This window comes from Pseudomonas sp. NPDC086112 (assembly GCF_044746425.1).
Taxonomy (GTDB): domain Bacteria; phylum Pseudomonadota; class Gammaproteobacteria; order Pseudomonadales; family Pseudomonadaceae; genus Aquipseudomonas.
The window spans coordinates 1-57,671 of sequence record NZ_JBIVCD010000024.1; the positions used below are offsets into that span (position 1 = coordinate 1).

Here is a 57,671-nt window from a genome sequence, read left to right on the forward strand (position 1 = left end):
GAAAAGCGGTGAAAACCGCCTTTCAAACCCACAAAAACGTAAAGGATGTCCCCGGTCTCGATTGTAAAGGATGTATCCGTTTCTACATCGCGAAGGCGGTTCAACATTCAGCAAAAATGTCGACTGTTACACCGCTTTCGCGAGCAAGCCCGCTCCCACATAATCGCCGCCTGCCAGACATCGAGACCGGTTATGACCGCGATCCACATCAAGTTCCCTTCCCTGACTGTCAAGGCCGGCCCGCGAGCCTTGGCGCGCATCCGTGCAAATGGCTTGAGCGCCGCCGATGTGGGCACGCTGCCGGGCGCTGCCGGTGGCCCGAAAGCGTTGGGAATTCAGGGGCTGGATCTGGCGCTGTTCGGCGAATGGCTGCCGGCGGCGCCCCGGGAGCGTTCGCTGATCGGCGCCTCGGTGGGTTCCTGGCGGTTCGCCAGCGCCTGCCTGCCGGATGCCGCCGAAGGCATCCGCCGCCTCGGTCATCTGTACACCGAGCAGAATTTCGCCAAGGGCGTGACCATGGCGCAGATCAGCCAGAGTTCCCGGCGCATGCTCGATGACTTGCTCGACGGCCGCGATGCCTCGATTCTGGACAACGCCCACTACCGACTGAACATCATGGTGGTCAAAAGTCACGGCCTGCTGGCGGACGATCATCGCGGTCGGCTGGGGCTGGGCCTGTCATCGGTGATCGCTGACAACCTGTGCGGGCGGGCGCGGCTGTCGCGGCATTTCGAGCGGCTGATCCTCCATGACCCGCGTCTGGCGCCACCGGTCAACGCGCTGAATGACTTCCCGTCGCGCTTCGTTGCGCTGGATGCCGGCAACCTGCGCCAGGCCCTGCTCGCCTCCGGTTCGATCCCGATGGTCATGCAAGGCGTGCGCGACCTGCCGGGTGCTGGCGCCGGGACGTTTCGCGATGGCGGACTGCTGGACTATCACCTCGACTTGCCCTACAGCGGTAACGACATCATGCTGTATCCGCACTTCACTGATCGAGTGATCCCCGGCTGGTTCGACAAGACCCTGCCGTGGCGCCGCGCCTGTCCTGCGCGCTTGCAGGATGTACTGTTGCTGGCGCCGTCAAAGGAATATCTGGCGCGCCTGCCCTACGGCAAACTGCCGGACCGTAACGACTTCAAGCGCTTCATGGGCGATGCCCCGAGCCGGCAAAAGTACTGGCGCGTGACGATGGATGAAAGCCGCCGGATGGGTGACGAGTTTCTCGAACTGACCGCCAACGGTCGCCTCGGCGAGCGCTTGCTGACCCTCTAGTGCCCTGTCTCGCCAATACTTTTCCTTTTTGACGGTGGCTGTTGTCGCCATGCTGCGTTGCCGCTCCTCGCCATAGCGAGCTATGACTCGTCGCGGCGCCTTGCCTGACGACAACAGCCACTCGCCAAAAGAGGAACGTATTGGTGAGACAGGACACTGGTCAGTGTTTTCCCGCATCGCCAAACACAAGCTGGTAAACTCGCCACCTGCCCCTATCGCCGCGGCGATCGCCACCTGACAGAGCTGAACATCACTGTGGAAATCTTCAAAGAGTTTACCTTCGAGTCCGCCCACCGCCTGCCCCACGTGCCAGACGGCCACAAGTGCGGTCGCCTGCACGGTCACTCGTTCAAAGTGGCGATTCACCTGAGCGGCGACCTCGATCCGCACACCGGCTGGATCCGCGACTTTTCGGAAATCAAGGCGATCTTCAAGCCGCTCTACGAGCGCCTGGACCATAACTACCTGAACGACATTCCCGGCCTGGAAAATCCGACCAGCGAAGTGCTGGCCAAGTGGATCTGGAATGAATTGAAGCCCCTGCTGCCGGAACTCAGCGCGATTCGCATCCACGAGACCTGCACCAGCGGTTGCATCTATCGCGGTGAGTAAACCGATCTAAAGACAACGAAAATCCCCTGTGGGAGCGGGCTTGCTCGCGAAGGCGGCGGCACAGTCAACATCGATGTAGCCTGACACGACGCCTTCGCGAGCAAGCCCGCTCCCACAGGTGGAACTGCGTTTCGTCAGTGAATAATAAAACAGCCTTCAATGGCTGTTTTTTTATGCCTATGCTTCTTGGCTCGCACACGCCAAGAGGACGCTCCCATGGCTGACTGGCCGCTGGCTCAGACCTATCGCTTCAACGGGCATTCCGTACGCTACGCCGTGCGTGGCGACGGGCCGCCGCTGGTGTTCGTGCATGGCACGCCCTTCTCTTCTTATGTATGGCACCGGATTGCGCCGCACTTCATCACCACGCACCGGGTGCACTACTTCGATCTGCTGGGTTACGGGCAATCCACACAGCCGGACGGCGATGTGTCGCTGGGCGTACAAAACCAGCTGTTGGCGCAATTGCTGGAGCACTGGGGCCTGCAACGGCCAGACGTGGTGGCCCACGATTTCGGCGGCGCCACTGCGTTGCGCGCGCATCTGCTCAATGGCAAGGATTACCGCAGCCTGACGCTGATCGATCCAGTGGCGCTGTCGCCCTGGGGTTCGCCATTCGTGCAGCATGTGCGTCAGCATGAAGCCGCATTCAGCGGATTGCCCGATTACATTCAGCAGGCGATTGTGCCGGCCTATATTCGCGGCGCGATCAAGCGCGAGATTCCCGATCAAGAGCTGGCGCCCTATGTGCGGCCATGGCTTGGGGAGCCTGGGCAAGCAGCGTTCTATCGGCAGATCGCGCAGATGGATGAACGTTATACCCGCGAGGTCGAAGGGCTGTATCCGACGGTTCGCTGCCCGGTGCAGATTCTTTGGGGAGAGGACGATCAGTGGATTCCCATCGAGCGCGGCCGGGCGCTGCAACAGATGATTGCGGGGTCGCAGTTTCATGCCATTGCCAATGCCGGGCATCTGGTTCAGGAGGATGCGCCGGAGGTGATTGTGGCGGCGATATTGCGGTTTTTGCCCCTGCACAATTCCCCCTGAAAAAACCGAATCCATTGTGGGAGCGGGCTTGCTCGCGAAAGCGGTGTGTCAGCCAGCATCATTGTTGAATGTCAGGCCGCTTTCGCGAGCAAGCCCGCTCCCACATGGGTGCTGTGTTCCTTCAATTGCACCGCTTTCGTGCCCGCCACCCGCTAAATCTGCGCGCTCGACTATAAATAATTACGCCAGCTCAGCTTTGGCACGAGCACTGCAACACCCCCCGCGTCCTCCATCCAGCAAGGAACGCCACATGACGCAGAACGATTCGGGCAACGATTACCCCCTCAGCGAAGTCCCGATGCATGCCCGCAAGGGACTTGCCTCCACCGCCATGGTGCTACTGGGTTTTACCTTCTTCACCGCGACCATGTTTGCCGGCGGCAAGCTCGGTGTGGCGTTCAGTTTCGGCGAGATGATGACGGTGATTATCGTCGGCAATCTGCTGCTGGGGATCTACGCCGCGGCGCTGAGCTACATCGCCTTCAAGAGCGGCCTGAACTCGGTGCTGATGGGACGTTTCTGCTTTGGTGAAGTGGGCAGCAAGCTCAGCGATTTGATCCTCGGCTTCACCCAGATCGGCTGGTACGCCTGGGGCACCGCAACGGCGGCAGTGGTGCTGGGCAAATATTTCGAGCTAAGCGAGGGCACAGTTCTGGGGCTGATGGTGCTGTTCGGCCTGGGTTTCTGCGCCACGGCATACATCGGCTATCGCGGGTTGGAGATTCTGTCATACATCGCCGTACCGGCCATGATGTTGCTGCTGATGTTGTCGATGTGGGTCGCCACGGTGAAGGTCGGCGGGCTCGAGGGCTTGCTCGCGGTGGTGCCGACAGGAACGCTGGATTGGTCGACCGCCATTACCCTGGTGTTCGGCACATTCGTCAGCGGTGCGACGCAAGCCACCAACTGGACACGCTTCTCCCGTTCGGCGCGGGTGGCGGTGCTGGCGAGCCTGATCGGCTTCTTCGTCGGCAACGGTCTGATGGTGTTGATCGGTGCCTACGGCGCCATCGTCTATCAGCAACCGGATGTGGTCGAAGTGCTGCTGTTGCAAGGCTTCGCCATGGCCGCGATGGCGATGTTGCTGCTCAACATCTGGAGTACTCAGGACAACACCATCTACAACTTCGCCGTCGCTGGCTGCAACCTGCTGCGCACCGACCGTCGAAAAACCGTGACCCTGGCCGGCGCGGTGATCGGCACGCTGCTGGCGCTGCTGGGCATGTACGACATGCTGGTGCCTTACCTGATTCTGCTGGGCACGGTCATTCCGCCGATTGGCGGGGTGATCATGGCGGACTTTTTCTTTCGCTATCGGGGTCACTATCCCCGCCTGGCGGATACACAATTGCCCGCGTTCAACTGGTCTGGCCTGACTGCCTATGCGGTCGGCACGGTCGCCGCCTTCAACTCGCCATGGGTCGCGCCGCTGGTAGGGATTGCCGCTGCCGCGCTAACGTATGTGTTATTGACCGGCGTACTGGGTGCCCGTACCGCCGACGCGCCACTCCAAGATCTATAAGAAGGATTGCCTGATGCACATCATCAACGCCCGTCTGCGTAACCAAGAAGGCCTGCATGAGTTGCACCTGGAAAACGGCCTGATTCACAGCATCGCCCGGCAAACCGAAGCCCCGTCACTGGGGCCTGACGACTTGGACGCCGGCGGTAATCTGGTGGTGCCGCCCTTCGTCGAGCCGCACATTCACCTCGATGCCACCCTGACCGCCGGCGAGCCGCGCTGGAACATGAGCGGCACGCTGTTCGAAGGCATCGAGTGCTGGGGCGAGCGCAAGGCGACCATCACCCACGAAGACACCAAGACCCGCGCCAAGAAGACCATCCAGACCCTCGCCGCCCACGGCATTCAGCATGTGCGCACCCACGTCGACGTCACTGACCCGGAGCTGACGGCGCTCAAGGCGATGCTTGAAGTCCGCGAGGAAAGCCGTCATCTGATCGATCTGCAAATCGTCGCGTTCCCCCAGGAAGGCATCGAGTCGTACCGCAACGGTCGGGAGCTGATGGAAGAAGCGATCCGCCTGGGCGCCGATGTGGTCGGGGGCATTCCGCATTTCGAGTACACCCGGGATCAGGGCGTCAGTTCGGTGAAGTTTCTCATGGACCTGGCCGAGCGCACCGGTTGTCTGGTGGACGTGCATTGCGACGAAACCGACGACCCGCACTCACGTTTCCTTGAAGTGCTGGCCGAAGAGGCCCGCAGCCGCGACATGGGTTCGCGCGTCACCGCCAGCCACACCACGGCCATGGGCTCCTACGATAACGCCTACTGCGCCAAGCTTTTTCGGCTGCTCGGGCATTCGGGGATCAGTTTTGTCTCCTGCCCCACCGAAAGCATTCACCTGCAAGGACGCTTCGACAGCTTCCCGAAACGCCGCGGCGTGACCCGAGTGAATGAGTTGCTCGAGGCGGGGATGAACGTGTGCTTCGGCCAGGACTCGATCGTCGACCCGTGGTATCCGTTGGGTAACGGCAACATTTTGCGGGTGCTCGAGGCTGGGTTGCACATCTGCCACATGCTCGGTTATCGCAATCTGCAAAGTGCGCTGGATCTGGTAACCGACAACAGTGCCAAGGCCATGAACCTGGGTGATCGTTATGGGCTGGAACAAGGGCGACCGGCGAATCTGCTGATTCTGTCGGCGGACAGCGATTATGAGGTGATTCGCAGCCAGGGTTTGCCGCTGTATTCGGTTCGCGAGGGTAAGGTGTTGATGAAGCGGCAGATGCCGGTGGTGGAATTCAGTGGTCTGAGCTGAAACATCGTTGAATGTGATGGCCCCTTCGCGAGCAAGCCCGCTCCCACAGTGGATTTGTGATCGACGCAAAACTACTGTGGGAGCGGGCTTGCTCGCGAAGGCGATCTTGAATTCAACCCATCAACCGCGCCGTACCAAACAATCTGACCCGACTCAATTCGCCATCCATTTCCTCCAGCAAAATCGGCGCCGTGCCGCCAGGCATGACCACCTTCACTTCCCCCGCCGCCACCCAACCCACGCGCCACGCCGCACACACCACCGCACTGGCGCTGGTGCCCGACGAGGCGGTCGGCCCTTCGCCACGCTCGAACACCCGCGCAACGATTCGGCCCTCGGATTCAAGCATCGCCCATTGCAGGTTCACCCCTGCCGCGCATGGCTGCCCTGCCCCGGTCGGCATGGCGTAAGCGATGCGGGTCAAGCCGTCGGCCAACCCCGGTTCGCGCATCTGCGCGTTACTCGGCAACGCAACGGCGTCTGTCACCAACGTTACGCAATGGGGATTACCTATGCGCACGAACTGGCTGTGGTTCCAGGCAGGATTGAGCGCCGACAACGGCCGCACATGACTGACTTCGCGCCCCGTCAACGTCACGGGTTCAACACCTTGCGCACCCACCGCCTCAGGGCCGAACGATGGCCGCCCCAGGTCCAGCCAGAACCCTTGCACACCATCGATTTCAGCGGGTTTCACTGAAGTCTCCACCGGCGAAACCGCGTCGCTCTTGTCGTGATGAACCCGCAGCTGACAGGCCTCTTCCGGCATCAGCCCTTGTTCACTCAGGGCCTGGGAAAAAATCGTCAGGCCATTGCCACTGCGCTCGGCCAGGCTGCCGTCGGTGTTGACGATCAGCAGGTCAAACGGCGGCGACGATTGAAACGGCCCCACCAGCAAGCCATCGCAGCGATGTGCCTTGCTGCCGGGTGGTTGTGTCCCGGGAGCCCAGCCGCAGAATGCCTCGATGGCCGACAACGCCCAGGTCTCCCGGATTTGCGCGGCACGGCTGGCCTGTTCAGGCAGCTCGATACCGCTGCCGCGCAGGGTGTCAGGCGCCACCACCGTGTAGATATTCCCTCGAGCATCGTACATCCGCGTCATGGCGCCCCCCTCTATGAACAATTGATGCGTCGACGATATCGCGAAACAGCGACTGGCTGTGCAAGGATGTCACCCTGCCTGACGGCAGCCCGCCCGGACGAGGTGATCGAACCCTTTGCGGTAGTTCACTGTCCCTTGGGGACGCGACGTTTTTTGCCAAGGATCGATATGACCAGCCTCAACACCCAAGCCACCTTCGTCCCCGGACGTCTGGAACAGATGTCCACCCGCATCGCCTTTTTCATCGCAGGCTTCGGCATCGCGGCCTGGGCGCCGCTGGTGCCTTACGCCAAGGCGCGGGCCGGGCTGGATGAAGGAACCCTCGGGCTGTTACTGCTGTGTCTGGGGGTGGGCTCGATTCTGGCGATGCCCATGGCCGGGATTCTGGCTACGCGCTTCGGCTGCCGTCGGGTGTTGAGCGGCGGGACTTTGTTGATCTGTGCGGCACTGCCGCTGTTGGCGACGGTGTCTTCGATTCCGGCGTTGATCGCCGCGTTGTTCATGTTCGGCGCGGGCCTGGGCACGGTGGATTCGACGGTGAACCTGCAAGCGGTGATCGTCGAGCGGGCCAGCGGCAAGAACATGATGTCGGGGTTTCATGGGCTGTTCAGCCTCGGCGGGATCGTCGGCGCGGCGGGTGTCAGCGCCCTGCTCGGTTTGGGTTTTTCGCCGCTGGGGGCGATGTTGGTGGTGATCGTGATTCTAGTGCTGGCATTGCTTAAAGCCGCGCCGCACCTGTTGCCTTACGGCAGTGAAAGCTCCGGGCCGGCATTCGCCGTGCCCCATGGCATCGTGCTGTTTATCGGCGGGATGTGTTTCATCGTGTTCCTGGCCGAAGGCGCGGCGCTCGACTGGAGCGCGGTGTTCCTGGCGCAGGAGCGCGGAATCGACACCGCGTATGCCGGGCTGGGTTATGCGGCGTTTGCGCTGACCATGACCGTCGGGCGCTTGACCGGCGACAGGATTGTTCGGCGTCTTGGTTATACGCGGGTGATTGTATTCGGTGGGCTGACGGCCGCGGCGGGCCTGGCACTGGCGACATTTGCCCCGAGTTGGGAAGCGGCGCTGGTGGGGTATGCGCTGCTGGGCGCTGGCTGTTCAAACATTGTGCCGGTGCTCTATACCGCCGTCGGCAAACAGACCGTCATGCCGGAAAGCATCGCCGTGCCGGCCATTACCACGTTGGGCTATGCAGGGATTCTCGCCGGGCCTGCGGTGATCGGCTTTATCGCCCACGGCAGCAGCTTGAGTTTTGCCTTTGGGTTGATGGCGGTGTTGCTGGTGGCAGTGGCGATTGGCGGAAAGGTGTTGAAGGTTTAAAAGCTTCGCGGGCAAGCCTCGCTCCTACGGATTTGTGTCGTGCGCCGACAATGCGAACGACACAAATCCGTAGGAGCGAGGCTTGCCCGCGAATGAATTCACCTCGGTCTATCAGAACCCGACGCTGGCCTGCACAAAGAACGTACGCGGTGCGCCGACGTACATCCCCGCGTTGTTGTCGCTGGAGCGGGTGAAGTACTGCTTGTCGAAGATGTTCTTCACCCCTGCCCCGACTTTCAGGTTCGACAGGTGCGAGCCAAAGTCATACCCGCCACGCACGTTCCAGGTGACGTAACCCGGGATGTCGCCGTACTGGCCGTCCGCGCTGCCTTCGGTGATGTAGTTGCCGCTGAAGCTGCCATCAGCGTTCACCGCGGTGCCTGGCGAGCGCTGTTTGGACTGGGCAAAGGCATCGAGGTTGTAGGTCCAGCGGTTGATGTCGTAACGCAGGCCGGCGGTCGCCACCTGACGCGAGTAGAACGGTAGGTCACGGCCCTTGAAGCCTGGAATCTCGCCTTCATAAACGGCGCGTGTGTAGGTGAAACCGGCGTTGGCGGTCAGGCCGTCGAGCCGAGGGTCCAGCGCCGCCATGTCGTAGTGCACCGAGGCTTCAAGGCCCTGGTGCGTGGTGGCGCCGAGGTTGGTCCAGCCCACATCGTTGCTGATGTATTGCAGTTCTTTATCGAAGTCGATGTAGAACAGCGTCACTTCCCCGCCCCACACGTCATCGTTGTAGCGCGTACCGATCTCGTAGGTCTTGGCCTTTTCCGGGTTCAGGCCGTTGGCGGTGTTGTCACCCGAACCACCCTGACCGAGCTGGAAATATTGCAGGCTGCCAAACGAGGTTTCGTAGTTGGCGAACAGCTTCCAGGCCTCGGACATGTGATACATCACGCTCAGGGCCGGCAGCGGCTCGTTGCTGTCGATGCTGCGGCGCTTTTCCTGAACAGGTTTGCCGGCGGTGTCGAGAACCGGCCGGTCGTGCCATTCAGTGCTGATGCTTTCAAAACGGATGCCGGGGGTCACGGTCCAGTTGCCGACGTCGATCTTGTCATCGATGTACACGGCATGGGCTTCGGTGCCGCCGGTGCGATCCTGGAACACATGGCCATCGGAAGTTTTGGTAACCACCGGCTGATTGTTCACCAGCGCCAGGCGGCTCGCCTCTTCATGCATGCCTTCTTTCAGGTAGCGATAACCGACGCTGGCTTCCTGCGTGGTCGGGCCCAGATCGAATACATGGGACACCCGCGGTTCGATGCCGAAGGTGTAATAAGTACGCGGATAGGAGCTGAGGGTTTTCTGGTCGCGTGCGGCGATGGTGCTGCCACGGAAGCTGTCGGAATAGTAGGTCAGCACTTCGGCCTGGGTGCGGTCGTCGATCTGCCGAATCCACTTGAAGGACACGTCCTTGCGGCGGCCGCTGAAGTTGTCATGGTCACGATCGGACTGGAACGGATCGGCGTCGTACTGCTTCTGCGTCAGGCCGCCGGGCATGTCGGCGCTGGCATCGTAGTAATGGAAATTGAGGCTGAAATCGTCCTGATCGGTAGGTACCCAATGGGTCTTGAGGATCACGTCGTCGATGTCATTGCTGTTGTTGCTTTTGCGATAACCGTTGCCGTTCACCCCGGAATACAACAGCGCCACGCCCATGCCGTTATCGGCGGTGCCACCGAGAAACGCGGTGTCGATGTGTTTCCAGCCGCCGCGCTGAGTGGTTTCCAGGGTGGTGCCGATTTCGCCGGTGACTTTCTCCGGGATCGCCCGGGTAACGAAGTTGATCACGCCACCGACGTTCTGCGGCCCATAACGCACGGAACCGGCGCCGCGCACCACGTCAATGCTGTCGAGGTTGCCGGAGGAAATCGGCGCCATGGACAGCTGCGGTTGGCCATAAGGGGCGAAGGCGGCCGGCACGCCGTCGATCAGCACGGTGGAGCGTGGCGACAGGCGTGAGGTCAGGCCGCGCACGCCAACGTTCAGGGAAATATCGCTGCCGCCGGTGCCGTTGGCGTCCTGCACTTGCACGCCGGGTACACGACGCAGCACGTCACCAACGTTCATGGCGCCCTGCTCGACCATGGCTTCACGACGGATTACCGTGCGCGCGCCGGGATGGTTTTGCACCACCGCGGCGTCGGCATCGCCGAGCCAGTCGCCGACCACTTTGATGTCGGTCACGCCCAGTTCCAGCGGGCCGTTGGCGGCGGAAGTCGGGGCTGGCATCAGGGTCACCGAGCCTTCATCGATCCGGTATTCCAGACCACTGCCTTGCAGCAATTGGCGCAAGGCTTGTTCCGGTGAAAGATTGCCGTCGACTGCCGGAGCCTGTTTGCCGGCCACCAGTTCAGGGCTGAAAAAAACCTGCAGCGAGGTTTGCTGGCCCAGCTGACTCAAGGCCTGGCCCAACGGCTGCGCCTGAATATGAATGGTATCCGCAGCGAACGCCTGGGGCAGCGCCGAACTGACCGCCAGGGCGAGAGCGAGGGGCAGCCAGGATGATTTGTTATTTTTAGCGATGGTTTTTTTCACGTCGAACATTGTCCTGTGGATCGCAAGAGTGTGCGGCTGTTAATGCAAACCAGTTGCAGTTGGACAAGTAGACGAAGAACTCGAAAAAAACCTGAACCTATCGGGCAATTATTTCCTGACTGCCGTCATCCAGGGTGCGGATGGCCACCGGCAGAATGCTCGGCAAGGCCTTTAGCAGTGCGTCGGTGTTGTCGGATTTGAACACGCTGGTCAGGCGTAGATTGCCCACTTTGGCACTACCAACCGTCAGCGGTTTTTCCCGATAGCGCGACACTTCTTCGGCCACTTCGCTGAGGCTGGCGTTGTTGAACACCAGTTTTCCGCTGCGCCATGCGGTCAGTTCCGCAGGGTTGACCGCATAGGCGACGGCCACCTTGCCCTGGGCATCGACGCGAGTACCGAGGCCGGCGGTGAGACTGACGAATTCGTCGCCGTCGCCTTGAACCTTGACCGTGCCCTGCTCCACCGCGACCCGGGTTTCGGCGCTGTCGCGACGCACGTCGAAACGGGTGCCGGTGACGGTCACTTTACCGCTGCCCGCCTCGACCACGAACGGTCGGCTGCTGTCGTGCTCGACGCTGAACATCGCCTCGCCTTGCGTCAACTCGATGCCGCGACGATCCTTTTCATAGCGCACCTGCACCTGGCTGCGGCTGTTCAGATCGATCACCGAACCGTCCGGCAACGCCACATGACGACGCTCGCCAAGGGCCGTGGAATATTCAGCCGTGTAGGTCGCCGGAGGGTTCAAGCCACTGAACAACCCCAGGCCGAGCGCCACTACCAACACACTGGCGGCCACTGCATAACGCACCAACGGACGACGTTTGCCGCGGGCCGGCGAAGTTTCGCACAAGGCGTGCAAACGCTTGGCCGGCAGCAGATCGGCTGCCGCCCACAGGCTCTGGAGAATTTGATATTCGTCACGATGCTGCGGGTGTTCGTCCAGCCAGACCTCGAAACCTCGCCGCTCTTCGGCGTTGACGGCAGGCTCCTGCAAACGCACAAACCACCGCGCCGCGTCGTCGCGAACCGTTGTTTGCCCGCACGCACAATCACGAGTATCCATCATGGAAAGTCCTGTTTGGCCGGGGATGAGAAGGTGCGGCGAATCATGGTTGTAACCCGTCCAGACGATCACGCAAATGCCGCAGGGTGCGGATCATATACTTTTCCACCATGTTCTTGGACAGCCCCAGGCGTTCGGCGATTTCGGCCTGGGTCAGGCCTTCGATCTTCTGCCAGACGAACACCTTGCGGCAGTTGACCGGCAACTCGGTGAGCGCCCGTTCGATGGAATCGGCCAACTGGATCGCGTGCATGAAATGCTCCGGGTCGCCGGACGACGACACACTGTGATCAATCGCCTCCGACTCCATGGCCCCCCGCCGATCCTCACGCCGATACCCGTCCACCGCAATGTTGCGTGCGGTCTGGTGCAAATACGCCCGAGGTTGTTGCACCGCCGCCGAATCGGACTCAAGCACCCGCACGAAGGTGTCGTGGGCCAGGTCCTCGGCCTGCTGACGATTTCTCAGGCGACGGGTCCAGGTGCCGATCAACTCTTCGTAATGCTCGAAAAAGCCGTGTCTGCGGGGCAGCTTGGGGGTCATTGCGGTGTGCTGTGGAGAGGAGGCGCGAATAGTAATGCTTCCTATTAAGCCCGGCAAATCATTCCTCGGAGTGTCGACGAGAGGACCTGTCCCCCCACAAAATCTGTGTATAGCGATGATCGAAAATGTGGGAGCGGGCTTGCTCGCGAAAGCGGTGTGTCAGTCGACATCAATGTCGGTTGATACACTGCTTTCGCGAGCAAGCCCGCTCCCACAGGGTATGTGCAAGGCTCCCCGGCGGTCGAAACGTCCACCAGACGACCGGTAGCAGAAACCCATTGCCACTAAATATTACCTACGTCATATTACATTTATAATAAATCACCGTTTTTTCATAGGTAGAGATCCATGACCAGCATGCCCAGCCCTGAACCCGACCTTGCTGTCGCGATGAACATACCCAAGCCTCCCCTGCTTAAAAGGCTGCTCTTGCTGACGGTGGCCATCGCGGCGCTGGTGTTTATCGGGCTGTACGCAACCCATTGGTGGACCGCCGGCCGTTTCATCGAAGAAACCGACGATGCCTACATCGGTGGCGACGTCACGGTGATCGGGCCGAAGGTCGCGGGGTATATCGAACAGGTGCTGGTCACCGACAACCAGAAGGTCAAGGCCGGCGATGTGCTGATTCGGCTCGACGCCCGCGACTATCGCGCCAACCTGGCGAAGGCCGAGGGTGCGGTGGCTGCCGAAGAAGCGTTACTCGCCAACCTCGACGCCACCGAACAACTGCAACACGCGGTGATCGGCCAGGCCCGCGCCGGCATCGATGCCACCGGCGCCGAAACGGCCCGCTCGCGGGACGATAATGCCCGCTACAAACGCCTGGTGAACAGCAATGCCGTCTCGGTGGAAAGCGCGCAACGGGCCGACGCTACCTTCAAGACTGCACAGGCGCAGAGTGCCCGGGCTCAGGCCGAACTGCTGGCCGCGCAACGTCAGTTAAACGTGATCGAAACCCAGAAGCAGCAAGCACGCGCCGCGTTGATCCAGGCGCGGGCCGAGCGTGATCTGGCGCAGTTGAACGTCGGTTACACCGAGTTGAAAGCCCCCGTCGACGGCGTGATCGGCAATCGTCGGGCACGGGTCGGCGCTTACGCCCAGGCCGGTTCGCAACTGTTGTCGGTGGTGCCGGCCAGCGGGCTGTGGGTTGATGCCAATTTCAAGGAAGATCAGCTGTCGCGGATGACGCCGGGCCAGCGTGTGATCGTTCATGCGGACGTGCTCAAGGGGCGTGAATTCCACGGTCATCTGGACAGCCTCGCGCCGGCCAGTGGTTCGCAGTTCAGCGTGCTGCCACCGGAAAACGCCACCGGCAACTTCACCAAAATTGTTCAGCGGGTGCCGGTGCGGATCCTGCTTGATCCGGCCGACGGCGTGCTCGGTCATCTGCGTCCTGGTCTGTCGGTGACGGCCGAAGTGGACACCCGCGCCGAGCCTGAAACCCCGACCGTGGCCAGCGCGCCATGAACCGCGCCCTCGCCGCCCCTGCGCAGCCGTTCAATGCCGCCAACATGACGACGGCAACCAAGGTGTTCGCCTTCGCCACGATGTGCATCGGCATGTTCATTGCGCTGCTGGACATCCAGATCGTCTCGGCGTCGCTGCGTGACATCGGCGGCGGGCTTTCGGCCGGCACTGACGAAACCGCGTGGGTGCAGACCAGTTACCTGATCGCCGAAATCATCGTGATTCCGCTGTCGGGCTGGCTGTCCCGGGTGTTCTCGACCCGTTGGTTGTTCTGCGCGTCGGCGGTGGGTTTCACCTTGGCCAGCCTGCTCTGCGGCGCGGCCTGGAACATCCAGAGCATGATCGCCTTTCGCGCCCTGCAAGGGTTTCTCGGTGGTTCGATGATCCCGCTGGTGTTCACCACCGCGTTCTTTTTCTTCACTGGTAAACAACGGGTGATCGCCGCCGCGACCATCGGCGCCGTGGCCTCGCTGGCACCGACGCTGGGGCCGGTGATCGGTGGCTGGATCACCGACATTTCGTCCTGGCACTGGCTGTTCTACATCAACCTGGTGCCGGGGATTTTCGTTGCGGTGGCGGTGCCGATGCTGGTGAAAATCGACCAGCCGGAATTGTCGCTGCTCAAGGGCGCCGACTACCTGAGCATGCTGTTCATGGCGGTGTTTCTCGGCTGCCTGGAATACACCCTCGAAGAAGGCCCGCGCTGGAACTGGTTCAGCGACAGCACGATTCTGACCACCGCCTGGATCAGCGGCCTGGCCGGATTGGCCTTCATTGGTCGAACCCTGCACGTGGCCAATCCGATCGTCGATCTGCGTGCCTTGAAAGACCGCAACTTCGCCCTCGGCTGTTTCTTTTCGTTCGTCACGGGGATCGGCCTGTTCGCGACAATTTACCTGACGCCACTGTTTCTCGGCCGGGTGCGCGGTTACGGTGCGCTGGACATTGGCTTGGCGGTTTTTTCCACCGGGGTGTTCCAGATTCTGGCGATTCCGCTGTACGCCTTTCTGGCCAACCGCATCGACTTGCGCTGGATCATGATGACCGGCCTTGGGCTGTTCGCCCTGTCGATGTGGGATTTCAGCCCGATCACCCATGACTGGGGGGCTAAAGAGTTGATGCTGCCGCAAGCCTTGCGCGGGATCGCTCAACAACTGGCAGTGCCGCCCGCGGTGACCCTGACCCTCGGCGGACTGGCGCCCGCGCGGCTCAAACATGCTTCGGGGTTGTTCAACCTGATGCGCAACCTCGGCGGCGCGATGGGTATCGCGGCGTGCGCCACGATCCTCAATGACCGCACCAACCTGCACTTCACCCGGTTGGCGGAGAACCTCAACAGCACCAACGAAGCACTCAATCAGTGGCTGTCCCAGGTCGGCAATAACTTCGCCGCCCTCGGCCAAAGCGGTGACGCCAGCCTGCGTCAGTTGTGGCTGCTGACCTACCGCGAAGCGCAGACGCAAACCTACGGCGACGCGTTCCTGATGATCATGGTCTGCTTCATCCTCGCCACGGCGATGGTGCCCTTGATGCGCAAGGTGCAACCACCGGCCGCGCCGAGTGCTGATGCGCATTGAGCCCGATTCTTACTCTTGAGGCATTTTGCGAAAACCCACGGCCAGCCGATTCCAGCTGTTAATGGTGGAAATCGCCACGGTCAGGTCGACCATTTCCTTGGGGCTGAACTCGGCGCTGAGCAGTGCATAGTCTTCGTCCGGGGCGTGGGTCAGGCTCAGTTGGGTCAAGGACTCGGTCCAGGCCAGTGCGGCGCGTTCACGATCGGTGAAGAACGGTGCCTCGCGCCAGGCCGTCACGGCAAACAGCCGGCGTGGCGTTTCCCCACCCTTGATGGCATCGGCGGTGTGCATGTCGATGCAGAAGGCACAGCCGTTGATCTGTGATGCGCGCAGCTTGACCAGTTCGATCAGCGACTTTTCCAGCGGCAGCTTCGAGACGGCGGCTTCCAGGGCCATCATGGCTTTCAGGCCATCCGGGGAGGCGGTGTAGAAATCGATACGAGGTTGCATGGTGAGCTCCAATAACAGGTGAGGTTGGCGCTACGTTAATGCCGACCTGACGTTGTACAAATAGCCAATTATTGGGAAGTTGAGGATGCCAATCGGCCGGAAGATATTCAGTGATGGCTCAGGCCCCTTCGCGAGCAAGCCCGCTCCCACATTGGACTTCGCCGGACACAAAACCTGTGTTCACTGAAGATCTAATGTGGGAGCGGGCTTGCTCGCGAAGGGGCCCGAACAGGCAACCAACACATCAGCCGCTACGCTTGCGCAACCACTGCAAAAACCCCTTTTTCTCCACCACCTTGGGTGTTTCCTGAATCAGCGTCTGAGCCGTATGCATCCGGTAATCGAACAACGCCTTCATCGCTTCGCTGATGTCATGCCGCGCATCCAGGCATGGCTTGAGGTATTCCTTCTCGATGCGGTAGAGCGTGCAAAAGGTCTTGGCCGAAAAGTCGGCGAGCGCCGATTCATCGGACAAAATCCCGGCCTCGCCAATCACCTCACCCGGTCCCATGCGCCCGGCCTCGAACTTTTTGCCACCGCGGCTCAGGGCGACCGACACCACGCCGGACTCGATGATGAACAGGTGATCGCTCACCTCCCCCGCCGGCAGGATCATTTCCCCGGCGCGGAAGGTTTGCAGCTTCATGTTCTGGCTGAAGGTTTCTTTCTCTTCCTGACGCAGGGTCGAGAAGATGTTCGAGCTATCCAGCAACGCCCGCTGCCGTGACAGCGCAGCAGGCGCGTTGGGTTCAACGCTCGACAACAGGCTGACACCGGACGCCTGCAAGTGCCGGAACGCCAGATCGAACAGCTGATTACGTACCATGCGCTTCTGATCCATGGACACCACGAAACCGCTGATTTCATACTCCACGCCGGTGCTGCCGGAGCTTTTCAACGCCACGCACGGTGCCGGTTTGTTCAACAGAAAGCGGCAGCCCTGCATGGCCCGCTCCAGCGCATCGATCACCGTTTGCGGACGAGCGTGGGGGCTCACTTGCAAGCTGATCGAGACGCCGAAAATATCGCTGGGGCGACTGAAGTTGACGATCTTGGCCTTGGCCGCCAGGGAGTTGGGAATCACCGCCATGCTGCCTTGGGCGGTTTGCAGGCGCGTGGCGCGCCAGTCGATGTCGGTGACCCGGCCTTCGGTGCCGTCGATGGAGATCCAGTCATCCAGTTGATAGGGCTTTGTGGTGTTGAGGACGATCCCGGAAAACACGTCGCTGAGGGTACTTTGCAAGGCCAGGCCGACGATGATCGCCAACGCACCAGAGGTTGCCAGCACGCCCTTGACCGGCAACTCGAGCACGTACGCCAGGGCGGCGATGACCGCGATCAGGAAAATCACCGCGCCGAGCAAGTCCTGCAACAAACGCCCGGTGTGCCCGACCCGTTGCATCATCACCGCGCCCAGCAACACCGTCAGTGTGCGCGCTGCGAACAGCCACCAGCCAATTTGCAAACCGGTTGCCGCCAGGTGCAACGGCACGTTGTCGGCCCAGGGCGCCGGCTCCATGGGGTTCAAGCCTTCGTTGAACAGCAGCATGCTGAACAGCGCGAAAATCACCAGCCGCACCACCAGTTTCCAGTTGCTGCCGCTGGCCGTGATCAAACGCCACAATCCCAGATCGATCAGGATCAGAATCAGCGCGCTGAGCAACGGGTGATCGGTAAGCAGTGACAGCATCAAGCAACTCCAGTAAGGGCCAATGGCGCGAAGATCTCACAGATTGTAGGAGCTGGCGAAGCCTGCGATCGGCAAAACACCACAAAACCAATGTGGGAGCGGGCTTGCTCGCGAAGGCTGCTTCACATTCAACAATAATGTCGACTGTTACACCGCTTTCGCGAGCAAGCCCGCTCCCACATTAATTACTTGCTGTTGGTGAGGGTGTTGTAGCTGGTCATCAGATTGCGGTAGTCCGGAATGTGGTTGGAGAACAAAGTCGCCAGACCTTCCACGTCGTTGCGCCAGTCGCGATGCAGTTCACAGGCCAGGCCGAACCAGGTCATCAGTTGGGCACCGGACGAAGACATGCGATCCCACGCCGATTGACGGGTCAGTTCGTTGAACGTGCCGGAAGCATCGGTCACCACGAACACCTCAAAACCTTCGGCCAGTGCCGACAGCGCCGGGAACGCCACGCAGACTTCGGTCACCACACCGGCGATGATCAGCTGTTTCTTGCCGGTAGCCTTGATCGCCTTGACGAAGTCTTCGTTGTCCCAGGCATTGATCTGGCCTGGGCGAGCGATGTACGGCGCATCCGGGAACAACTCCTTGAGTTCCGGCACCAGCGGGCCGTTGGGGCCGGTTTCGAAACTGGTGGTCAGAATCGTTGGCAGCTTGAAGTACTTGGCCAGGTCGGCCAGGGCCAGCACGTTGTTCTTGAAACGGTCCGGATCGATGTCGCGCACCAGAGAAAGCAAACCTGCCTGATGATCGACCAGCAGAACGGCGGCGTTATCCTTGTCGAGACGTTTGTAGGAAGTAGTCATGGGGTAATCCTCGCTTTTTATCGATGCCGAACGGGCCGGCGTAAGTGAACTCTGATTTTTCGTTTAAACGTGGCCAGGCAAGCGTAGTCAGCCAAACCCGGCACGCCACAGCGCTACAACAATGATTTCAATCACTCATCCGGCCAAAGCGTCCCGACTGGAAGTCGGCAAAGGCCTGGTGAATTTCTTGCTCGGTGTTCATCACGAACGGGCCGTGGCCAACAATGGGCTCGTCAATTGGCTCTCCGCTTAGCAGCAACACCACGGCGTCGTTATTGGCTTCCAGACTGAGCTGATTGCCATTGCGTTCGAACAACGCCAACTGCCCTTCTCGCACCAACTCCACACCGTTGACCTGAACCGTGCCGCGCAGCACCACCAGTGCCGTGTTGCGCCCTTGGTGCAGATCCAGGGTCAGCGATTTGCCGGCGTTCAAGTGAACGTCCCACACATCGATTGGCGTAAAGGTCCGCGCCGGGCCGCTGTGGCCTTCGAACTCACCGGCGATCAAGCGCAGGCTGCCAGCGTTGTTCTTCAGTGGGATGCTCGGAATGTCAGCGTCGAGAATCGTTTGGTAACCGGGCTCGGCCATCTTGTCCCTGGCCGGCAAGTTGACCCACAGCTGCACCATTTCCAGGGTGCCGCCGCTCTTGGCGAAACCTTCGGAGTGGAACTCTTCATGGAGAATCCCCGACGCTGCGGTCATCCATTGCACATCGCCGGGGCCGATCTTGCCGCCGCTGCCGGTGGAATCGCGGTGTTCCAGTTCGCCCTTGTAGACGATAGTCACGGTTTCGAAACCGCGGTGCGGATGCTGACCAACGCCACGACGCTCGGTGGTCGGGGTGAATTCGGCAGGGCCGGCGTGATCCAGCAGCAGAAACGGGCTGATGTGTTTGCCCAGGTTGTCGTAGGAAAACAGCGTGCGAACCGGAAAACCGTCGCCGACCCAGTGAGGTCGTGGGCTGGTGTAGATACCGATGATGTTTTTCATCTTTGCCTCCGAATCTGTTGTTTGACGCGATGGACAAAGCTTAAAACCGGCGCCTTTGGTGCGCTAGACTGCAAAAATCAGCCTTAGCGTTCTATTTGGAGAACGATGGTGGAAGACCTCAACACCCTGTACTACTTCACCCAAGTGGTGGAGCACCGCGGTTTCGCCCCGGCTGGGCGCGCGCTGGACATGCCCAAATCCAAGCTCAGCCGACGCATTGCCGAGCTCGAAGAACGCCTCGGTGTGCGCTTGCTGCACCGCAGCAGCCGGCATTGCTCGTTGACCGAAATCGGCCAGGCTTACTACCAGCGTTGCCTGGCCATGCGGGTCGAAGCCGAAAGCGCCGCCGAACTGATCGAACGCAATCGCTCCGAACCCCAGGGCCTGGTGCGCATCAGTTGCCCGACCGCGCTGCTGAATTCCTGGGTCGGGCCGATGCTGACCCGCTACATGCTCAAATACCCGTTGGTGGAGTTGTTCATCGAAAGCACCAACCGCCGGGTCGATCTGATCCACGAAGGGTTCGATATCGCGCTGCGCGTGCGCTTTCCACCACTGGAAAACACCGACATGGTGATGAAGGTGCTGGGCAACAGCACCCAATGCCTGGTGGGCATTCCGGCGTTTTTGCAGCGCTTGTCGTCACCGGCCACGCCGGCTGATCTCAGTGGGCTGCCGAGCGTGCATTGGGGTGGCGCGCAGCGGGAATATCAGTGGGAATTGTTCGGTGCCGACGGTGCCAGCGCGCTGATTCGTCATTCCCCGCGGATGGTCACCGACGACTTGCTGGCCTTGCGTCACGCGGTGCTCGCCGGCATAGGCATCGCCCACCTGCCAAGTGTGGTGGTGCGCGATGAGATTGCCGCCGGCCGACTGGTGGAACTGGTGCCGGGCTGGGCCCCCAAGTGCGGAATCGTGCACGCGATCTTCCCCTCACGACGCGGATTGTTGCCGTCGGTGCGGACCTTGATCGACTTTCTGGGCGAGGAATTCAGCCATAGCGATATTGCTTAGGGGTGGGGTCAAGTTCCAGCACCGAGTCGCGCCCTTCGCGAGCAAGCCCGCTCCCACATTGGATCTGCGTACACCACAGATCCAATGTGGGAGCGGGCTTGCTCGCGAAGGCGTCGGACCAAACACCATCAATGCCACTGAAACATCCCATTCATGACTTACGGTAAACAGTGCTTTGCCCAACCAGCGGTTTTTCTCAAGGGGCCAGCCGGGGATACTCCCGCTCATTCCCACTGCAACCCCTGGAGTCATTGATGTCTATCCCTGCATTCGGTCTTGGTACATTTCGCTTGCAAGGCCAAGTGGTCATCGATTCGGTGAGCACTGGTCTTGAGCTGGGCTACCGGGTCATCGATACCGCGCAAATCTACGAAAACGAAGCCGAGGTCGGCCAGGCCATCGCTACCAGCGGCATTGCTCGTGACGAGCTGTTCATCACCAGCAAAATCTGGGTCGCCAACTTTGCCAAAGACCGGTTGATCGACAGCCTTAAAGAGAGCCTGAACAAGCTGCAAACCGATTACCTGGACCTGACGCTGATCCACTGGCCGTCGCCGGAAGATCAGGTCCCGGTCGAAGAATTCATGGGCGCCTTACTCCAAGCCAAACAACTGGGCCTGACCCGAAAGATCGGCGTATCCAACTTCACGGTCGACCTGATGCAACAGGCCATTACTGCCATCGGTGCCGAGAACATCGCCACCAACCAGATCGAGCTGCACCCGTACCTGCAAAACCGCAAGGTTGTCGAATTCGCCCAAAGCCAAGGCATCCGGATCACCTCTTACATGACCCTGGCCTACGGCGAAGTGCTGAAGGATCCGCTCATCCAGCAGATCGCCGATCGCCTTCAGGCGACACCGGCCCAAGTCACGCTGGCGTGGGCCATGCAGCTTGGGTACGCGGTGATTCCTTCCTCCACCAAACGCGCCAACCTGCAAGGCAATCTGCAGGCCTGCGCCCTGACCCTGAGCGACGCCGACATGGCGCTGATCGCAGGCCTGGATCGCGGCCAGCGGCTGACCAGCCCCAAAGGCATTGCGCCGCAGTGGGATTGAGTTTCAGCCTTGACTCAAATCTGCGCTCAAATACTTGTCCAGCGATGACATTGCGTGCTGCAACCGATCGACGGCTTCATCGAGCAGCACCGTGTTCCCTTCATCGATGACCCGCTCCAGTTGCTCGCAATGCTCGATCAAACGCATCGCCCGGACCATGCGCGCACCGCCCTTGATCCGGTGCGCCAAGGCTTGCAGGTCATGGCGATTGCCACTGGCGTGCGCCTTGAGCAGATCATCCCGATCAACCCGATTGGTCACCACCAGTTTGCGCACCAGCTGATCGAGCAGTGTGCGGTCCGCACCGACGTATTGCTCCAGGCCACTCAAGTCCATCTCGGGCGGGGGTTGCTTTTCGAGCGTCTCGGGTGCTTCGTTTGCAAACCTGGACGCCAGCCATGCGCTCAAATCCGCCAGCAGGATGGGTTTGAACAGGCAGTCGTCCATACCTGCCTCCAGACAGCGGACTTTCTCCTCGGGCTGCGCATTGGCGGTAAAGCCCAGAATCAGCGTCGACGGTAATCCCTGGGCGCGTTCTTCATCGCGTATTGCACCCGCCAGTTCATAACCACTGAGCCTGGGCATATTGCAGTCGGTAACCACCAGATCGAACTCACAGTCGCGCCACAGCTCAAGCCCCCGGGCGCCCTCTTCAGCCTCCAGAACGCGATGCCCCAGGTGGCTCAGTTGCCATGAAAGCAACAAACGATTAGCCGGGTGATCGTCGACCACCAGAATCGTCAGTGGCCGCGTCGGCACCTGCACCCCGCTATCCACTGCCGCAATGGAAGGCAACGGTTGCAGTGCGATCAGCTCAAGGGTGATGTCGACCTGTGTGCCTTGCCCAAGGACGCTGTCGAGTTGCAACTGGCCGCCCATCATTTCGCACAGGCTGCGGCTGATTACCAGGCCCAACCCGGAGCCGCCGCGAACTGACTGCGGGTTATTGCTGGCTTGGGCGAACGGGCTGAACAACCGGTGCCGATCGACGTCGCTGATGCCAATGCCGGTGTCTTCAATGCGCACACTGACCGTCAGATGCTCCGGCGTCACGGGCGTCACCCGCAGCGTCAGGCTCACCTCGCCTTCACGGGTGAACTTGATGGCGTTGCTCAGCAGATTGGACAGCACCTGCTTGAAACGGGTGGGGTCGATCAACACGTCGCAATCGCTGTGTTCATCCAGATCGATTCGCCACGCCAGTTCATTCTGCCGTGCAAGGCCTTCGAAAACCCGGCACACCGACTCCACCAGCTCCCGAAGATTGGCGCGTTCAGGTGTCAGGGATAAATGCCCGGACTCAATACGGGCGATGTCCAGAATGTCACCGATCAGCGCCAATAATTGTTGTGCGGCACCGGACGCCACCTCAATGGCAAAGCGATCGGTGACGCCCTCGTCCGCACGTTTGAGGGCCAGTTCGAGCATGCCGATCAGGGCGTTCATCGGTGTGCGGATCTCATGACTCATGGTGGCCAGAAAAGTGGTTTTGGCGCGGTTGGCATCGTCCGCCTCGTTCTTGGCCTCCTGCAATTGCCGTAACCAGTGCTGGCGCTGACGGATTTGCCGGCGCTGCCAGGCGATCCAGCCCAGGGCGAGCAACAACAGGGCGCCAGCCACGGCAAACGCCTGAAGAATGCCTTGACGATGGCGTAGCCAATAGCTGTCATCCAGCACCACATCATTGCTCCAGCGGGCCACCAGATCGTCCATTTCCTGAGGCGAAATGCTCAGCAACGCCTTGTTCAGAATCGAATGCAACTCCAGCGCGCCGCGGTGCGTGGCCAACGCGATACGGGCGGGTTGGTCACCGACGGTGCTGCTGACGCGCAGACGATCCGGGTAGTGCCGAGCGATCAGGTAACGGGCGACGATCAATGAACTGAGCGTCGCATCAGCCTGCCCCTTGATCACCCGTTCCATGCCCTCGGCCGGGCTTTGCACTTCGACCAGGCGCACCTGCGGCGTCCGGGCCTGCAGGAACCCGAACAACGGATGACCACGATAAATCGCCAGGCGTTTACCGGCCAGATCGTCCAGCGTCCTTGGGCTGCCCGTCGTCGTTGCACTGACCAGCACAAATGGATTGCTGAGGTAGGCGCGGGTAAACAGCAATGCATCTTCACGCTCGGTACTGGGAGTGACCACAGGCAACAGGTCGATTTCGCCGTCCTGGAGTTGCTCAATCTGCCGGTCCAGTGAGTGGCCGCGTTGCACCTGAAAGGTCAAACCACTGCGCTGGCTGATCAGCGTCAGCAACTGCGCCGTCAACCCGTTGAACCGGCCTTGGGCATCGTAGAACGTCAGCGGGGAAAAGTTGTCGATCGCACCGACAGTGACCGTCGGATGCCGGTCCAGCCAGCGTTGTTCACTGGGGCTCAAACGCACCTGCTCCTGACCCGCCGAATCAGCCCTGCCGGCACTCCAGCGCACTTCGATGACCACGCGCTGTTCCATCGGAATCGCCGCCAGAGCCTTGTCGATGATGCTTTTGAGACTCGGATTGTCCTTCGCCAAAGCAAAGCCGAACAGATTGGCATCCAGACCGGAAGGCCCCGCCAGATGAACATTGTTGAGGTAGTTATTGTTGATCAGATAATTGGCGCTGATGAGGTCTCCGAGGTACACATCGTCTGGCCCGAACGCTACCGCTCCGAGCGCATCGAGTGCCGAGGGATAGAGTTGCAAACTTGCATCGGGATAAAAATCTTCAACGGTCTGCGCCTGCAAATAGTCTTCGACCATGGCGATGCGTTTGCCGGCAAGGTCGACGGGCATTCGCTCGTCCAGTCGGGTGACCAGCATGGGCTGATCTTCGGCATAGGCTCGGGACCGGGTCAGCGCGGGGTCGGTCGCTTCGAAGTTGTTCGAGGTTCCGAGCAGATCCAGCTCATGGCGTTTGAGGGCGTCCATGGCGGCCTCACGAGTGGCATAACGCAGCACGTCGATTTTGACATGCAGCAGTTGCCCCAGCAGCTCGGCGTAATCGGCCGTGATGCCCTCCAGTTCATCGCGGTGACGCGTCACTTCGAACGGCGGGTAATCCGCCCCCGTTACACCCAGGCGAAGGGCTCGTTTATCGCGTAGCCATTGCCAGTCCTTTTCATCCAGCTTGACCTCAAAGCCCTCCACGGTGGAGCGCCCCAGCAAATGCAACCGTTGCGGCTCGTCAGCCAGTGCCGCTGAAACGTGCGGCACAAGGCTCAACATCAAGGCCAACAGGACGATGCGCACGGTCGGTTTCATTCAGATCAGATGATTGCGCTTGGCGAAGTCCCGCAGGTGCACCGCCGCGTTCACGCCAAGCTTTTCGATCAAGCGGGTCTTGTAGGTGCTGACGGTCTTGTGACTCAGGTGCATAAGCTCAGCGATGGCCTTGTTGCTCGCGCCCCGGGCCAGGTATTGCAGGATGGTCAGTTCGCGGTTGGAGAGTTTGTCGATCATCTGTTTTTCGCTGCGTTGCAGGGCGTCCTGCGATCCCGAAGGCAGCCGCGCAAAATAGGTGTAACCGGTCATGACCGCATGCACGGCTTTGTGCAATTGACTCAGGTCGTTGGTCTTGGCGACATACGCCATGGCCCCGGCGCGCATGCAACGCTCTTGAAAAAACAGCGGATCCAGGGACGTGAAAACCAGTACCAGACATGACCAATCACTGGCCCTGATCCGATCCAGCACATCCAGCCCATCGCCCTCGGGCATGACCAGATCCAGCACCAGCAGCGTGGGTGAATGCTCTCGGAGCATCGACAACGCCTCGCTACCGCTGGACGCCTCATAAATCCGTTTGAAACCCTCCTTCTCCAATACGATTTTGACTGCGCCGCGTACCACCGGATGATCGTCAACAATCAGCACTGACTTCATGGTAATTCCCTGTGCAAAGATCTGACGATTGCGCACCAATGCACGCCGGATAACGACGTGCCGGACGCAACGGCTGCGCTAAGACTTTTGCATGACGGACAGGAAGAAGGTACCTGTCAGAAATGATAGTTCCGACGAGCGGCAACCCAGAATCAAGCAATTTGATGCTGATATCGCGCAGGCACGGGGGACTGTGAAGCTTCACCCACAGGCGGATCGATGAGCGCCATCAGCCGTTGAATGGACACCAGATCCGGTCGCGCCCCGTGGCTCACCTGAACCTTTTGTTGAACCTTGTGTTTAACACCGGCGGCCGGGATCGGCGACAACTGTGCCGGCCGGCCATCGTAGATCAAGGCGTGATGAACCTGGCCGCTATCGAGGAAGAACCCGAGCAGGTTCAATGCCCCATCCGCCAGCGACGCGTTGATGACCACCAGGTCAAATGGCTCGCAGGCGTACTCGATCAGGGTCAGCATCTCCACAAGGCTTTGTACCGGGGCCACCCGGTAATAACCGAGCTGATTGAACAGCCGCTCGGTTTTCATCCGGTGAAAATGCTGTTCGTCGGCGATCAGGATACGCAAGGTTTTGTTGATCATCGCGTGCCTCCAGGTCAATCAATGACTGATGAGTGAGGCGGCAAGGCTACGCAAGACCGAGGAAGCGTTCTGTAGGACGTTTCCTAAAAACTGCGCCATTTATCCCTTCAGTACATGGCCCTCGGAACGGGTCGGGTTTCGCCGCGCTGTTGCAGCGCGGAGTTAATCAGGAGGGTTCAGGATTTCAAATTTGTGGTGTTTTTTCGGGCCTCTTCGCGAGCAAGCCCGCTCCCACATTAGTCCTGCGAACACAGGTCCCATGTGGGAGCGGGCTTGCTCGCGAAGGCGGCCTCACAGCCGCCACAAATCTCAGCTCGCTGTGGCCAACAACAAATCCATCACCGACCGCCCATGCCCACGCGACTTGCCATGGTCATACAGCGAGCCGGCAATTTCATCGGCGCGGATCGGCAGGATCGACAGCAAGGTGTCGCTCAAGCCGTGGCTGGCCTGGCAGAAGCCCTGCATGTAGATGCCGGCCTTGCAACGCTCGTCGGTGATCAGTTTGTAGTGGCGATCGACCTCGAAATCGCCTAGGTATTGCTCCAGCGGAGCCAGCAATTTGCGGTGCATCTGGCGCTCGTAACCGGTGGCCAGCACCACGGCGTCGTAATGGCGAACCGTGACTTCGCCGGTGGCATTGTTGCGCACCGTCAGCTCGATGCCGCGCTCGGTGGCGGTGGCTTTTTCGACGGTGGTCAGGGTACGGAACGCATGGCGCGCGATGCCCGAGACTTTCTGCCGGTAGAAGATGCCGTAGATGCGTTCGATCAGGTCGATGTCCACCACCGAATAGTTGGTGTTGTGGTACTCGTTGACCAGACGCTCGCGTTCGCTGCTGGCCTGCTGGAACACCAGGTCGGTGAACTCCGGCGAGAACACTTCGTTGACGAAGGGGCTGTCATCGGCCGGCTTCAGGGCCGAGCCACGCAGGATCATGTCCACCTGCACCGACGGGAAGCTGTCGTTCAGGTCGATGAAGGCTTCCGCCGCACTCTGCCCGCCGCCGATGATCGCAATGTTCATCGGTTGGTTGTTGACGCACGGCTGCCTGGCCATGCGCTCCAGGTACTGGGAATGATGGAACACCCGGCCGTCATCCTTCAGTGCCTTGAACGCTTCGGGAATGCGCGGTGTACCGCCGGCGCTGACCACTACCGAACGAGTGGTGCGCACATGCTGCTGACCTTGCGTATCACGCGAGATCACTCGCAGTGCTTCGACCTGCTGGTGGTGCAGCACTGGCTCGATGGCCAACACTTCCTCGCCATAGCGGCTCTGCTCGGTAAATTGCCCGGCGACCCAGCGCAGGTAGTCGTTGTACTCCATGCGGCACGGATAGAAGGTGCCAAGGTTGATGAAGTCCACCAGACGACCGTGGTGCTTGAGGTAATTGACGAAAGAATACGGGCTGGTCGGGTTACGCAGCGTCACCAGGTCCTTGAGGAAGGAAATCTGCAGTTCGCTCTGGGTGACCAGGGTGTTGCCGTGCCAGCGGTAGTCCGCCTGCTTGTCGAGAAACAGCACATCCAGCTCGCCCTGGCTCGGCCCGCGCTCTTGCAGGGCGATGGCCAGAGCCAGGTTCGAAGGGCCGAAACCGACGCCGATCAGGTCGTGAACGATGGGCGATGCAATTGCCTGTGTCATTTCCAGTGTCCTCTGGATGAACCCCGGACCAGCGGGGATAAAGCCTGGGTGACCTGACCAGCCTTGTGCGGCAGCAGATCGTCTGTTGAATAGGAACGAGGACAATGAAAAAAAATTTAACGAGGCCTGATTAAACGGTGCCGATCAATGGGCGTCCCACTGGCGCATGCGCACCCGACAATGCTTCATGGCATTGACGATGTGCTTTTCCACCAGCGCCCGGGAAATCCCCAGGTGCTCGGCGATTTGCGGGTGCGACAAGCCGTCGATCTTGCGCAAAAGAAAACTCTCGCGACACAGCTTTGGCAACTCCGCCAGTGCGCGCTGAAGCATGTCCAGGCGCTGGCCGTGATCAAGGCTGTTGTGGGGGGATGGCGTGAAGTAGCGTTCTTCGCTGTCGAGCACGTCCAGGGATTCGACCTGCCGCAAGGCATTGCGTCGGTGGTCGTCGATTACCAGATTGAGCGCGGTGCGATAAAGAAACGCCCGGGGTTGTTCGATCGGCGTGTCACTGGAACGCTCCAGCACCCGCAGATAAGCGTCATGCACCACATCTTCAGCCACCTGACGGTTGCCTAGCTTGGCGTTCAGGAAATACACCAGCTCGCGATAGTAGTTTTCCAACATGACTCCCAGTCCTTGAGCCAGATCTGCGCCATAAAAGAGATGGCGGCACGATGATGGCAGCGCGCAAGAGGCGTAATTTATAGTAATTCTCATATAGATTTAAAGCACTGGATCCATTTACTTGAGAAATAACCTCATTTGTCGTCCTGTAACGCCATGTATCAACGCTTAAATTCCCGTTCGGGGTTCTCGTTTACAGGACAGCTTCCCGTGTCTGTCGGTCCACCGACAGCGTTCAGCGGCGCCGGTCACTGCCGCGCACGCCGAGCGACGGGCCGATTTCTACCGGCTGGAACCCCGCATGAAACGTCCCCGCCCTACCCGACGCGCCCTGTTTGTTGCTCTGTGCCTGATCCCCGCCGCAGCCCTGGCCGCCTGGCAAGTGATCCCGCCGGGGCGTGAAAAACTTGCCACCGCCACCGTGACCCGCGCCGATATCGAAAACAGCGTGACCGCCCTCGGCACCCTGCAACCGCGACGTTACGTCGACGTCGGCGCCCAGGCGTCCGGGCAGATCCAGAAGATTCATGTCGAGGCCGGCGATCAAGTCAAGGAAGGCCAATTGCTGGTGGAGATCGATCCCTCGACCCAGAAAGCCAAACTCGACGCCGGGCGCTTTTCCATCGACAACCTCAAGGCCCAGTTGCAAGAGCAGCGCGCCCAGCACGATCTGGCGCAACAAAAGTATCAGCGCCAGCAGAACCTCAAGGCTGGCGGCGCGACCCGCGAAGAAGATGTGCAGACCGCCCGCGCCGAAGTCCGGGCGAGACAAGCGCGCATCGACATGTTCGAGGCGCAGATTCGTCAAGCCCAGGCAAGCTTGCGCAGCGATGAAGCAGAGCTCGGTTACACACGGATCTACGCGCCGATGTCCGGCACGGTGGTCGCCGTCGGTGCCCGGGAAGGCCAGACGCTCAATGCCCAACAACAGACGCCGCTGATATTGCGCATTGCAAGGTTGTCACCGATGACCGTATGGGCCGAGGTTTCCGAGGCCGATATCGGCCAGGTCAAACCCGGCATGACCGCCTGGTTCACCACCCTCAGCGGTGGCAGCCGGCGCTGGAGCAGTACCGTGCGGCAGATTTTGCCGGTGCCGCCGCGCCCGCTCGAACAGACGCAGGGCAGCCCCACCAGCGGTCGCAGCGGCAGCGAACGGGTGGTGCTTTATACCGTGCTGCTGGATGTCGACAACGCCGACAACGCCTTGATGACCGACATGACCGCCCAGGTATTTTTCGTCGCCCAGCAAGCGCAGAACGTGCTGACGGTGCCCACCGCCGCCCTGCAAAACGGCACCGCGGCGGATCGCCAGATCGCGCAAGTGGTGGCGGCCAACGGCGAAGTTCAGCGCCGCGAGGTTCGCACCGGGATCAGCGATCGGTTACGCACGCAGATTCTCGAGGGGCTGGCGGAAGGCGATCACGTGCTGAGCGCCCCGCTCACCGGCAGCGGAGGCTGAATGCAAACGCCCCTGATTGACCTGCGACAGATCCGCAAAGCCTACGGCGGTGGCGACAGCCCCGTGGTGGAAGTGCTGCGCGGCATCGACCTGTCGATCCATGCCGGCGAATTTGTCGCCATTGTCGGCGCTTCCGGCTCCGGCAAATCAACCCTGATGAACATCCTCGGCTGCCTCGACCGCCCCACCAGCGGCGACTACCTGTTCGCAGGGGAAAACGTCGCCGGCCTGGGCAGTGACGAACTGGCGTGGCTACGGCGCGAGGCCTTCGGCTTCGTGTTTCAGGGTTACCACCTGATCCCGTCCGGATCGGCCCAGGAAAACGTCGAAATGCCCGCCATTTATGCCGGCACCCCGGCGGACGAACGCCATGCCCGCGCAGCGGCCCTGCTCGATCGCCTCGGCCTGGGCTCGCGCACCGGCAACCGTCCGCATCAGCTTTCCGGTGGTCAGCAGCAACGGGTGTCGATCGCCCGGGCCTTGATGAACGGCGGCCACATCATTCTCGCCGACGAACCCACTGGCGCCCTCGACAGCCACAGCGGCGCCGAAGTCATGAGCCTGCTCGACGAACTGGCCAGTCAGGGGCACGTGGTGATCCTGATCACCCACGACCGCGAAGTGGCCAGGCGCGCCAACCGGGTCATCGAAATCCGCGACGGCCTGATTATCAGCGACACCGCCACCAATCCCTCGGCCGCCCCGCGCACGGCCCGTCCCGGCGCGCTGCAAGCCGTGGACCTGCGCCAGCGCCTGAGCGCCGGCAGCGAGCCCAATGGCGCCTGGAAAGGCGAACTGCTGGACGCGGTTCAGGCGGCGTGGCGCGTGATGTGGATCAACCGCTTCCGCACCGCGTTGACGCTGCTGGGGATTGTCATTGGCGTTGCGTCGGTGGTGGTGATGCTGGCGGTGGGCGAAGGCAGCAAGCGGCAGGTGATGGCGCAGATGGGCGCCTTCGGTTCCAACATCATTTACCTCAGCGGCGCCGCGCCCAATCCGCGTACGCCGCCCGGGATCATTACCCTCAACGACGTCGCCGCGCTCGCCAACCTGCCCCAGGTGCAGCGGATCATGCCGGTCAACGGCTCGACGGCCGGCGTGCGTTTCGGCAACGCCGACCACACCGCCTATGTGGGCGGCAACGACACTAACTTCCCGAGCATTTTCAATTGGCCGGTGGTTCAGGGTAGCTATTTCACCCAGGCCGATGAAGACAGTGCTGCCGCCGTTGCGGTGATCGGCCACAAGGTCAGGGAAAAGCTGTTCAAAGACCTGGCCGACCCGATTGGCCAGTACATCCTGATCGAAAACGTGCCGTTTCAGGTGCTCGGCGTGCTGGCCGAAAAAGGCTCCAGTTCCGGCGACTCCGACAGCGACAACCGCATCGCCGTGCCCTACTCGGCCGCCAGCGTGCGGCTGTTTGGCAGTCGCAATCCCGAGTATGTGGTGATCGCCGCCAAGGATGCGCGCAAGGTCAAGGAGGCCGAGCAGGCAATCGAACAAACGATGCTGCGCGAGCACAAGGGCAAGCGCGATTTCGAACTGACCAACAACGCCGCCATGATCCAGGCCGAGGCCCGCACCCAGGGCACGCTGTCATTGATGCTCGGTTCGATTGCAGCAATTTCGTTATTGGTTGGCGGCATCGGCGTCATGAACATCATGCTGATGACCGTGCGTGAACGCACCCGGGAAATCGGTATTCGCATGGCCACCGGCGCCCGTCAGCGCGACATCCTGCGCCAGTTTCTCACCGAGGCGGTCATGCTCTCGGTGGTCGGCGGTGTCGCCGGGATCGGTCTGGCGCTGCTGGTCGGTGGCGTATTGCTGCTGGGCAAAGTCGCGGTCGCGTTCCAGTTGTTCGCCGTGCTCGGCGCCTTCGGCTGCGCCCTGGTCACCGGTGTCATCTTCGGCTTCATGCCTGCCCGCAAGGCTGCCCGGCTCGATCCGGTCACAGCCCTTACCAGTGAATGATCGACCTATGAAAGTGCCCCTGACCCTTCTGGCCGCCAGCCTGTTACTGGCCGCCTGCAGCAACCCTGCGCCGCGCCCCGACAGCGGCCTGCAACCACCCGCCGCCTGGCAATCGCCGAACACCACCGCCGCTGCACACAGCAATCGGCAATGGTGGACGCAGTTCGGCAGCCCGCAACTCAATCGCCTGATCGAACAGGCCAGCGTGGGCAGCCACGACCTGGCCGCCGCCGTCGCCCGGGTGCGGCAGGCCCAGGCCAGCGCCACCATCGCCGGCGCCCCGCTGCTGCCCGAACTCAAGGCCGGCCTCAACGCCAATCGCCAACGCTTGCTGCACGGCAAGGGCTACAGTCAACTGGACGTCAGCCCTGATAATCGCTCGCTGAATTATTACGATGCGGAACTGAGCGCCAGTTACGAAATCGATTTCTGGGGCGGCAAACGGGCGGCCCGGGACAGTGCCCTGCTCGGCTTGCAGGCCAGCGAGTTCGATCGGGCCACCGTGGAGCTGACCTTGCAAAGCGGCGTGGCCAACAGCTACACCCAGGCCTTGTCGTTGCGTGAACAGCAACGGATCGCCGAGCTGAACCTGGCCAACGCCCAAAGCGTTTTGCGATTGGTGCAGACCCGCTACGACGCCGGCAGCACCACCGCGCTGGAACTGGCGCAGCAAAAAAGCCTGGTGGCCGAACAGCAACGCAAACTGCCGCTGGTGCAACAACAGGCACGGGAAGCGCGGATCACCCTCGCCGCCCTGCTCGGCCAACCGGTGCAGGCACTGACGCTGACGGAGCAGCCGTTCGATCAATTGCATTGGCCGCAGATTGCCAGCGGCGTGCCCAGTGAGTTGTTGAGCCGTCGCCCGGACATCGCCAGCGCCGAGGCCAAACTCGCCGCCGCCCGAGCCGATGTGACCGTCGCCCGCGCGGCGATGCTGCCCAAGCTGACGCTCACCGCCAGCCTGGGCACCGGCGCCGACCTGGCCTCGGATCTGTTGCGCACCACTTTCTACAACCTGTCCTCGGGGCTGGTAGCGCCGGTCTTCAACAATGGTCGCCTCAGTGCCGAGCGCGACAAGGCCACAGCGCGTCAACAGGAACTGCTGGAAACCTATCGCGGGGCAATCATCAATGGCTTCGCCGATGTGGAAAAAGCCCTCAACAGCATTCGCGGGCTGGACGAACAACGTCAGTGGCAAGGGGAGGAACTGAGCCAGGCACAGACCGCTTTCGACATCGCCCAGAGCCGTTACCAGGCCGGCGCCGAAGACCTGCTCACGGTGCTGCAAACCCAGCGCACGCTGTATGCCGCCCAGGATCTGAATGTGCAGCTGAGATTGTCGCGGTTACAGGCCAGTATTGCGCTGTACAAGGCGTTGGGTGGGGGGTGGCAAGCCCTGTAGAACAGCGTCGTTCTTGAGGCCGCCTTCGCGAGCAAGCCCGCTCCCACATTAGTCCTGCGAACACAGATCAAATGTGGGAGCGGGCTTGCTCGCGAAGAACGATAACGCGGTCTATCCGACTAAACCGGCCATCCCTTGACCTTCAAATGCCGCGCATACCACGGCCGTCGGGGCACTTTGCGCAACAGCTCGCTCATGTTGTCTTCATCGCCAAAGGTGATGCGCAACGCCAGCTTCATGGTTTCGGGGTCCATTTCCACCGAACGCCCCACCTGCAGACCCGGCGTAGTGCTGCAACCGTGGGTGTCCGGCCCGAGCCACGGATCGCCCACTTCCACCCAACGCCCCGGCGCAAACCACGGCACGCCGTTGACCTCCAGGCGGCTCAGTTCACCGGGGTGAAAACGTTCATGGGCGCGGAACCAGTCTTCGATGCGATCGTCGATCCAGCCGTGGAAACGCCAGAACACCGGGTTGACGTGGGACGAAAACGGATCGCCGAGAAAATCGTTTTCCGGGGCATACCAGCGCGCCGCGAAGTCGGCCTGATCCCGAGCCATCGGCACTGGTATCTCGTTGGACGGATCCCGCGCCACCGAGGCCCAGCGCATGTGCAGCCAGTCGTGCAGGCCCAGCTCGACCTCCGAGCCGAACTGGCCGAGGGTCAGTTTCGACAGGTAACGCGGATCCCGGTACTGCGACTCCCAGACCTGGAAGTTGCTGTGATAGGTCTCTGCGGCTTTGATATCGCTGACCCACTGGGTGTATTCGTCGTCGCCTTCGGTCAACCAGGTCGGCGGCAAGGCATTGCCATCGTGATTGTCGAAATAGCGCGCGAAGCCCTGGCGATCCCGCTCGAGTTCCGGTTGCGGCAGGGGGAACGCCGGCCATGAAGGCAAATCCTGCATGGACCGAGCGATGCCGAGCATGTGTCGGTGCATGAAGAAGAAATCGATGCCCGAACCGTTGCGGTCCTTGCGCGGCCCGCGAGCGTCACGTTCGTTGTCCCGTGGGCCGGGTTGCCAGCCGATGCCGCGCAACGCTTCGCGTTTTTTCTCCGAGAGCTTGTGCCATTTGTCCCGGGAAGCGTGCCAGAGCTGATGAAACAATCGATGTTCGGGGGACACCAGCCACGCCAGAAATGTCGGGTTGAGAGCAGTGCGCTCCCGCGCTTCGGGAAACCGGCGCTTGATAGCGATAAAGCGATTGTCGAGTTCGGGCAAACCCAACGGGCGATTCAGGCTCAGCACCTGGCCGCTGAACGTGCCGCTGCCGGCGTTGCCGAACGCTGCCCAGACCTCGTCGAGTTTGGCCTTGAACTCATACACCGGCGCCACCAGCGGGGCGTCAGTGCGCATCAACCGCCAGTACAGTTCGGCGCCATTGGCTGGCGCCAGATCGCCGATGACCTGATAGCACGGCTGGCCTTCCCCGCGCAGGTGAGTACCGGTGTCCAGGCAACCGCGCAACCCTCGCCCGCGATGAGCGATGTCGAGAAACAGCTCCAGCCCGTCCTGCGGCAAGCCCTCAAGCCCGGCATCGCTGCCGACAAAACGAATGTCCCAGATTCCGCGCAAGCTGTCGGCCAGTTGCTGCCCGGCGGTGCTCGCCAGGTCGACCGTGGCCTCCCCCGGCGTGATCGGTTCCTTTTCCCGGGTCAGCTCACGATGTGCATAAAAAGCGGCAGGCACCGCAGCGCTCGTGAGCGCCAGGCCCGCCATGAACCAGCGTCGAGAAATCGTCATTGCCCTACCTGTGTCAGCCTTGAAGCAGGCTTTATCCAAGCTAGAACGTTTGTTGTGGGGGGAAATTTAAGCGCACCAGACAGTCCCTTGTGGGGGGCTTTCTGTGGATAGAGGGCTTTCCTGTGGCGAGGGAGCTTGCTCCCGCTGGAGCGCGGAGCGGTCCTGATTTTTCTCAGACAGATCGCGTCTGCTGGATTGACGACTGCTTCGCAGCCGAGCGGGAGCAAGCTCCCTCGCCACAGGGAATCGCACAAGCCACTAATTTTTTCTGTTGGTCACTCGTTCTTCCCAGATAGCAAAGGCCCCTGCGCCTGCACTCAACGGCGAACCTGACTGAGATGGCGATGACAAAAACACATTCGAAAAAGGCCCTGTACCTCGGCCTGCCACTGGCCCTGGCCATCAGTGCCGGCGCAGGCTGGCTGGTCTGGGATTACGGGTTCAAGGACAATCCCGGCTACCCGGTCAAGGTCATGAAACAGGCCACCGAACTGCAGGGGCGGATCCTTTCCTTCGACAGCCACATCACCGTCCCCCTGAGTTTCGGCGCCCACGGCAACGAGGCCGACAAGGACGGTTCCGGCCAGTTCGATTTGATCAAGGCCAACCGCGGCCGACTGTCCGGCGCGGCCCTGACGGTCTTCGGCTGGCCGGAAATGTGGAACGGCCCGAACGCGCCGCACAGGCCCACCGACGGTTTTGTCGAAGAAGCGCGCAACCAGCAGGAAGTGCGCTACAAAATCATCTCCGGCCTGGTGCGCGATTTTCCCAATCAAGTCGGTATCGCCTACACCCCCGACGACTTCCGACGCCTGCACGGCGAAGGCAAGTTTGCGATTTTCATCAGCATGCTCAACGCCTACCCGCTAGGCAATGACCTGAGCAAACTGGACCTGTGGGCCGCTCGCGGCATGCGCATGTTCGGTTTCAGCTACATCGGCAACAACAGCTGGGCCGATTCGTCACGACCGCTGCCGTTTTTCAACGACTCCCCCGATGCCCTCGACGGGTTGTCGGACATCGGCAAACAGGCGGTGCAGCGCCTCAACGATCTGGGCGTGATCATTGATGTGTCGCAGATGTCGACCAAGGGCCTGGAGCAAGTGGCGCAACTGAGCCGCACACCGATGGTGGCCTCGCACTCGGCGCCACGGGCCTCGGTGGACATCCCGCGCAACCTCAGCGACAAGGAGCTGCAGCTGATCAAGAACAGCGGCGGCGTGGTGCAGGTGGTCGGTTTCTCGCAATACCTCAAACCGCTGACCCAAGGCACACAGGACAAACTCAACGCCCTGCGCACGCGTTTCGATTTGCCGCCATTGCCCAACCTGGCGATGGCATTGATGCCGGGCGACCCGATCATCACCGCCTGGTCCGAACAGAAGCTCGGTCAATACGCCAGCGGTCTGTATGCCATTCTCGAAGAAGAACCCAAGGCCACGCTCAAGGACCTCGGCGACGCCATTGATTACACCGTGCGCAAGGTCGGCATCGACCACGTCGGTATCGCTTCGGACTTCAACGATGGCGGCGGCATCAAGGGCTGGGAAAATGTCGGCGAAATCCGCAACGTCACCGCCGAATTGATCCAGCGCGGTTACTCCGAAGCCGATATTGGCAAGCTCTGGGGCGGTAACTTCCTGCGGGTCTGGGAACAGGTGCAAAAAGCCGCGAAGCCCACGCTGATTTCTCTCCAGGAACCTCTCAAGCCATGAGTGACCGTCGGACCTTTCTGAAACAGGCCGGAGTCCTCGCCGCTGGCCTGCCGTTGGGTGCCAGCCTCGGCCCCCAGGTCGCCGCCGCGCAGATGCAAACCCTGCCACGGGACAAATGGGCGCAATTGCGTCAGTTGTTCGACCAGGACCCGAACTACATCCACTTCGCCAACTTTCTGGTGACCTCCCACCCCAAACCCGTGCGCGAGGCCATCGCCCGTCACTGTGCCGCGCTGGACCTGAATCCCGGGCTGGCCATGGACTGGGACCTGGGCGTGACCCACCAGCGCGAAGAAAACGTACGGCTTTGGGCCGGTCGGTATTTGCAGGCCAAACCGACACAGATCGCCCTCACCGGCAGCACCACCGAAGGCCTGGCGATGATTTATGGCGGCGTGCAGGTGCGCCCCGATCAGGAAATCCTCACCACGGTTCACGAGCATTACTCCACGAACAACATCCTGAATTTTCGCAACCAGCGCGATGGCACCCGCGTGCGCAAGATTCAGTTGTTCGAGCAGCCACAGTCGATCTCGGCCGACCAAGTGCTGGATACCATCAACCGCAACATCCGTCCCGAGACCCGCGTGCTGGGCATGACCTGGGTGCACTCGGGCAGTGGCGTGAAGCTGCCGATCAGCGACATCGGCCGACTCGTCGATGAACACAATCGCCAGCGCGACGACCAGGACCGGATCATTTACGTGGTCGACGGCGTACACGGTTTCGGCGTCGAAGACCTGAGTTTCCCGGCGATGAACTGCGACTTCTTCATTGCCGGCACCCACAAATGGATGTTCGGCCCCCGCGGCACCGGCATCGTCTGCAGCCGCAGTGAAGAGCTGAAATACGTCAGCCCGAGCGTGCCGACCTTCTCCGAAGCCACGAGCTTTTCCACCATCATGTCCCCGGGTGGCTATCACGCGTTCGAACATCGCTGGGCCGTGGATGAAGCGTTCAAATTGCACCTGGAACTGGGCAAGGCCGACGTCCAGGCACGCATCCATCAGCTCAACAGCTACCTGAAACAGCGCTTGCTGGAACAGCCGGGCGTCGAGCTGGTCACCCCGGTCGATCCGAAGTTTTCGGCGGGGTTCAGCTTCTTCCGGGTCAAGGGGCAGGATTGCGATGCCGTGGCTGCCCACCTGGTTCAAAACCATATTGTCAGCGATGCAGTCAGCCGCGACGTCGGCCCGGTGATCCGCACCGCACCCGGCCTGCTCAATACCGAAGCCGAGGTGGACCGCTTCATCGACGTGCTGGGCAAAAAGCGCTCCGCGTGAACTCTCGCTCCCAGGCCAATGCAGTTCACTTGGAAAGTCTTGAGTCAGAGACCTGTGGCGAGCGAGCTTGCTCGCGCTTGAGTGCGTAGCGCTCACAAAAATCGGCAATGACTGGCAGATTTTTGGGGCCGCTGCGCAGCCCAGCGCGAGCAAGCTCGCTCGCCACAATGGTCGGCACGACTGATGAGTGAGCTACGAGGCACCGTTTTCCTTTAACCGAGACGACTTATGAATACGCCCCACCCACCTTCCGCCCTGCGAACCCTACCGGCCCTGGCACTGACCGCACTGCTCGCCGGCCTGCTGCCCGGTACGGCCCAGGCCGCGAACCCGCCCACCCCCGGTAAGGTGTTCAAGGACTGCAAGGACTGTCCGGAAATGGTCGTGCTGCCCGCCGGCCGCTATACCATGGGCACACCAGCGGATGAAGTCGGCCACCAGCCCGATGAAGGTCCGCTGCATGAAGTGACCTTCACTCGCCCCTTCGCCATCAGTCGCTTCCAGGTACTGGCCGGCGAATGGGACGCGTACGTGCGCGCCACCGGCAACACCCCCGCCGACTTCGATGATCGCCCGGGCCGTCGCTGCACGGCGGGCAAACCGAGCTTCAAACAGACCGCGCGCCACCCAGCCGTGTGCATGAACGTGGCCGAAGCCGAGGGTTACATTGCCTGGCTGTCGGAGAAAACCGGTCATGCCTATCGCATGCCCAGCGAGTCGATCCGTGAGTACGCCGCCCGCGCCGGCAGCACCGGGGCTTTCCCGTTTGCGTTCGATGAAGGCGCCGACTACCAGATCTCCAAAAACGCCAACACCTACGGCGCCGCCGACGGCTACAACTTCACCTCCCCGGCCGGCACCTTCCCGGCCAACGCCTTTGGCGTGTTCGACATGCACGGCAATGTTTATGAGTGGGTCGCCGACTGCTACCGCGAAGACTATGTCGGCGTGCCCAGCGACGGCAGCCCGTGGCTGGAGCAGAACTGCAAACGCCAGGTCATGCGCGGCAACGACTGGGGCGAAGCGCCGGTGTTTTCCCGCTCCGGCAATCGCAACAGCAGCCTGCCCACCAGCAGCGGCGACTGGCTGGGGTTTCGTGTAGTGCGTGAGCTCTGAATCCTTTGTGGTAAGGGCTTGCCCAGCTTTTTGTAGGAGCCAGGCTTGCCGGCGAAGGCGCTCTTAAGGACGCCTTCGCCGGCAAGCCTGGCTCCTACATGTGCGGCATTACCCTCCAATGCCGTTTAAATAAAATCCCCAACCATTCGTTTTCCTTAAGTACCGGCACTCCCTACGTGTCGAAAGGAATCCTCCATGACCAAGCCAACGCGTGGGGCGATCAACGAATTGTTCGCCCTGCTCAAGCCCTTCCGCCTGATTGTCTCTGTGTCCATCGTGCTTGGCATGATCGGTGGCCTGAGCGTCACCGTGTTGCTGGCGACCATCAACAATGCCCTGCACTCCGCTGACGGCCTGACCCGCACCGTGGTGATGATTTTCGCCGGGCTGTGCGTGCTGGCGCTGCTGACCTCGATTCTTTCCGACATCGGCACCAACTACGTCGGTCAGCACATCATCGCCAGGCTGCGCAAAGAGCTGGGGGAGAAAGTGCTGTCGGCGCCGATCGACCAGATCGAGCGCTACCGCAGCCACCGGCTGATCCCGGTGCTGACCCATGACGTGGACACCATCAGCGATTTCGCCTTCGCCTTCGCGCCATTGGCGATTTCCCTGACCGTGACCCTGGGTTGCCTCGGCTACCTGGCCATGCTGTCGTGGCCGATGTTTCTGATGATGCTGGTGGCCATCGCCATCGGCACCACCATCCAGGCCATCGCCCGGGCCAAGGGCATGCGCGGTTTCTACGCGGCGCGAGACTCCGAAGACGAGCTGCAAAAGCACTACAACGCCATCGCCGAAGGCGCCAAGGAACTGCGCATCCACCGCCCGCGGCGTCAGCGCATGTTCGTGTCCGGCATCCAGAAAACCGCCGAGAAAATCTGTGACACACAGATCCGCTCGATCAATACCTTCGTCATTGCCAAATCGTTCGGCTCGATGCTGTTCTTCGTGGTCATCGGCCTGGCACTGGCCCTGCAATCGTTCTGGCCCAGTGCCGACAAGGCCGTGATGAGCGGTTTTGTGTTGGTGCTGCTGTACATGAAGGGCCCGCTGGAACATTTGGTCAGCACCCTGCCGATCATCAGCCGTGCGCAGATTGCGTTTCGCCGGATCGCCGAGCTCAGCGAACAGTTTTCCTCCCCGGAACCGCACCTGCTGCTGGAGGATCAGGGCCACACACCCGGGCCGGTCCACAGTCTGGAACTGAGCAACGTGCGTTACGCTTTCCCGCCGGTGGAAGGCAGCGAGCCCTTCCGCCTCGGCCCGGTCAACCTGCGCATCGAGCAAGGCGACATCGTGTTCATCGTGGGTGAAAACGGCTGTGGCAAAACCACGCTGATCAAACTGTTGCTGGGTCTTTATGCGCCCACCGAAGGCGAGATCCGCGTGAACGACCAGCCGATCACCGCCCTCAATCGCGATGACTACCGGCAGAATTTCACCACGGTATTTGCCGACTATTACCTGTTCGATGACCTGATTCAGGGCGACCGACAAGTGCCGCAGGATGCCACGCGCTACCTCGAACGCCTGGAGATCGCACACAAGGTCAGCGTCCGCGACGGCGCGTTCAGCACCACCGATCTTTCCACCGGCCAACGCAAACGCCTGGCGCTGGTCAATGCCTGGCTCGAAGAACGGCCGGTGCTGGTGTTCGACGAATGGGCGGCCGATCAGGACCCGACCTTCCGCCGCATTTTCTACACCGAGCTGCTGCCCGACCTGAAGCGCCTGGGCAAGACCATCATCGTCATCTCCCACGATGACCGCTATTTCGATGTGGCCGATCAACTGGTGCGCATGGAGGCCGGCAAGGTTAAAAGCGAACTGCAACCCGCCTGACCGTGTAGGAGCCAGGCTTGCCGGCGAAGGCGTCCTTGAAAGTGCCTTCGCCGGCAAGTCGGATCGCCGCACCGCTGGCTCCTACATGACCGGCATTACCCCTGGACCGGAAAAATAATTTTCCGGTTTGCCGCGGCCTCCTCGTCTTAATGAGATGAATAAGAACCATTACCAACTATACCTGCCAAGGTCTTAACCTCATGTCCGCATCCCGTTTCATGCTTCGACCTCTGACCCGCGCCCTGTTAATGAGCAGCACGACCCGCTCGCGCATGACGTCCACCGGCCTCGGCCTGGCAATGACCCTGGCGATGACGCCGTATGTCCAGGCCCAGGAATGGACCCTGAATATCCCGGCCCAGCCATTGGCTCAGGCGCTGCAGACCCTCGGTCAACAGACCAATCTGCAAATCATCTACAGCCCCGAGAGCATTCAGAACCTGCGGTCCAGCGCCCTCAATGGCCGCTATCAGGAAGATGATTCGCTCAATGCGCTGCTCAAGGGCACCGGGATCCGCCATCAACGCGACGGCAACACGGTCACGCTGCTGGCGCCGGCCACCGGCAGTGCGATGGAACTGGCACCGACCAGCATCAACGGTCAGCGGTTGGGCGCGACCACCGAAGGCAGCAACTCCTACACCACCGGCGCGGTGACCATTGGCAAGGGCGAGCACTCGCTCAGGGAAACCCCGCAGTCGATCACTGTCATCACGCGCAAGATGCTCGATGACCAGAACCTGAACACCATCGAACAGGTCATGGAAAAGACCCCGGGCATTACCGTTTACGATTCGCCCATGGGTGGCAAGTATTTCTACTCCCGGGGTTTTCGCATGACCGGCCAGTACCAGTACGACGGCGTGCCGCTGGACATCGGCAGCAGCTACGTGCAGGCCGATGCCTTCAACAGCGACATGGCGATTTATGATCGGGTCGAAGTGTTGCGCGGTGCGGCCGGGATGATGAAGGGCGCCGGGGGCACTGCCGGTGGTGTGAACTTCGTGCGCAAGCGCGGCCAGGACACCCCGCACACTCAACTGTCGTTGTCTGCCGGCACGTGGGACAACTACCGTGGCCAGGTCGACACCGGCGGCCCGCTGAACGACGCCGGCACCATTCGTGGCCGGGCCGTGGTGACCCAGCAGACCCGTCAGTATTTCTATGACGTGGGCGAACGCAGGGACCAGATCTACTACGGTGCGCTGGACTTCGACCTGAGCGACTACACCACTCTCGGCCTGGGCATGGCCTATGAAGACGTCGATGCCACTCCGTGCTGGGGCGGCTTGCCGCGTTACGCCGATGGCAGCGACCTGAAGCTCTCTCGTTCCACGTGCCTGAACACCGCCTGGAACAACCAGCGCAGCAAGCGGGCCACTTACTTTGGCGATCTGAAACACGAGTTCAACGACAACTGGGCGCTGAAGGTCGCGGGGGTTTACTCGAAAAACACCCAGGACATGGAATACGCCTTCCCCAGCGGTTCAGTGCCGGTTGGCGCCACCAGCACCAGTACCGCGATGATCGGCAGCATCTTTGACTACGATCAGGTCGACTACGGCCTCGACGCGTATGTGGACGGCAAGTTCGACGCATTCGGCCAAGAGCATGAGCTGATCGTCGGTGCCAACGCCAGCCGCTCCCACAAGGACGACTTCTACGCCGTGGCCCTCCTGCCTCAAACTCAGAATGTGCTGAACCCCAACCACCACCTGCCCCAGCCGGATGAAAGTTTTTACCTGGCCAATGCCTCCCGGGGTGGTCCGGTGGACATGCGGATCAAGCAATACGGCGCCTACTCCACGGCACGCCTGAAACTGGCCGATCCGCTGACCTTCGTACTGGGCGGCCGCGTCAGCTGGTACAAGTCCGAAACCGATTCCGTCTCGTTCTGGCGCGGCGAAGGCACGCCGACAAGCTCCGAGGCCAAGGAAACCGGGCAAGTCACCCCGTTCGCTGCGTTGCTGTTCGACATCAATGACAACCTGACCGCCTATGCCAGCTACGCGGATATCTTCACCCCGCAAGGTGGCTACAAGACCATCACCGGTGCGACCCTCAAGCCATTGATCGGCCAGAGCTATGAACTGGGGATCAAGGGTGAATGGTTCGACGGTCGCCTGAACAGCGCCTTCAACCTGTTCCGCACCATCCAGAAAGACGCAGCCCAGGATGACCCGGCCTGCCCGGACAGCAGCTGCTCGCTGAACTCCGGAAAAGTGCGCGCCCAGGGCTTCGAAGCTGAAGTCAGCGGTGAAGTCATCGACCGTCTGCAATTGCTGGCCGGCTACACCTACACCCAGACCAGGATTCTGGAAGACGCCGATGTCAGTCAGGACGGCGTGTCGTACAACACCTATGTGCCGCGCCACTTGCTGCGCGTGTGGGGCGACTATGCGCTCAGCGGCCCACTGGAACGCGTCACCGTCGGTGCCGGCGTCAATGCCCAAAGCAGCAACTACCGCACCTCGGCGAGCAGCGGCAACAACATCACCCAGGCTGGCTATGCGGTCTGGAACGGTCGCATCGGCTACCGCATCGACGACACCTGGTCCGTGGCACTGAACGGCAACAACCTGTTCGACAAGCGCTACTACGCCACGATCGGTTCCGAAGGTTGGGGTAACTTCTACGGTGAACCGCGCAACTTCGTGATGTCGGTCAAGGCTGACTTCTGATTGCAGCCCCAATGAAAACGCCCCGCCATTGCGGGGCGTTTTTTTGTGAGAAAAGGACGGTGGTTTAACTGAAAGTTCGACGGTGTTCCAGCGGGCCTCTTCGCGAGCAAGCCCGCTCCCACATTTGATCCCAGGCGTACACAAATAGTGTGTTCACCGAAGATCCCCTGTGGGAGCGGGCTTGCTCGCGAAGAGGCCGGTACAGCCACCACAAGACCCACAGTCAGACCAATAAACAGGCGATGTTTAATCGACATCTCCCGCACACCCTATAGGCTGTAGCGCGGGAAATCTTTCTACCCAACGAGCTTGGAGGTGTCAGTGAATAACGCTTCAAGAGTCCAGACAATCATTTCAGCAGACCCCGCTCGATGGCGCCTACTCCAGCTTGTTCATTCCCTGGGGTTGCCGGATTGTTGGATCGGTGCAGGTTTTGTCCGGAACGCGGTTTGGGATCACTTGCACGGACGCTTCCCGTCCCCTATCGCGAGCGACGTCGATGTAATCTGGTTTGATCCATGTCACTGCACTCCCTCAGATGACAGGGCTTTAGAAGCAGCTCTGCGAGATTTGGACCCGACAGTCCTCTGGTCAGTAAAAAATCAGGCGAGGATGCATGTTCAGAACGGCGATAAACCTTACATCTGCACTACGGATGCAATGCGCTACTGGCCAGAGACAGCAACAGCGATAGCCGTCAGATTGCGCGAAGGAAACACCTGTGAGGTATCTGCCCCCTTGGGACTGGATGATCTTTTCAACCTGATCATCAGACCCACTTGGAGATTTACTGAAGAAAAAAAAGCGATGTACCAAAAGCGCTTGAAGTCCAAGGGGTGGACGACAGCGTGGCCTCTACTCAGGCAGGAGTCAGGTCAACTTACAGAATCATCCAAATTTTGAACGATGACTTCTTTTTTGGTTTAACTGAAAGTTCGACGGTGCTCCTGCGGGCCTCTTCGCGAGCAAGCCCGCTCCCACATTTGATCTCAGGCGTACACAAATAGTGTGTTCACCAAAGATCCCCTGTGGGAGCGGGCTTGCTCGCGAAGAGGCCGGCCCATCCACTACAAGATTCAGACCAATAAACAGGCACTGTTTAAACGACACTTCCAGACACTCACTCAGGCTACACATTCTTGCGCCGCTGCCTACGACTACGCCAGAATCCGCCGGCTTGTGCGCCTTGAGGCCGGGCTCTATCGTTTCCGGGTCGCTGACGAATCAGCGATCGGGTTTAGCAGCTCGGTAAATATCAAGGCACGCAGTGTCATCTCTCGATCAGCCGGCTACTTTTGCCTACGCTGGTCTGCGTTATGGTGACTGTGCGTGGGGCACTTCGGTGCGCCGGGTTCCTTGATCCCTGGTCTGCTAACCCGCGTACGGTCGCCACCCTTTCTCGTTTAGCAGCGACGTGTGGCGACTCCATTGATCAAGGAGTTTTACCATGTTCAAACCTACACCGAACCCACCGGAAACCGATCCAACATCCCCCTACGAATCCCTCGATTCGAAAAAACTCAACGAAGCCGCCGACCGCGCCCTCGATTACTACCTCAAGCCGGACATTCCCAAAGACACCAAGCGCAAACCCAGCACCATTTACCACGTCGGCACCGAGGTCGATAACGAAACCCTGCTGGTCAACGCCTGCGAATCCCTGGCGTCAGCGAGCATGATGCTCAGCGAGTTCGCCGGGTTGATGGACATGCCACATCGCAACATGATGTTGGGGATTCAATCCGTGGTCATGCTCGGGGAGCTGGCAGTTAACCGGGTGCTGGATAACTTCGATCCACGAGGCTAACGAGGATGATCGTTCCCACATTTGATCTCAGGCGTACACAAATAGTGTGTTCACCGAAGATCCCCTGTGGGAGCGGGCTTGCTCGCGAAGGGGCCGGTACAGCCACCACAAGATCCACAGTCAGACCAATAAACAGGAACTGTTTAAACGACACTTCCAGACACTCACTCAGGCTACACATTCTTGCGCCGCTGCCTACGACTACGCCAGAATCCGCCGGCTTGTGCGCCTTGAGGCCGGGTTCTATCGTTTCCGGGTCGCTGACGAATCAGCGATCGGGTTTGGTAGCCCGGGTTAATCAAGGCGCACAACGCCGACGTTTCAAGCAGTTGACGCTTTTTCGTCTGCTGTTTTGTTATGGCGGTTGTGCGCAGGGCGCCCTCGGACGCGCTGGGTTCCCTTGATGCCCGGTCTACCAACCTGCGTACAGCCGCCACCCTAATGTTTGGTAGCAATAGGTCTGCGGCTCCATTTATCAAGGAGTTTCATCTATGTTCAAACCGACGCCTAATCCGCCGGAAACCGATCCAACTTCCCCCTACGAATCCCTCGATTCCAAAAAACTCAACGAAGCCGCCGATCGCGCCCTCGATTACTACCTCAAACCGGACATTCCCAAAGACACCAAGCGAAAGCCCAGCACCATTTACCATGTCGGCGCCGAGGTCGATAACGAAACTCTGCTGGTCAACGCCTGCGAAACCCTGGCATCAGCCAGCATGATGCTCAGTGAGTTCGCCGGATTGATGGACATGCCACATCGCAACATGATGTTGGGGATTCAATCGGTGGTCATGCTCGGGGAGCTGGCGGTGAATCGGGTGCTGGATAACTTCGATCCGCGAGGCTAGCGAAGAACCTGTAACCGATCGTTCCCATGCTCCAGCGTCACTAGTGTCCGGTAAAACCTTTTCAAAGCTGAAGGCTGCCTTGGGCAGCCTTCAGCTCTGTTCGCTTTTGCCTTCGGTATTCAAGCTGTTCGATGCTCAATGGGCGTTCAAACAAGCTGTGGGTCAGCCGAATGGCAAAGTCTGAAATAGACCCAGAACCACCTGAGCGGCGCTGATAAAGGTGCAGCAAAAGGTAGGTGATCAAGGCGCTGTAGATCTGCAGGCGGACGGCATTTTCGGAGAAGCCGAAATACCGTTTGAGCTTGAGGTTTTGCTTGATCCACTTGAAAAACAACTCAATCTGCCAGCGTTGTTTATACAAGTCGGCGATCTCTTCAGCTGAGCGAGAGAAGTCGTTGGTGACCAGAACCAGCGGTGTTTCGTGGTCGTCTCGACGAACCTGAATCCGGCGTACAGCCTGATCCTGGTAGTGATTCGGACGTCGCGTGTTCAGGTATTTTTTGCCGAACAACACTGACTCGTCTGCCTCAATAAACTCCTGTGCGTCCCCTTTCCTCAAGTTTTCTACGTGCTGCAAATTGGCGTTTTTCTTCAGTCGTGTGACGAAGAAAGAGCCCGTCTGATCAATCTGGTGCCACCAGTTGTAGTCGCAATAACCCTTGTCGAACACGTACGTCATACCTGCTTCAAGCGGCATGGTCAGGGCATCGCTCAGATCGTTGACGTTGGCGGCGGTGATGTTTACGTAAGTTGGGGCTGTTTGCCGTGGGTCGATGGCCACATGCACTTTCAGTCCTTGGGTGATGCGGGTTTTGGTCGCGGTGGTCCATTCGTCAAAACCGGGTCCGCGGAGGCTGATCGAAGTTGAATCGATCAAGGTGATCATCGCTTCGAGAGACTTGCGCTGTTTGCGACCGATGCCTTGAAGCAAATGCTCGCAGGCTAATCGAAACGGCTCTGAACTGCGCTTGTTCAGCGAATCACAAAGGGTTGAGCGCACCATGTTTTTGGCGTTGAGGTGGTGCCGATGGGGCTCAAGCGACTGCGAGGCAGTCGCCAATGTACGCAAGCTTTTGGCTTGTGTCAGTTGACCAAAAATCAACGTGACGAGCAGATCCCAAGACGTGAATTGTTTGGCGTAACGATCAGCTCCGCAACGTTTGACCGCTGTTTTGAAGAGCTGATGAGGAAGGGCCTGAAGCATTTGCGCAAATCGAGTGCTGCTGAACATAGGCGAAAATCGAGTGAGAAAAACCTGATTATTGCTTAGAAGCAGGCACAGCAAGGGGGAGCAAGCCCCCCCTTCAAGTTTTACCGGACACTAGTGATGCTCCAGCGTGGGAACGATCAAAGAAGTTCTAGGGTGTTCTAATGGGCCTCTTCGCGAGCAAGCCCGCTCCCACACTGGATCTACTGTGATCACAAATTTTGTGACCAGCGCCGACCTAATGTGGGAGCGGGCTTGCTCGCGAAGAGGCCGGCCCATCCACCACAAACCTAACTGACGGGCATTATTCGCATTGCAGTTTCCATGCTCAACCCAAATGCCAACTCAGCGCCCGACTCAAGCTTTCATGCACACCCAACACATCCGGCATCACCGAAGCCAATCTGAGCAGGTCATGGGTCAGCCCCGGGCAATGTTCGAGTTCGACACTCACCCCCTGCGCGCGCAGTTTATCGACGTAGGCCTGGCCTTCATCGAGCAACGGATCGAACCCGGCCAGCAACACAATCGCCGGCGCAACCCCGCGCAAGTCCTCAGCCAGCAACGGTGAGAAGCGCCAGTCCAGCAAATCTTCGGGGCTGCGGGCGTAGTGCTGGTAAAACCAGTCCAGCGTGTCGTTCTCCAGCAGATACCCCTCACTGAACAACAAACGCGAATCGTGGGTGCGCGAGGCATCGGTGACCGGATAACACAGCAGCTGCACCTTCGGGACGATGGCCACGGTGTGTGGCTGAACCACTGCCTGCAAGGCCAGCACCGTCGCCAATGTAGCACCGGCGCTGTCACCGCCGAACGCGACGCGATCGGCATCCAGCCCCAGGGCCAGCGCCTGTTCCGCCAGCCAGGACAAGGCGTCTTCACCGTCCTCCAGTGCGGTCGGGAAACGATGCTCTGGCGCCAGCCGATAGCCAACCGACAACACTGCGCATGGCGTACGCCGGCAGAATTCGCGGCAGACTCCGTCATGGGAATCCAGGCTGCCCACTACAAAACCACCGCCATGGAAATACACCAGCACCGGCATCGGTGCCGTCGCCCCGCTCGGGCGATACAAACGCAACGCCAGCGGCGCGCCGTCCCGGGCCGTGGTGCTGACCTCCAGCACATCAATATCCTGAGGGGCATCCCAGCGCAACTGCGCGGTGGTTTGTTCGAAGATCGCCCGCGCCTTGGCCGGGGTCAGTTGATGCAGCGCTGGCTGGCCTGCGTCCTGGCCGTCTTGCGCCAGGTCGAGGAAGGCTTCCAGATCAGGGTGTAGCGACATCGAAAGAATCCTTATGTCCGTAAAAAAGGGGCGCGCCTGAGCAACGCCCCTCAGCAATGATTAAAACCCCGGCTCTCAGCCCACCCGCGCCATGCAATGCTCGATCAACGCCTCAAGCTCGCGCTGATAATCCTGCATCAACGACTCCAGGGTGCTGGCCCGATAACGCTGGGTGCTGTAGATGCAACGCAGCGCCAACTGACCGTCGTACACCTGGCCGACGATCTCCAGCCAGTTGCCCAGATTGGCCTGCAAGCTGTAGTTATCGCCGGTGTCTTCCAGCGCCGGCACCAGCAAGGCCTGCTCGTCGAAGCTCTGGTCGAACTGCCCCAGATAGTTGAACGTCACCCGTGCCTGCGGCAGATCAGCCAACTGACGGGCCAGTTGCGGGCCGGCCAGGTGACGCAACACGCCATAGCCGATGCCCTTCTGCGGGATGGCTGCCAACTGCGCTTGCACGTTGACAATCGACGCGCCGATGTCCGCGCTGTCGGGGGTGAGCCGGACCGGGAACATGCTGGTGAACCAGCCCAGGCTGCGACTCAGGTCGATGTTCTCGAACAGGTCCTCGCGGCCGTGCCCTTCCAGCAGAATCAGCGCCGACGGCTGTTCGCTCCAGCGGCACAACGCCCGGCTCAGGGCCGACAGCAGCAAATCGTTGATCTGCGTGCGATAGACTGCCGGCGCCTGCTTGAGCAACTGCTCGGTGTGTTCGCGAGACAACTTGAGCCGCGCCTGAGCCTGGTGACGCACCTGATTCTTGCCGCGACGGTTGTCGCACGGCAGGTCGATACCCGGCTGATCCAGTTGCTCCAGCCAGTAGCCCAATTCCTGCTCGGCAATCACCGGCGCCTGCGCCTGCAACGCTTCGGCAAACGCACGATAGCTGCTGGTGCGGATCGGCAATTGCGGTTCGATACCCATCACGCAAGCCTCGTAGGCCACCTTCAGGTCGTCGAGCAAAATTCGCCACGACACGGTGTCGACCACCAGATGGTGGATGACCATCAACAGCCGCGCCTGGCCGTCCGGCAAGGCGATGTGCACCACACGCCAGGCCGGTCCATCGTCGAGTTTGAGGCTGCGCTGAGTCAGGTTGGCCAAGGCTTCGACCTGCTCGCTGCTCTCGACTTCACGACGCCACAACACCGGTTCGCGGCGCTCGGTCGGTGCGGCATAGCGCTGCAACCAGCGCCCGCCTTCCTGACAGAAACGCAGGCGCAAGGTGTCGTGGTGGTTTTCGATCCAGCCCAATGCCTGTTCCAGGGCATCCAGATCCAGCGTCTGACGCGCACTCAGCAAAAACGACTGGTTGTAGTGATGAGACTCGGCCATGCCCTCGGCAAAGAACCACTCCTGAATCGGCAGCAGATTGAACAACCCTTCACTGGCCACATGGGTCAGGTCCACCGCCGGTTGCGCAGTGCTCGCCTTGACCACGTCCTGTTCGACGATGCCGGCGATGGTCTGGTAGCGCATCAGATCGCGCAGCTTGAGGTCCATCTGCAGGGTCGGGTGGTTCCTGACCCGGGAAATCACTTGCAGGCTCAGGATCGAGTCGCCGCCCAGTTCGAAGAAGTTGTCGCTGATACCGACCTGCTCCACCTGCAACACCTGCGCCCAGATGTCCGCCAGCAGTTGTTCCTGCTGATTGCGCGGGGCTACGTATTCCTCGCTTTTGAATTCCGGCTCGGGCAATGCCTTGCGGTCGAGCTTGCCGTTGGGGGTGATCGGGAAGGCACTGAGGCAGACGATCTGCGCCGGCACCATGTATTCAGGCAAAGTGCTGCGCAGACCGGCCTTGAGTTCATCACCCAGCGCCTTATCATCCACGTGCTGCCCGGCCTCGGTGACGACGTAGCCGATCAGTTGCTTGCCAGAAGCATTGTCCCGGGCGATCACCAGGGCGTCGCTGACCTGCGCCAGTTGCCGCAGGCTGGCCTCGACTTCACCCAGCTCGATGCGGAACCCGCGCACTTTGACCTGATGGTCGATGCGGCCGACGTAATCGACCACGCCATCCTGGCGCAAGCGCACCAGGTCGCCGGTGCGGTACAGCCGCTCGCCGCTGGCAAACGGGTTGGGCACGAAGCGTTCGCAGGTCAGGTCCGGCCGGCCATGGTAACCACGGGCAACCCCGTAGCCACCGATGTACAACTCGCCGGCAAAACCGGGCGGCAGCGGATTCAGTTCTTCATCCAGCACATACAGGGAACGTGCGCCCACTGCCCGGCCGATCGGCGCATAGGCCGCTTCACACTGCTGGCTCACCGGCACTTTCCACAGCATCGGCGTGACCACGGTTTCCGTCGGGCCATAGCCGTTGGTGAAGTACTCGGGACGCAGCGCCGCCTTGACCTGTTCGAAGGTCTGGTCCGGCACCGCATCGCCACCGAAGCAATAGATGCGCACCGGCGGCGGTGCAATTGCGCTGGCCGCGGCGTACTCGGCCAGTTGCTTGAGGTAGGCCGGCGGGAAGCAGGCGATGGTCACGCCGTACTCGTGCAGCGCCTGGTAGGTCTGCTCCGGCGTCCACAGGCAACCGTCCCGCACCACCAGCCGGCCACCGCTGTACAGCGTACTCAACCAGCGTTCATGGGCACCGTCGAAGGCGAACGACATGAAGTGCAGCTCGCAACTGCGGGTGTCCATTTCATACAGTTTGGCGATGGCCTGACAGTGCATGCTCAACGGCCCTTGGGTCACCGCCACGCCTTTTGGCCGCCCGGTGGAACCCGAGGTGTAAACCAGATAGGCCAGTCCTTGCTCCAGCACACGGCACACCGGCGCCTCATCGGCATAACGGGACTCGTCGAGCTGATCCAGCTCAAGGCGCAACAGGCCCTCGGGCACCGGTAACGTCGCCCGCAGGCTGCTCTGAGTCAACAGCAGCGCCATGCCCGAATCTTCAATCATGTACGCCAGACGCTCCGGCGGATAATCAATGTCCAGCGGCACATACGCCGCGCCGCTTTTGAGCACCGCGAGGAAGCTGACGACCATTTCCAGCGAACGCGGCAGTGCCACGCCAATCACCACTTCCGGCCCCGCGCCGTGTTCGATCAAGCAATGGGCCAGACGATTGGCCCGTCGTTCCAGCTCGCCGTAGCTCAGGCTCAGCCCGGCGCATTGCACCGCTATGGCCTCGGGTTGAATCAGCGCGTGTCGGCTGATCAGCTCTGGCAACAGCTGCGGCTGATGATCCGCTGGCGGCTCGGCGCTCCAGGTTTGCATCGCCTGCCATTGTTCAAGCGACAGGCGCTGCAGGTTACCCAGGCGTTCGTCAGGCGCGCGCATCATCGCCTCAAGGGTGTTTTCCAGCGTCAGGCGAATACCCTCCACCGCCTCGGCACTGAAGTGGCTGCGCAGGTACAGATATTCAATCGACAGTTCGTCGCCGAGCGTCACCGCCAGGTCCATTGGCACGTTGGTCACGTCATGGCCGATGGATTTGCCGAAGCTCAGGCCGCTATCGTTGTCCTCTTGCAGGCGGTCGTCGATCGGGTAGTTCTCGAACACGATGATGCTGTCGAACAGCGCCTGCCCGCCCAGGCCGGACCAGCGTTGCACGTCCGCCAACGGAGCCTGGGAATGGTCGCGGATATCCAGGTTGTAAGCCTGGATCCGGTTCAGCCAGTCTGCCAGGGGCTGATCCGGTTCCAGCGTCTGAATGATCGGCAAGGTGTTGATGAACAAACCCAGCATGTTGCCGACATTGGGCAAACTCTCGGGACGCCCGGACACCGTGGCACCAAAGGTCACGGTGTTTTTCCCGGTATAACGCTGCAACAGCAGCAACCATGCGCCCTGGATCAACGTGTTCGGGGTAATCCGCAGATCGCGGCAGAACTGCAGCAGACGACCGGTCTGTTGCGCGTCCCAATGGGAGTAAATGGCGTTGTGGCCGGGTTCATCGGACACATGCCGGGGATGGATGGCCTGGCTCAACGCCGTCGCCTCGTTGACCGGGGCCAGCCGGGCTTTCCAGAACAGCTCCCGGGCGTCCTGGTCCTGGGCTTGCAACCAGGCGATGAAGTCGCGGTAGCGGCCGTTTTCAGCGCTGATTTCACCCTTGGCGTAATGCTGGATCACCTCACCAAACAGTCGCGAGCTGCTCCAGCCGTCCATCAGGATGTGGTGACTGGTCCAGACCATCTGATACTGATCTTCAGTGCTGCGAATCAACAACACTCGCTGCAGTGGCGCATGGGTCAGTTCGAAGCCTCGCGCGCGGTCCTCGGCGGCCCGCGCGGCGATGTCCGCCTCGCTGGCGTCGCGATCGCGCCAGTCGAGCACCTGCAAATCGAGCGTCGCCTGACGCTGGACAATTTGCAGCGGTTTGGCCAAGCCATCGTGCCAATGGAAGCTGGTGCGCAGGATGGCCTGACGCTCGATGACCGCCTCCCAGGCCTTGCGGAAACGCTCAACGTCCAGACCGCCCACCGGCAAACTGATCTGGTTGACGTACAGGCTGGAACCATTGTCCGACAAGGTGTGGAACAGCATGCCCTCTTGCATCGGCGACAGCGGATAAATGTCTTCGATCCGGGACGGAGCTATCGGCAAGGCGTCCAGTCGGGCCTGATCCAGATGCGCCAACGGGAAGTCCGACGGCGTGACGCCGTGGCTGTCCGGCTGGCAGCAATGCTCGATCAGCAGCTCCAGTTCCCCGGCGTACTCCTCGGCCAAGCGTTCGATGGTCGAGGCGTTGAACATCTGCGTGCTGAACGACCAGCCGACACTCAACTCACCGCCGTATACCTGGCCGTTGAGCGTCAGCCAGTTACCCAGCAACGCATCGTCACTGTGCTCTGCGCCCTTGACCTCATCGGCCGGCACAAACAAGGCACCGCTCTGGCTATCGAAGCTGCCGTCGAACTGGCCCAAGTAGTTGAAGGTGATACGCGGTGTCGGCAGGGTCCGCAGCGACGCCTGGCAAGCCTCGTCACCCAGATAACGCAGCACACCGTAACCAATGCCACGATCCGGAATTGCGCGCAGTTGCTCCTTGATTTGCTTGATCGAGCCGGCCAGCGCCTGGGTCGGGGTCAATTTGACCGGGAACAGGCTGGTGAACCAGCCGACCGTGCGGGTCAGATCGAGGCCATCAAACAGATCTTCACGACCATGGCCTTCGAGCTGAATCAGCACCGACGACTGTTCGCTCCAACGGGCGATTACCCGTGCCAGCGCCGTCAGCAACAGGTCGTTGACCTGTGTGCGGTAAGCCGCCGGGGTCTGTTGCAGCAGTCGTCGGGTCAAGGTCGGGTTCAGGCGACTGTAAAGCGTCAAGGCATGGCGGCTCTGCAGGCTGCCCTGGGGGTTATCTTGCGGCAGCGGCGCGCCGTCCGAGCGCTGCGCCTGCCAGTAAGGCAGTTGTCCAAGCAGCGATTCACTGCCGGCGTGACGTTGCAATTGCTCCGCCCAATGCTTGAAGGACGTGGTCTTGGCCGCCAATGCCAACGGTTCGCCAGCCAGTAACTGGCGGTAGCTGCCCTGAAAATCCTCCAACAGGATCCGCCACGACACACCATCGACCACCAGGTGATGAACGATCAACAACAAGCGCTGCTCGCCCTCAGGCAAATCGAACAACACCGCGCGCAACAACGGGCCTTGTTGCAGATCCAGGCTGCGCTGGGCTTGTTCGGCGACGCGTTCCAGGTGGGCGGTATCACTGACTGATTCCAGCCACAACGGCGACAGGCGCTGTTGTTCCACGGTCCGATAGCTCGCCGACCAGCTGCCTAAGGTTTGGGTAAAGCCCAGACGCAGGCCGTCGTGATGATCGATCAGCGCGTGCAAGGCCTGCTCAAGCGTCGCGGCCATCAGAGGGTTCAACGGTTTGAGCAGCACCGACTGATTCCAGTGATGACGCTGCGGCAAGGGTTGTTCGAAGAACCATTGCTGAATCGGCAGCAACGGTGTCTCACCTGTCACCGGGCCTTGATCGGTTGGCGCCAGGGCTTTGCCGAGCTGCGCGACAGTGGCCAGCCCCTGGACGGTCTGCTGCTGGAACAGATCCTTGGGTGTGAAGCTGATTCCCTGCTGACGCGCCCGGCTCACCACCTGAATGGAGATGATCGAGTCGCCGCCCAGAGTGAAGAAGTTGTCGGTCACACCGACCCGCTCGAGTTTCAGAATGTCTTGCCAGATCCCGGCAATCTGCTGCTCCAGTGCGGTGCGCGGTGCCACGTAATCGCGTTGCAGCTGGTTGGCGTCCGGGGTCGGCAAGGCCTTGCGGTCGAGTTTGCCGTTGGGGGTCAGCGGCAATTGTTCAATGAACAACCATTGCGCCGGCACCATGTAATCCGGCAGGTGCGCCTTGAGTCCGGCCTTGAGCGCTTCGCTCAGATCGTCCTGCTGTTGCGGGCTCAGGTCAGACTGCGTCGGCACCACGTAAGCCACCAATTGCTGACCGCTATGACCTTCCACTGCCAGCACCACGCCTTCGCGCACGCTGTCGTGGGCCAGCAGGCGCGCTTCGATTTCACCGAGTTCGATACGGAACCCGCGCACCTTGACCTGATGGTCGATGCGGCCGACGTACTCGATCACACCGTCTTCACGCAAGCGGGTCAGGTCGCCGGTGCGGTACATCCGCTCGCCGTTGCTGGCCAGCGGGTTGGGCACAAAGCGCTCGGCGGTCAGGCCCGGGCGGAACAGATAGCCACGGGTAATGCCGTCGCCGGCCAGGTACAGCTCGGCGGCAACGCCAATCGGCGCGGCCTGCAATTGGGCATCGAGCAAGTGCGCGGTGGTGTTCACCAGCGGCCGGCCGATGTTGGCCTGGCCGCCGGCTTCGCGGCGGGTGCAGGTCGAATAGGTGGTGTCTTCCGACGGGCCGTACAAATCGTAAACGTGCTCGACCGAGGTCTCGCGGTACAGCGTGTCCACCAGCGTTTGCTTGAGCGGTTCTCCCGCGAGGTTGATGATGCGCACGCCTTGCGGGATCTGCCCGGCACGCTGCAAGGCAGCGATGGCCGACGGCACGGTGTTGATCAGGCGCACCTGATCGCGCTCCGGCAGGTCCGGCAGTTCCAGGGCGTTGCGCGCCATGATGATCGAGCCGCCGCGGGCCAGGGTGACGAAAATCTCCCACACCGACAGGTCGAAGCACACTGAAGTCGAGGCCAGCACGCCTTGCAGGTCCTCTTCGCTGTACACCTCGTGCGACCAGTGGATCAACGCCTGCACGTTGCGATGAGCAATCGCCACGCCCTTCGGTTTACCGGTGGAGCCGGAGGTATAAATCACATACGCCAGGTTGGCAGAATCAATCCGGCCCTCAAGGTTGTGCGGTGCCAGGTCAGCGAAGGCCTGACCGCCCGCCTCGACCCACACCACTTGTGCTTGGGTCTCGGGCAACTGCGATAGCAAGTGCTGCTGGGTCAGCAGCACCCGCGCCTGACTGTCGTCGAGCATGTAGGCCACGCGATCCGCCGGGTAGTCCGGGTCCAGCGGCACGTAGGTGCCACCGGCCTTGAGCACCGCCATCAAGGCAATCACCAGTTCGGCGGAACGAGGCATCGCCACGCCCACGCGGATTTCCGCACCGACACCCAGTGTTTGCAGATGACGGGCCAGTTGATTGGCGCGGCGATTGAGTTCGGCGTAGGTCAATTCGGCACCGGCATGCCGCAAGGCAATCGCCTGTGGCCGCGCTTCGACCTGGGCTTCGAAGCCCTGATGGATCAACGCTTGGGCCGGGTACACCGCATGATGGTCATTCCATTCGGCCAGGGTGCGCAGCTCGCTCGCCGGCAACAGCCCGATCTCGCCCAGCAAGCGTTGCGGTGCGTCGAGGAACTGGCGCAGTACTTCTTCCAGATGAGCGGCCAGGCCGACAATGCTGCGCTCGGCGAAGTGCTCGGTGAGGTAGTTGAAGTCCAGGCTCAACACCTCGCCGGCACCGGCGATCAGCGTCAGGCCGTAGTTGGTTTGCTCGCGATGTTCGAGACCGCTGAAACGCAATCCACCCGGATTGGCCTCCAGAGTGTCGGACACCGGGTAGTTTTCGAACACCAGCAAGGTGTCGAACAACGCTTCGCCGTTGAGCGCAGCCAGGCGTTGAATGTCTTGCAATGGCGTCTGTTCGTAATCACGCAACAACAGGTTCTTGTCCTGCACGCTGCGCACCCAGTCACTGACACTGCAGGTCGCTTGCGGGCTTGCGATCACCGGCAGGGTATTGATGAACAGGCCCAACTGTTGCTCGATACCCGGCAGATCCACCGGGCGACCGGACACCGTCGCGCCGAAGGCGACGCTGCTCTGCCCGGTATAGCGCTGCAATACCAACAGCCACGCAGCTTGCACCAGGCTGTTGAGCGTCACTTGCTGCTGACGCGAGAAACCATTGAGGCGCTGGGTGAAGGCCGCGTCAAAGGTGAGCTTATGCACGCCTTTGCCGGGGCCGGGCACGGTTTGCCCGTGGCAGGCCGAGGCCAGCCGCGTCGGCTCGTCCAGTTCGGCCAATTGCCCGCGCCAGAAGGCTTGCGCCGCGTCCTTGTCCTGGCGTTGCAGCCAGGCCAGGAAGTCGCGATAACGGCCCTGGGCACTCGGCACCGGATGCCCGGCGTAATCCTGCAGCACTTCGCCAAACATCCGCGAGTTGCTCCAGCCGTCCATGAGAATGTGGTGGCAGGTGAAGATCAGGCGATGACGATCATCGGCGGTGCGCAGCAGGCACAGGCGCAGCAGCGGCGGATTCTGCAAGTCGAAACCGCGTTCGCGATCAGCCAAGGCACGGGCCTCAAGCACGGCTTGCAGGTCCGGTTCGGCACGCACATCCACTTCCGGCATTTCCAGGGTCAGCTGGCGATTGATCACTTGCAGCGGTGTATCGAGGCCGTCGCGGCCCCAGATGAAACCGGCGCGCAGCACTTCATGACGATCCACCACTCGCTGCCAGGCTTGCTGGAAGCGCGGTACATCCAGTCCGTCGATATCCAGCAGCATCTGATAGACGTAAGCGCTGGCGTCGGCGTCGTACAGGCTGTGGAACAGAATGCCCTGCTGCATCGGCGCCAGCGGGTAAATGTCCTCGATCCGCTGCGCGGCGATCGGCAGGCTGTCCAGATGCGCCTGGGACAACCCGGCCAACGGCACATCGGAAGGGGTCAGGCCGCCGCTCGGATGATTCAGGCAATGGTCGATCAACTCGCCCAGCGCGACTTCATAAGCGCGAGCCAGGGCGTTGATGGTCG

Annotated in this window: 38 protein-coding genes (1 of these 38 running past the window's edge); 21 read left to right on the forward strand and 17 right to left on the reverse strand. The window is 60.9% G+C overall.

Annotated elements, in window-relative coordinates:
• Window positions 1-192 precede the first annotated feature (192 nt).
• The 5 genes from ACIPLA_RS17345 to codA all read left to right on the forward strand — a co-directional run bounded on the left by ACIPLA_RS17345 (window position 193) and on the right by codA (window position 5,711).
• Window positions 193-1,272: a patatin-like phospholipase family protein gene (locus ACIPLA_RS17345; protein ID WP_401174489.1), complete on the forward strand. Its 1,080-nt coding sequence runs from the start codon at window positions 193-195 to the stop codon at window positions 1,270-1,272.
• A 255-nt stretch (window positions 1,273-1,527) separates the two neighbouring features.
• The gene (gene queD / locus ACIPLA_RS17350; RefSeq protein ID WP_003173033.1) at window positions 1,528-1,884 is read left to right on the forward strand and encodes a 6-carboxytetrahydropterin synthase QueD; all 357 of its coding nucleotides are present in this window, start codon (window positions 1,528-1,530) and stop codon (window positions 1,882-1,884) included.
• Window positions 1,885-2,100: 216 nt separating this feature from the next.
• Window positions 2,101-2,931, forward strand: coding sequence for an alpha/beta fold hydrolase (locus ACIPLA_RS17355; protein ID WP_123497895.1), 831 nt, complete (start codon window positions 2,101-2,103; stop codon window positions 2,929-2,931).
• 250 nt (window positions 2,932-3,181) lie between these two features.
• Entirely contained in the window at window positions 3,182-4,453 is a 1,272-nt protein-coding gene (gene codB, locus ACIPLA_RS17360) for a cytosine permease (RefSeq protein ID WP_401174494.1), read from the forward strand.
• Between the two features lie 13 nt (window positions 4,454-4,466).
• Entirely contained in the window at window positions 4,467-5,711 is a 1,245-nt protein-coding gene (gene codA / locus ACIPLA_RS17365; RefSeq protein WP_063340985.1) for a cytosine deaminase, read from the forward strand.
• Window positions 5,712-5,823: 112 nt separating this feature from the next.
• On the opposite strand, the gene ACIPLA_RS17370 is transcribed toward codA, so the two are convergent.
• On the reverse strand, window positions 5,824-6,813 hold the full coding sequence (locus ACIPLA_RS17370; protein ID WP_401174496.1) for a diaminopimelate epimerase: 990 nt from the start codon (window positions 6,811-6,813) through the stop codon (window positions 5,824-5,826).
• A gap of 168 nt (window positions 6,814-6,981) precedes the next feature.
• Between ACIPLA_RS17370 and ACIPLA_RS17375 the strand changes: the two genes are divergently transcribed.
• Complete coding sequence (locus tag ACIPLA_RS17375; protein WP_192343258.1) at window positions 6,982-8,133, forward strand: MFS transporter; 1,152 nt, start codon at window positions 6,982-6,984, stop codon at window positions 8,131-8,133.
• Between the two features lie 111 nt (window positions 8,134-8,244).
• Here ACIPLA_RS17375 and ACIPLA_RS17380 read toward each other — a convergent pair whose 3' ends face one another.
• The 3 genes from ACIPLA_RS17380 to ACIPLA_RS17390 all read right to left on the reverse strand — a co-directional run bounded on the left by ACIPLA_RS17380 (window position 8,245) and on the right by ACIPLA_RS17390 (window position 12,281).
• Window positions 8,245-10,668, reverse strand: coding sequence for a TonB-dependent siderophore receptor (locus ACIPLA_RS17380; protein WP_401174500.1), 2,424 nt, complete (start codon window positions 10,666-10,668; stop codon window positions 8,245-8,247).
• A 97-nt stretch (window positions 10,669-10,765) separates the two neighbouring features.
• Window positions 10,766-11,740, reverse strand: coding sequence for a FecR family protein (locus tag ACIPLA_RS17385; RefSeq protein ID WP_401174503.1), 975 nt, complete (start codon window positions 11,738-11,740; stop codon window positions 10,766-10,768).
• Window positions 11,741-11,780: 40 nt separating this feature from the next.
• On the reverse strand, window positions 11,781-12,281 hold the full coding sequence (locus ACIPLA_RS17390; RefSeq protein WP_007907700.1) for a sigma-70 family RNA polymerase sigma factor: 501 nt from the start codon (window positions 12,279-12,281) through the stop codon (window positions 11,781-11,783).
• A gap of 348 nt (window positions 12,282-12,629) precedes the next feature.
• Between ACIPLA_RS17390 and ACIPLA_RS17395 the strand changes: the two genes are divergently transcribed.
• Window positions 12,630-13,751, forward strand: coding sequence for an HlyD family secretion protein (locus ACIPLA_RS17395; RefSeq protein ID WP_401174508.1), 1,122 nt, complete (start codon window positions 12,630-12,632; stop codon window positions 13,749-13,751).
• Window positions 13,748-15,328 (forward strand): DHA2 family efflux MFS transporter permease subunit, encoded by a 1,581-nt coding sequence (locus ACIPLA_RS17400; protein WP_401174510.1) that lies wholly within the window; start codon window positions 13,748-13,750, stop codon window positions 15,326-15,328. Before ACIPLA_RS17395 ends, ACIPLA_RS17400 begins: the two co-directional genes overlap by 4 nt.
• Window positions 15,329-15,337: 9 nt before the next feature.
• Here ACIPLA_RS17400 and ACIPLA_RS17405 read toward each other — a convergent pair whose 3' ends face one another.
• The 4 genes from ACIPLA_RS17405 to ACIPLA_RS17420 all read right to left on the reverse strand — a co-directional run bounded on the left by ACIPLA_RS17405 (window position 15,338) and on the right by ACIPLA_RS17420 (window position 19,274).
• Window positions 15,338-15,778, reverse strand: a complete 441-nt coding sequence (locus ACIPLA_RS17405) for a carboxymuconolactone decarboxylase family protein (RefSeq protein WP_192343253.1) — start codon at window positions 15,776-15,778, stop codon at window positions 15,338-15,340.
• 244 nt (window positions 15,779-16,022) lie between these two features.
• Window positions 16,023-17,468: a mechanosensitive ion channel domain-containing protein gene (locus ACIPLA_RS17410; RefSeq protein WP_401174514.1), complete on the reverse strand. Its 1,446-nt coding sequence runs from the start codon at window positions 17,466-17,468 to the stop codon at window positions 16,023-16,025.
• A gap of 185 nt (window positions 17,469-17,653) precedes the next feature.
• Window positions 17,654-18,280 carry an isochorismate family cysteine hydrolase YcaC gene (gene ycaC, locus ACIPLA_RS17415; RefSeq protein ID WP_007907677.1) on the reverse strand — a complete coding sequence of 209 codons (627 nt, stop codon included), beginning with the start codon at window positions 18,278-18,280 and terminating at the stop codon, window positions 17,654-17,656.
• A 127-nt stretch (window positions 18,281-18,407) separates the two neighbouring features.
• Window positions 18,408-19,274 (reverse strand): pirin family protein, encoded by an 867-nt coding sequence (locus ACIPLA_RS17420; RefSeq protein ID WP_192343251.1) that lies wholly within the window; start codon window positions 19,272-19,274, stop codon window positions 18,408-18,410.
• A gap of 105 nt (window positions 19,275-19,379) precedes the next feature.
• On the opposite strand from ACIPLA_RS17420, the gene ACIPLA_RS17425 reads away from it, so the two are divergent.
• The gene (locus ACIPLA_RS17425; protein WP_192343250.1) at window positions 19,380-20,288 is read left to right on the forward strand and encodes a LysR substrate-binding domain-containing protein; all 909 of its coding nucleotides are present in this window, start codon (window positions 19,380-19,382) and stop codon (window positions 20,286-20,288) included.
• Between the two features lie 254 nt (window positions 20,289-20,542).
• The gene (dkgB, locus tag ACIPLA_RS17430) at window positions 20,543-21,346 is read left to right on the forward strand and encodes a 2,5-didehydrogluconate reductase DkgB (RefSeq protein ID WP_218399059.1); all 804 of its coding nucleotides are present in this window, start codon (window positions 20,543-20,545) and stop codon (window positions 21,344-21,346) included.
• Between the two features lie 3 nt (window positions 21,347-21,349).
• On the opposite strand, the gene ACIPLA_RS17435 is transcribed toward dkgB, so the two are convergent.
• From ACIPLA_RS17435 to ACIPLA_RS17455, 5 genes are all read right to left on the reverse strand, one after another.
• Window positions 21,350-24,592, reverse strand: a complete 3,243-nt coding sequence (locus ACIPLA_RS17435; protein WP_401174520.1) for a transporter substrate-binding domain-containing protein — start codon at window positions 24,590-24,592, stop codon at window positions 21,350-21,352.
• On the reverse strand, window positions 24,593-25,213 hold the full coding sequence (locus ACIPLA_RS17440; protein ID WP_218399057.1) for a response regulator transcription factor: 621 nt from the start codon (window positions 25,211-25,213) through the stop codon (window positions 24,593-24,595).
• Between the two features lie 152 nt (window positions 25,214-25,365).
• Complete coding sequence (locus ACIPLA_RS17445; RefSeq protein WP_401174523.1) at window positions 25,366-25,815, reverse strand: response regulator; 450 nt, start codon at window positions 25,813-25,815, stop codon at window positions 25,366-25,368.
• A 309-nt stretch (window positions 25,816-26,124) separates the two neighbouring features.
• On the reverse strand, window positions 26,125-27,462 hold the full coding sequence (locus tag ACIPLA_RS17450; protein ID WP_218399055.1) for a lysine N(6)-hydroxylase/L-ornithine N(5)-oxygenase family protein: 1,338 nt from the start codon (window positions 27,460-27,462) through the stop codon (window positions 26,125-26,127).
• Between the two features lie 144 nt (window positions 27,463-27,606).
• The gene (locus ACIPLA_RS17455; RefSeq protein WP_192343244.1) at window positions 27,607-28,089 is read right to left on the reverse strand and encodes a sigma-70 family RNA polymerase sigma factor; all 483 of its coding nucleotides are present in this window, start codon (window positions 28,087-28,089) and stop codon (window positions 27,607-27,609) included.
• Between the two features lie 301 nt (window positions 28,090-28,390).
• Here ACIPLA_RS17455 and ACIPLA_RS17460 point away from each other — a divergent pair, with 301 nt between their 5' ends.
• Genes ACIPLA_RS17460 through ACIPLA_RS17470 form a run of 3 tightly spaced genes read left to right on the forward strand, consistent with a single transcriptional unit; the run spans window position 28,391 to window position 32,927 of the window.
• Complete coding sequence (locus ACIPLA_RS17460; protein WP_401174527.1) at window positions 28,391-29,551, forward strand: efflux RND transporter periplasmic adaptor subunit; 1,161 nt, start codon at window positions 28,391-28,393, stop codon at window positions 29,549-29,551.
• Complete coding sequence (locus ACIPLA_RS17465) at window positions 29,552-31,525, forward strand: MacB family efflux pump subunit (RefSeq protein ID WP_401174530.1); 1,974 nt, start codon at window positions 29,552-29,554, stop codon at window positions 31,523-31,525.
• A gap of 7 nt (window positions 31,526-31,532) precedes the next feature.
• Window positions 31,533-32,927, forward strand: a complete 1,395-nt coding sequence (locus ACIPLA_RS17470) for an efflux transporter outer membrane subunit (protein WP_401174533.1) — start codon at window positions 31,533-31,535, stop codon at window positions 32,925-32,927.
• A 119-nt stretch (window positions 32,928-33,046) separates the two neighbouring features.
• On the opposite strand, the gene ACIPLA_RS17475 is transcribed toward ACIPLA_RS17470, so the two are convergent.
• On the reverse strand, window positions 33,047-34,672 hold the full coding sequence (locus tag ACIPLA_RS17475) for a PvdJ/PvdD/PvdP-like protein (protein ID WP_401174536.1): 1,626 nt from the start codon (window positions 34,670-34,672) through the stop codon (window positions 33,047-33,049).
• A gap of 344 nt (window positions 34,673-35,016) precedes the next feature.
• Between ACIPLA_RS17475 and pvdM the strand changes: the two genes are divergently transcribed.
• From pvdM to ACIPLA_RS17515, 8 genes are all read left to right on the forward strand, one after another.
• Window positions 35,017-36,387: a pyoverdine-tailoring dipeptidase-like protein PvdM gene (gene pvdM / locus ACIPLA_RS17480; RefSeq protein ID WP_401174539.1), complete on the forward strand. Its 1,371-nt coding sequence runs from the start codon at window positions 35,017-35,019 to the stop codon at window positions 36,385-36,387.
• Window positions 36,384-37,670 (forward strand): aminotransferase class V-fold PLP-dependent enzyme, encoded by a 1,287-nt coding sequence (locus ACIPLA_RS17485; protein WP_401174542.1) that lies wholly within the window; start codon window positions 36,384-36,386, stop codon window positions 37,668-37,670. The genes pvdM and ACIPLA_RS17485 overlap by 4 nt, the downstream gene beginning before the upstream one ends.
• 228 nt (window positions 37,671-37,898) lie before the next feature.
• Window positions 37,899-38,786 carry a formylglycine-generating enzyme family protein gene (locus tag ACIPLA_RS17490; protein WP_401174545.1) on the forward strand — a complete coding sequence of 296 codons (888 nt, stop codon included), beginning with the start codon at window positions 37,899-37,901 and terminating at the stop codon, window positions 38,784-38,786.
• Between the two features lie 195 nt (window positions 38,787-38,981).
• Complete coding sequence (locus ACIPLA_RS17495; protein ID WP_401174548.1) at window positions 38,982-40,631, forward strand: cyclic peptide export ABC transporter; 1,650 nt, start codon at window positions 38,982-38,984, stop codon at window positions 40,629-40,631.
• Between the two features lie 200 nt (window positions 40,632-40,831).
• Window positions 40,832-43,312, forward strand: coding sequence for a TonB-dependent siderophore receptor (locus ACIPLA_RS17500; RefSeq protein WP_401174551.1), 2,481 nt, complete (start codon window positions 40,832-40,834; stop codon window positions 43,310-43,312).
• Window positions 43,313-43,633: 321 nt separating this feature from the next.
• A complete protein-coding gene (locus ACIPLA_RS17505) occupies window positions 43,634-44,215 on the forward strand; it encodes a nucleotidyltransferase family protein (RefSeq protein WP_401174554.1) in 582 nt (193 codons plus the stop codon).
• Between the two features lie 544 nt (window positions 44,216-44,759).
• Complete coding sequence (locus ACIPLA_RS17510; protein WP_063341007.1) at window positions 44,760-45,119, forward strand: DUF6124 family protein; 360 nt, start codon at window positions 44,760-44,762, stop codon at window positions 45,117-45,119.
• 491 nt (window positions 45,120-45,610) lie between these two features.
• Complete coding sequence (locus tag ACIPLA_RS17515; RefSeq protein WP_123497956.1) at window positions 45,611-45,970, forward strand: DUF6124 family protein; 360 nt, start codon at window positions 45,611-45,613, stop codon at window positions 45,968-45,970.
• A 61-nt stretch (window positions 45,971-46,031) separates the two neighbouring features.
• Here ACIPLA_RS17515 and ACIPLA_RS17520 read toward each other — a convergent pair whose 3' ends face one another.
• The 3 genes from ACIPLA_RS17520 to ACIPLA_RS17530 all read right to left on the reverse strand — a co-directional run.
• Window positions 46,032-47,201, reverse strand: coding sequence for an IS4 family transposase (locus tag ACIPLA_RS17520; RefSeq protein ID WP_401174559.1), 1,170 nt, complete (start codon window positions 47,199-47,201; stop codon window positions 46,032-46,034).
• 304 nt (window positions 47,202-47,505) lie between these two features.
• Complete coding sequence (locus tag ACIPLA_RS17525; RefSeq protein ID WP_401174562.1) at window positions 47,506-48,462, reverse strand: alpha/beta hydrolase; 957 nt, start codon at window positions 48,460-48,462, stop codon at window positions 47,506-47,508.
• 75 nt (window positions 48,463-48,537) lie between these two features.
• Window positions 48,538-57,671 carry the 3' portion of a non-ribosomal peptide synthase/polyketide synthase gene (locus ACIPLA_RS17530; RefSeq protein ID WP_401174565.1) on the reverse strand. It continues 4,540 nt past the right edge of the window, so only the last 9,134 of its 13,674 coding nucleotides appear in the window; its start codon lies off the right edge, out of view — the gene reads right to left on this strand; it ends in the stop codon at window positions 48,538-48,540.

Coding starts and splice junctions, on each gene's coding strand:
- ACIPLA_RS17345 (WP_401174489.1), top strand. CDS start 193: ATGACCGCGATCCACATCAAGTTCCCTTCCCTGACTGTCAAGGCCGGC.
- ACIPLA_RS17355 (WP_123497895.1), top strand. CDS start 2,101: ATGGCTGACTGGCCGCTGGCTCAGACCTATCGCTTCAACGGGCATTCC.
- codB (WP_401174494.1), top strand. CDS start 3,182: ATGACGCAGAACGATTCGGGCAACGATTACCCCCTCAGCGAAGTCCCG.
- codA (WP_063340985.1), top strand. CDS start 4,467: ATGCACATCATCAACGCCCGTCTGCGTAACCAAGAAGGCCTGCATGAG.
- ACIPLA_RS17370 (WP_401174496.1), bottom strand. CDS start 6,813: ATGACGCGGATGTACGATGCTCGAGGGAATATCTACACGGTGGTGGCG.
- ACIPLA_RS17375 (WP_192343258.1), top strand. CDS start 6,982: ATGACCAGCCTCAACACCCAAGCCACCTTCGTCCCCGGACGTCTGGAA.
- ACIPLA_RS17385 (WP_401174503.1), bottom strand. CDS start 11,740: ATGATGGATACTCGTGATTGTGCGTGCGGGCAAACAACGGTTCGCGAC.
- ACIPLA_RS17390 (WP_007907700.1), bottom strand. CDS start 12,281: ATGACCCCCAAGCTGCCCCGCAGACACGGCTTTTTCGAGCATTACGAA.
- ACIPLA_RS17395 (WP_401174508.1), top strand. CDS start 12,630: ATGACCAGCATGCCCAGCCCTGAACCCGACCTTGCTGTCGCGATGAAC.
- ACIPLA_RS17400 (WP_401174510.1), top strand. CDS start 13,748: ATGAACCGCGCCCTCGCCGCCCCTGCGCAGCCGTTCAATGCCGCCAAC.
- ACIPLA_RS17405 (WP_192343253.1), bottom strand. CDS start 15,778: ATGCAACCTCGTATCGATTTCTACACCGCCTCCCCGGATGGCCTGAAA.
- ACIPLA_RS17410 (WP_401174514.1), bottom strand. CDS start 17,468: ATGCTGTCACTGCTTACCGATCACCCGTTGCTCAGCGCGCTGATTCTG.
- ycaC (WP_007907677.1), bottom strand. CDS start 18,280: ATGACTACTTCCTACAAACGTCTCGACAAGGATAACGCCGCCGTTCTG.
- ACIPLA_RS17420 (WP_192343251.1), bottom strand. CDS start 19,274: ATGAAAAACATCATCGGTATCTACACCAGCCCACGACCTCACTGGGTC.
- ACIPLA_RS17425 (WP_192343250.1), top strand. CDS start 19,380: ATGGTGGAAGACCTCAACACCCTGTACTACTTCACCCAAGTGGTGGAG.
- dkgB (WP_218399059.1), top strand. CDS start 20,543: ATGTCTATCCCTGCATTCGGTCTTGGTACATTTCGCTTGCAAGGCCAA.
- ACIPLA_RS17435 (WP_401174520.1), bottom strand. CDS start 24,592: ATGAAACCGACCGTGCGCATCGTCCTGTTGGCCTTGATGTTGAGCCTT.
- ACIPLA_RS17440 (WP_218399057.1), bottom strand. CDS start 25,213: ATGAAGTCAGTGCTGATTGTTGACGATCATCCGGTGGTACGCGGCGCA.
- ACIPLA_RS17445 (WP_401174523.1), bottom strand. CDS start 25,815: ATGATCAACAAAACCTTGCGTATCCTGATCGCCGACGAACAGCATTTT.
- ACIPLA_RS17450 (WP_218399055.1), bottom strand. CDS start 27,462: ATGACACAGGCAATTGCATCGCCCATCGTTCACGACCTGATCGGCGTC.
- ACIPLA_RS17455 (WP_192343244.1), bottom strand. CDS start 28,089: ATGTTGGAAAACTACTATCGCGAGCTGGTGTATTTCCTGAACGCCAAG.
- ACIPLA_RS17460 (WP_401174527.1), top strand. CDS start 28,391: ATGAAACGTCCCCGCCCTACCCGACGCGCCCTGTTTGTTGCTCTGTGC.
- ACIPLA_RS17465 (WP_401174530.1), top strand. CDS start 29,552: ATGCAAACGCCCCTGATTGACCTGCGACAGATCCGCAAAGCCTACGGC.
- ACIPLA_RS17470 (WP_401174533.1), top strand. CDS start 31,533: ATGAAAGTGCCCCTGACCCTTCTGGCCGCCAGCCTGTTACTGGCCGCC.
- ACIPLA_RS17475 (WP_401174536.1), bottom strand. CDS start 34,672: ATGACGATTTCTCGACGCTGGTTCATGGCGGGCCTGGCGCTCACGAGC.
- pvdM (WP_401174539.1), top strand. CDS start 35,017: ATGACAAAAACACATTCGAAAAAGGCCCTGTACCTCGGCCTGCCACTG.
- ACIPLA_RS17485 (WP_401174542.1), top strand. CDS start 36,384: ATGAGTGACCGTCGGACCTTTCTGAAACAGGCCGGAGTCCTCGCCGCT.
- ACIPLA_RS17490 (WP_401174545.1), top strand. CDS start 37,899: ATGAATACGCCCCACCCACCTTCCGCCCTGCGAACCCTACCGGCCCTG.
- ACIPLA_RS17495 (WP_401174548.1), top strand. CDS start 38,982: ATGACCAAGCCAACGCGTGGGGCGATCAACGAATTGTTCGCCCTGCTC.
- ACIPLA_RS17500 (WP_401174551.1), top strand. CDS start 40,832: ATGTCCGCATCCCGTTTCATGCTTCGACCTCTGACCCGCGCCCTGTTA.
- ACIPLA_RS17510 (WP_063341007.1), top strand. CDS start 44,760: ATGTTCAAACCTACACCGAACCCACCGGAAACCGATCCAACATCCCCC.
- ACIPLA_RS17515 (WP_123497956.1), top strand. CDS start 45,611: ATGTTCAAACCGACGCCTAATCCGCCGGAAACCGATCCAACTTCCCCC.
- ACIPLA_RS17520 (WP_401174559.1), bottom strand. CDS start 47,201: ATGTTCAGCAGCACTCGATTTGCGCAAATGCTTCAGGCCCTTCCTCAT.
- ACIPLA_RS17525 (WP_401174562.1), bottom strand. CDS start 48,462: ATGTCGCTACACCCTGATCTGGAAGCCTTCCTCGACCTGGCGCAAGAC.